The organism is Kitasatospora sp. MAA4 (genome assembly GCF_029893355.1).
Taxonomy (GTDB): domain Bacteria; phylum Actinomycetota; class Actinomycetes; order Streptomycetales; family Streptomycetaceae; genus Kitasatospora.
In genome coordinates, this window is the sequence record NZ_JARZAI010000038.1 from 1 (window position 1) to 55,661 (window position 55,661).

The window sequence follows — 55,661 nt, forward strand, 5'->3', positions numbered from 1 at the left end:
GACATGCTCGCCGCTCCCGCCCAGCACGCCGCGGTCACCGTCCTCGCGGACGCCCCCACCGCCGCCGACGGGACCCCGATCGTCGCCCCGGGCACCGAGGAGTGGCAGTAGCCGAACATCTCCCCCTGTGCCCGGGGGCCGCCGCGGATCATCCGATCCGGGCGGCCCCCGGGCACAGTGCTGTGCGGGGTCAGAAGTCGCGGACTCCGTGTCCGGCGAGGTAGCCGATCGGGTCGATGACGTCCCCGTAGCTGTTGCTGGTGCGGATCTCGAAGTGCAGGTGCGGGCCGGTGGAGTTGCCGGTGCTGCCGGAGGCGCCGACCTGCTGGCCGGCCGTCACCTGCTGGCCGGTGCTGACGTCCAGTCTGGAGAGGTGCGCGTACTGGGCGTAGCGGCCGTCGGCCAGCTTGAGGACGATCTGGTTGCCGTACGAGCCGGCGTAGCCGGCCGACACGGTGGTGGCGTCGCCGACCGCGAGGACGGGTGTGCCCTGGTCCACCGCGAAGTCCACGCCGGTGTGGTAGCCGGCCGCGTACTCGGGGTTCGGCACGCCGAACGGGTTGGTGATCGGCGCGCCGGGGACGGGCGCGGACCAGTGCGGCGCGACCGGTGCCGGCGCCGGCGCGGCGGGCGGGGCCGGCGGGCTGCCCGGGGTGAGGTTGAGCGCCACCGCGACGGCGTCCTGCGAACTGCCCGCGCCGACGGGCGGCAGATAGGCGGTCGGCTCGGTCAGCTGGACCACACCGGTGGACGGCTGGACGCCGTGCTCGGCGGTGAACGCGGAGCTCCCGGGGGTGGTCGGCCGAACCGTCTGGGCGCTGGCGCTGCCCGGTACAGCGGCCAGTATCACCCCGAGCAGCACGGCGCTCGCGGCGGCGGCCGAGGCGGCCTTGCGCCGGTGCGGGCCGTGGAAGACCGCGTACGGGTTGATGCGTGGGGAAAGGGACATCGTGCGTGACCTCGCAGCGATCGGGGCAGCGTGGAGCCAGGCCTTGGTGCGGGCACTCGCCGGGGACCATTCAGGTGTAACCGTCGGTGAGGCGGTACCGAAATCCGATCAACTACTACGGCGTGTAGTGCGGTCCGACAGATAATTTCAGGCGCTTGGCGGAGTGATCTCCTTATCCGACCTTCATATCGTCATCCCAGACCGCCCGTTGCCCGGCCGGCGCCGCGCTCCGGCAGCGCCCGGACACCCGCCCGCTCTCCTACCCGGCCTCGTAGCGGCTCGCCACGCTGTGAGCAGGACCACGGAGTTCCCGCACGGGAGTGCTGTTGCACGGCTGTGACGGTTGCCACACCGATCCCGGATTTCCGACTGTCAGGCTTCTCCTATCACCGCACATTCCCTGGGGGGAACCGATCATGTCCGCTCGCATCCGCAGCCGCAGCACCCTCACCGCCGTCGCCCTGATCGCCGCCGTCACCGGTTCGGCGCTGCTGACCGGCTGCGGGCCGGACAACCCCGTGGCCGCGCCCTCCGCGCCCTCCGCCGCCTCCCCGAACCAGAGCGCAGCCCCCGCCACCGGCACGCCGACCGGCGAGGGCCGACCCTCGGGCACGCCGAGCCGCGGGCCGCACCCCACGACCTCCGGCAAGCCGAGCACCAGCGCCCACCCCACGGCCTCGGCCACCCCCAGCGGGACCGCGGTCGTGCCGAGCGTGAACGGCACCGCGCACACCGCACTGACCATCAGCAACGGTACGAACTTCGTGGTGATGAACGGGACTTCGGTCGACTTCGGTACCGTCGTGCGGGACCTCGCATGGTCCCCGAACGGCAGCCGGGCCGCCTTCATCGACGGCGCGGGCAACCTCGTCACCAGCAACCCCGACGGCTCCGGCCGGCACACCGTCGCCATCGCCCCCAGCGGCGAGAGCTGGTCGCACCCGACCTGGCAGGTGACGCAGCCCGGGGACGCGAACGGCGTCCCGGTGAAGAACAGCATCTTCTTCGCCGCCTCCAAGGACGGCGTCTCGCGCCTGGAGGGCGTCCCGGCCACCGCCGTCCACGGCACGCCCGTCCCTCTGATCCTGGCGACCTACGGCGGCGACAACCTGCCCCCCAACCCGGTCACCGGCAACGACTGGCCCAACGTCGCGGGCAAGGTCGGCGACGCCGTCTACGCCAACTCCACCACCGGCGACGTCTACATCCGCGACGACTACCTGCGCCAGCAGGGCGGTGTGTACACCCAGGGCTCCCAGCCCGCGATGTCCCCCGACGAGCGGACCGTCGTCTTCGTCCGCTCGGTCGACGGGCACGACCACCTCTTCGCGAACACCGAGGGCCCCGGCAAGCCCGCCAAGGACCTCACCCCGGCCGCCACCACGGACTACACCGAGCCGGCCTTCTCGCCGGACGGCAAGACCATCGCGGTCCGGACCCCGGACGGCGTCGCCACCCTGCCGGCCGACGGCAGCGCCGCCCCCAAGCTGATCTCCACCACCGCCGGCCTGCCCGCCTACCGCGGCTGATCACGCCTACCCGGTCCGGTCCGCCTACCCGGTCTGCCTACCCGGTCCGGCGGGCCAGTTCGGCCTCCAACTCGGCGAGGTGGCCGTCGGCGGTGTCGTGCGGCAGGAACTCGACCACCTCGAGGAAGCGGAACAGCACCTGGCTGCCGGTGATCGCGAACTCGTAGTCCGCGAAGCCCACCACCGCGCCGAGGGTGCCCCGGACGGCGCCGCGCACCACGTGCGCGGTCAGCTCGTCCGGCTGCTCGGCGCCCAGCCCGCGCCGGGCGTTGGGCCGGGCCAGGTAGGGGCAGACCATCGAGGCGTACAGCATGCACGCGCGGTGCCCGGGGGCCTCCAGGGTCGGCGCGAGATTGCGGTACGGCCGACCGCCGGCCAGCGCCTCACCGATCGCGGCGCTCTCGGCGGCGCCCACCACGCGCCAGACGCTGCCGCGCTCCATCAGGGTGTTGCAGACCGAGCAGAGCCGCTGCCGCGCGCAGTCGGCGCTGCGCCCGTAGTCGGTGAGGGCGAACTGCGGCTCCTCGCCCTCCCACGGGGTGATGGCCGGCACGGGGTAGCCGCGGGTGTCGCGGGGCCTGGCCTGGACGGTCTGCGGCATCGGAACCGAGTCAAAGCGCATCCCCCATGCCTACCACGCCGCGAAAGTGCCCCGCTCCCCGGCTGAACCAGCCGAGGAGCGGGGCACTTTCGTGCGAAACGTGTTACTTCGTCAGATCCGGACCCGGCGCCACCACGGCGGCCGGAGTGTCGGCCACGGCCGACTTGTCCTCGCCGCGGAAGGTGAACTTGGCTTCCTTGCCGTCGCCCTCCACACCGACCACCACGATCTGGCCGGCCCGCAGCTCACCGAAGAGGATCTTCTCGGAGAGGTGGTCCTCGATCTCGCGCTGGATGGTGCGGCGCAGCGGACGGGCACCGAGCACCGGGTCGTAGCCGCGCTTGGCCAGCAGCTGCTTCGCCTCGATGCTGAGCTCCAGACCCATGTCGCGGTCCTTGAGCCGGCCGTCCACCTTGTCGACCATGAGGTCGACGATCTGGATGATGTCTTCCTCGGTCAGCTGGTGGAAGACGACGATGTCGTCGACACGGTTGAGGAACTCGGGGCGGAAGTGCTGCTTGAGCTCCTCGCCGACCTTGTTCTTCATCCGCTCGTAGCCCGAGGCGGTGTCGCCCTGGGCCGCGAAGCCCAGGTTGAAGCCCTTGGAGATGTCCCGGGTGCCGAGGTTGGTGGTCATGATGATGACGGTGTTCTTGAAGTCCACCACCCGGCCCTGGGAGTCGGTCAGTCGACCGTCCTCCAGGATCTGCAGCAGCGAGTTGAAGATGTCCGGGTGGGCCTTCTCGACCTCGTCGAACAGCACGACCGAGAACGGCTTGCGGCGCACCTTCTCGGTGAGCTGGCCGCCCTCCTCGTACCCGACGTAGCCGGGCGGCGAGCCGAAGAGTCGCGAGACGGTGTGCTTCTCGCTGAACTCCGACATGTCGAGGGCGATCAGGGCGTCCTCGTCACCGAAGAGGAACTCGGCGAGCGTCTTGGACAGCTCGGTCTTACCGACGCCGGACGGACCGGCGAAGATGAACGAACCGCCGGGACGCTTCGGGTCCTTGAGGCCCGCACGGGTGCGCCGGATGGCCTGCGAGAGCGCCTTGATGGCGTCCTTCTGGCCGATGACGCGCTTGTGCAGCTCGTCCTCCATGCGCAGCAGCCGCGAGGACTCCTCCTCGGTCAGCTTGAAGACCGGGATGCCGGTGGCCGTCGCCAGCACCTCGGCGATCAGCTCCTCGTCCACCTCGGCGACGACGTCCATGTCGCCGGCCTTCCACTCCTTCTCGCGCTTGGCCTTCGCGTTCAGGAGCTGCTTCTCGTCATCGCGCAGCGAGGCGGCCTTCTCGAAGTCCTGCGCGTCGATCGCGCTCTCCTTCTCGCGGCGCACGTCGGCGATCTTCTCGTCGAACTCCCGCAGGTCCGGCGGCGCGGTCATCCGGCGGATGCGCATCCGGGAGCCGGCCTCGTCGATCAGGTCGATCGCCTTGTCCGGCAGGAAGCGGTCCGAGATGTACCGGTCGGCGAGGGTGGCCGCGGCGACCAGGGCGGCGTCCGTGATGGACACCCGGTGGTGCGCCTCGTAGCGGTCCCGCAGGCCCTTGAGGATCTCGATGGTGTGCGGCAGCGACGGCTCGGCGACCTGGATCGGCTGGAAGCGGCGCTCCAGCGCGGCGTCCTTCTCCAGGTGCTTGCGGTACTCGTCCAGCGTCGTTGCACCGATGGTCTGCAGCTCACCGCGGGCCAGCATCGGCTTGAGGATGCTGGCGGCGTCGATGGCACCCTCGGCGGCGCCCGCGCCGACCAGGGTGTGCAGCTCGTCGATGAACAGGATGATGTCGCCGCGGGTGCGGATCTCCTTGAGCACCTTCTTCAGGCGCTCCTCGAAGTCACCGCGGTAGCGCGAGCCGGCGACCAGCGCGCCCAGGTCGAGGGTGTAGAGCTGCTTGTCCTTCAGCGTCTCCGGGACCTCGCCCTTGACGATCGCCTGGGCCAGGCCCTCGACGACGGCGGTCTTGCCGACGCCGGGCTCGCCGATCAGGACCGGGTTGTTCTTGGTGCGGCGGGACAGCACCTGCATGACCCGCTCGATCTCCTTCTCGCGCCCGATCACCGGGTCGAGCTTGGCCTCGCGGGCGGCCTGGGTCAGGTTGCGGCCGAACTGGTCCAGGACCAGCGAGGTCGACGGTGTGCCCTCGGCGGGGCCGCCTGCGGTGGCCGACTCCTTGCCGCCGCCCTGGTAACCGGACAGCAGCTGGATCACCTGCTGGCGGACGCGGTTCAGGTCGGCGCCCAGCTTCACCAGGACCTGGGCGGCGACGCCCTCGCCCTCGCGAATCAGGCCGAGCAGGATGTGCTCGGTGCCGATGTAGTTGTGGCCCAGCTGAAGGGCCTCGCGGAGCGACAGCTCCAGGACCTTCTTCGCCCGGGGGGTGAAGGGGATGTGACCGGACGGGGCCTGCTGGCCCTGGCCGATGATCTCCTCGACCTGCTGGCGGACCGCCTCAAGAGAAATCCCGAGGCTCTCCAGGGCCTTAGCGGCGACACCCTCACCCTCGTGGATCAGGCCCAGGAGGATGTGCTCGGTGCCGATGTAGTTGTGGTTGAGCATCCGGGCTTCTTCCTGAGCCAGGACGACAACCCGCCGCGCGCGGTCGGTGAACCTCTCGAACATCGTTAATCGCTCCTCAGAGCGGTCGGTCAGTTCGGGGTCGGTCCCCGCCCTGTCCTTCCGCATGCTAGTCCCGCTCAGCGGCGCGGCAGGGGCCCCTCCCGCCCGATGGTGGGCAAAGGAGGGTGGATCTCCCCCCACGTGTGTGGGGGAATCATGCTGCACGACCAGCCGACACCCTTCCCAACCTGATGCTGGGAGACGGTGTTCCCGCTAGTCCGCCCGATGCACGTGTTGCCGCTACGCCAATGGCGAACACGCTCCGCTCCGATCGGTGGAACGGTGTGCACTCGCCTCGATCGCCGGCTTCGCGGCCTGCCACCGGTTCGGGCCTGAACCCGTCCCACCTGCATTCATACCGGAAATTGCGGCGGTTCTCGTGCAGTTTCCCAGCTGGTGTTGTTCGCTGGGCGAGAAGTCTGCCGATCCGGGCCCCGGATGACGGGGTCTCAGGACCGGCGGCGATAGCCGGCCGATAGCCGGCATGCCCGGCCGACAGCCGGACAGGGCCAATCGGGGCGGACGGCGTGACCGAGCCGCTCCTCCCAGCGTTGCACAGTCCGTGAGTTCCCCGCAGTCCCCGACCCGGTCCCAGGGTGCCGACCCGGCCGCGACGCTGCTGGGCTGCGACCGGCTGGAGCTGGCGGCCGGGGCGGGCCGGGCCGCGCTCGCCCGCTCGGAGCGGCTGGGCCGGCCCACCGGGCCGGTACTGCAGGCGACGGCCGCGCAGACCGGGGAGCGGTGGCTCTACCTGCTGGCGGAGGGGACGGCCGAGCTGGTACCCGGGCTGCTGCACTGGCTCGGCTGGGGGCCGGAGCTCGGCCTGGACCTGGCCGCCCGCCCGGCGCTCCCGCAGCGCCCCGCGACGGTGCCACGGCCACGGGGCGCGGAGGAGGATCCTCCGCGCCCCGTGACCGACGGGCACGCGCTGTGCCGTGTCCGCTGGGTACGTGCTCGCTCGGCCGCCGGGCCGCCGCTCGGTCTCGACCTGGCCTCGCCGGCGCTGCTGCGGCTGCTGGACGGGCTGGCCGAGGCCTGCCTCCGCGACCGACTGGGCCTGCCGCCGGCCCGCTGAGGCCGACCCGCCTCAGGAGGCGTTGGCCGCCTCGTACGCCTCGCGCACGTTGCTGGGGACGCGGCCGCGGTCGTTGACCGAGAAGCCGTTGTCCTTCGCCCAGGTGCGGATCTTGGCGGTGTCCGCGCCACCGGCGGCCGGACGGGCGGTGCCACGGCCGCCGGCACGGCGGACGCTGGTGAGCCGACCGCTCTGCTTGCGGCCCTTGTCGACGTACGGAGCCAACAGGCTGCGCAGTTTGTCCGCGTTCGCGGACGTGAGGTCGATCTCGTAGGCAACGCCGTCGAGGGCGAACGTCACCGTCTCGTCCGCCGAACCGCCGTCGAGATCGTCTTCAAGAATGACCTGCACCCTCTGTGCCACGGGCTTCCCTTTCCGCTTAACGACCCAATGCCTTAGGGAAAGGAAACCGCCTTTTCTCGAAAAACACAAACCCCGGACTGTTCGGGCCCAGGCCGGCTACCGCTCTGGCAAGTCCGCCGGACGTCGGTTCAGAGGTGCAGTAGCATGCGCGAGTTGCCCAGGGTGTTGGGCTTCACACGCTCCAGGCCGAGGAACTCGGCGACTCCTTCGTCGTACGAGTGAAGGAGTTCTTCATACACTTCCGTAGCGATGACCGCCGGATCTGTCGTACCATCATCGGTTTCACCGATCTCGATGAAGCCGTGTTTCGCGAAGAACGCCACCTCGAACGTCAAGCAGAAAATCCGACGTACACCCAGTCCCCGCGCGGTCTCCACCAACTGTTCCAGAAGTCGGTGTCCAACGCCGTGACCTCGGCAGATCGGATCGACGGCGAGTGTGCGGACCTCCGCGAGGTCCAGCCACATGACGTGCAGAGCGCCGCAGGCGACCACCTCGCCGGTGTCCAGGCGCTCGGCGACCCAGAACTCCTGAACGGATTCGAACAGGGTGACGGTGGGCTTGTCGAGCAGAATGCCGTCCTGCGAGTAAGCGTCGATGAGCCGTCGAACGGTCCTGACATCGTCGGTCCGCGCCCGGCGGATGGTGACCTCCATGGGCGGGACGTTATCGCGTCGGCCCGTCCTCGGTCTCCCCGGTCCGGTCGGGCCCGGCGACACGCAGCGCGTCCCGCAGTGCCTCGCGCTGCTCGGCCGACATCAGTCCGAAGAAGTGCACCAGGGCCGCCGCCGGATTGTCACTGGTGGCCCAGGCGTCGTTCATGAGTGCCGCGGTGTAGGCCTCGCGTGAGGAGACCGGCTCATATCGATAGGCGCGGCCCGCGCGTTCCCGGCGCAGCCAGCCCTTTCTGTAGAGCTTGTCGAGGACGGTCATCGCCGTGGTGTAGGCGATATCGCGTTCCTCGCGCAGATCGAGGAGTACCTCGCGAACGGTCACCGGGCGGTTCCACTGCCACACCCGGGTCATGATGGCGTTCTCCAGTTCACCGAGCTGCCGCACCATGGGGCAACCATAGGGAAAAATCGGACAAAACGCATGACGCCACTTCGGGGGGCACGCCGCAGGCCGCCGCCCGAGTACGGGCGACGGCCTGCGGCGGGGAGCTGCTATTCCGCGGTACGGGGTGCGGAGGCGGCGGCGGCCGCCAGCGCGTCGGCGGCGGCGTCCTCCTTGCCCTTCTGGTCGCCGCCCTGGGTGCGGATGATCGCCCGCACCAGGAATCCGAAACCGATCGCCATCACCAGTGGCGGCACAATCGCGCTGATGTACTGCATCAGGTCACTCTCCCTCGGTCTTTTCGACGGACTCGGACTCGGACTCGGTCTTGGCCGCGGGCTTGGCCTGGTCCGGGCGGACCAGCGGGAAGAGCACCGTCTCGCGGATGTTCTTGCCGGTGAGCAGCATGATCAGGCGGTCCACGCCGAGCCCGAGGCCACCGGTCGGCGGCATCGCGTACTCCAGCGCCCGCAGGAAGTCCTCGTCGACCTGCATCGCCTCGACGTCGCCGCCGGCCGCCAGCAGCGACTGCGCGGTGAGCCGGGCGCGCTGCTCGACCGGGTCGATCAGCTCGGAGTAGGCGGTGCCGATCTCGGTCCCGAAGATCACCAGGTCCCACTTCTCGGCCACACCCGGGATCGAGCGGTGCTGGCGGGTGAGCGGCGAGACCTCGGTCGGGTAGTCCCGGATGAAGGTCGGCCGGACGGCGTTCTCCTCCAGCAGGCGCTCGATCATCTCCAGGATGATCTGCCCGTGGCCCCACTCCTTCTCGTAGGGCACGCCGGCCGCGTCGGCGAGCTTGCGCAGCTCCTCGACGGTGCTCTGCGGGGTGACCTCGGTGCCGAGGCGCTCGGAGATGCCGGGGTAGACGCTGACCTCGTCCCACGGCTCGGCCAGGTCGATCTCGTGCTCGACGCCGTGCGGGTCCGTGCCGCGGACCACCGTGGTGCCCAGCGCGTCCTTGGCGGCGTTGATCACGATCGCCCGGATCAGCTCGGCCTGGGTGTCGTAGTCGCCGTACGCCTCGTAGGACTCCAGCGCGGTGAACTCCGGGTTGTGGGTCGCGTCGGCGCCCTCGTTGCGGAAGTTCCGGTTGATCTCGAAGACCTTCTCGGCGCCGCCGACCACCAGCCGCTTGAGGTAGAGCTCGGTGGCGATCCGCAGGTAGAGGTCGATGTCGTAGGCGTTGATGTGCGTGATGAACGGGCGGGCGTTGGCGCCGCCGTGGATCGGCTGCAGCATCGGGGTCTCGACCTCGAGGTAGCCGCGCTGCTCGTAGGTGTTGCGGATCGAGCGGACCACGGTGCTGCGCAGCCGCAGCATCTCGCGCGCCTCGGGGTTGACGATCAGGTCCACGTAGCGCTGGCGGACTCGGGCCTCCGGGTCGGTCAGGCCCTTGTGCTTGTCGGGCAGCGGGCGCAGGCACTTGGCGGTCAGCGCCCAGCTGTCGACCATGATGCTGAGTTCGCCGCGCTTGGAGGTGATCACCTCGCCCTCGACGCCCACCTGGTCGCCGAGGTCGATGTCGGACTTCCAGTCGGCCAGCCGCTCCGGGCCGAGCTTGTCCAGGGAGAACATCACCTGGAGGTCGCCGGAGCCGTCGCGCAGGGTGGCGAAGCAGAGCTTGCCGCCGGTGCGGGCCAGGATCACCCGGCCGGTGACGCCGGCCCGGGCGCCGGTCGCGGTGTCCGGCTCCAGGTCGGGGTGCTCGGCCCGCAGGTCGGCGATGGTGGTGGTCCGGGGGAAGCCCACCGGGTACGGGTCGACCCCCGCCGCGCGGAGCCGTTCGAGCTTCTCGCGCCGGACGCGCATCTGCTCGGGGAGGTCGTCGGTCGCGGGGAGGCTGTTCTGGTCGCTCACCTCACCAGGGTAACGACCGTCCCCTCGTGGTCCGCCACCGGATATCGCGGGTCGCGGACCACAAGGGACGGGCCGGTCGTCAGCCGGTGCCGGTGGCCAGTTCGTCGCCCTCGCGAAGGGGGGTGCGGACCGGCGTGCGGACGGCGGTGTGCACCGGCGGGTGGGCCGAGGGCTTGGGGCGCCGGGCGAAGAGCTCGGAGGGGGTCGGCACCCGCGGGGCGCGGTGGCCGGGCTCGCTCGCGGCGGCGGTGGCTGCGGCGTCGGTGCTGCGCGGCTCGGTGGGGCTGCTCATCGGAATCGGTCCTCCAGCTCGGTCGGTGGGACTGCTCGGTGGAACGGCGGCGAGTGCGGACAGGTGGCCGGGCGCCGGAGCCGGCGTCGGGCTGGGCACGGCGGCGAGGTGGCGCGGGGCGAGGGCCGGGGCGGGCGAGGGGTGCGGGAAGCCCGTACTGAGGGCCAGTCGGACCCGGACGGCGGCCTCGGCCAGCGCGTGGCAGCGGCCCGCCAGCCGCGAGCGGCGGGAGCGCTCACCCGGGCCGCAGGGCAGCCGGGAGAGCGAGCGCAGTGCCGACAGGTCGTCAGGACCGGGCAGGTAGCCGTCGGTGACGGCCTCCTCCAGCCGTTCCAGGTACCCGCGGGCGCTGCCGGGCAGCGCGGACCGGTAGCGGGACAGCTCGTCCAGCAGGAAGCTCCGCAGCCGACCGCCCTCCTGGGCGGCCTCGTCGATCGCCTCGGCCAGCCGCAGTGCCTCCTGGACGTCCTCCGCCCAGAGGTCTGCGCCGTGCGTACCGAGCGTCAGTTGGGCGGGGACAGCGGGGTGGAGGGCTTGGGCGAGGGCACGGCGCAGCACGCGCACTTCGTCGGCGCTGAAGGCCATGCCGCCGCGGGACCCATGTGGCGTAGGCATAAAATGACCCTACGTGAGGAATATCCGATTTGTCGGTAACCTCGCGCGGTGCCGCCCCCTGGATCACCCGATGATCGCTCAGCTGGGCTTGTTGCGCTCGTACACCAGCCGCAGGCCGATCAGGGTGAGCCAGGGCTCGTGGACGTCGATCGCCGCGGCCTCGCCGAGCACCAGTGGGGCCAGCCCGCCGGTGGCGATCACCTGGACGTCCTCCGGGTCCTTGGCCAGCTCCTTGGACATCCGGGCCACCAGGCCGTCCACCTGGCCCGCGAAGCCGTACAGGATGCCGGACTGCATGCCCTCGACGGTGTTCTTGCCGATCACGTTGCGCGGCCGGGTCAGCTCGATCTTGCGCAGCTGGGCGCCGCGGACCCCGAGCGCCTCGACCGAGATCTCGATGCCGGGCGCGATCGCGCCGCCGATGTAGTCGCCGCGCTCGTTGATCGCGTCGAAGGTGGTGGCGGTGCCGAAGTCGACCACGATGCACGGTCCCCCGTACAGGTGGTTGGCGGCCAGCGCGTTGACGATCCGGTCGGCGCCGACCTCCTTGGGGTTGTCCATCAGGACGTGCACCCCGGTCTTCACCCCGGGCTCCACGATCACCGCGGGCACGTCGCCGTAGTAGCGGCGGGTCACCTCGCGCAGCTCGTGGAGCACCGCGGGCACCGAGGAGCAGATCGCCAGACCGTCGACCCGCTCCTCGGAGGCCATCGGGTGAGAGCCCATCAGACCCTGCATCAGCACCGCCAACTCGTCCGCGGTGCGGCGCGGGTCGGTGGAGATCCGCCAGTGCTCGACGATCTCCTCACCGTCGAACAGGCCGAGCGTGGTCTGGGTGTTGCCGACGTCGATGGTGAGGAGCATGAGCCGCTTTCCGAGTGGTTGGAAGGATTACGGACGGAGGTCCAGACCGATGTCCAGGATCGGTGAGGAATGGGTGAGCGCTCCGACGGCCAGGTAGTCGACACCAGTCTCGGCCACCGCACGCGCGGTGGCCAGGGTCAGACCGCCGGAAGCTTCCAGCTTGGCCCGGCCGGCCACCAGCTTGACCGCCTCGGCCAGCTGATCCACCGTGAAGTTGTCGAGCAGGATCTGGTCGGCCCCGGCCTCCAGCACCGGCGGGATCTGCTCCAGGGTGTCCACCTCGACCTGCACCGGCAGCTCGGGGTAGGCGGCCCGGACGGCCCGGAAGGCCTCGGCCACGCCGCCCGCGGCGACCACGTGGTTGTCCTTGATCAGTGCCGCGTCGGAGAGCGCCATCCGGTGGTTGACGCCGCCGCCGGCCCGCACCGCGTACTTCTGCAGCGAGCGCAGGCCCGGGTGGGTCTTGCGGGTGTCCCGGACCCGTGCACCGGTGCCCTCCAGCGCGTCGACCCAGGCCCGGGTGGCGGTGGCGATGCCGGACAGGTGGCAGAGCAGGTTGAGCGCGCTGCGCTCGGCGGTCAGCAGGTCGCGGGTGCGGCTGCGCACCGAGAGCAGCACCTGGCCGGCCGCCACCGCGTCGCCGTCCTCGACGTGCCGCTCGACCTCGAACTCCTCCTCGCAGATCAGCGAGACGACGGCCTCGGCGATCCGCAGGCCGGCCACCACGCCGGCCTCGCGGGCGGTGAAGTCGGCGGTGGCGACGGCGTCGGCCGGCACGGTGGCGATCGAGGTGACGTCCTCGCCGCCGGCCAGGTCCTCGGCCAGCGCCAGGGTCGCGATGTCCTCGACCTCCACCGGGTCCAGGCCGGCCGCCTCCAGCAGCTCGGCCAGCGCCGGGTCCAGGCCGGTCTCGTAGCCCTCGCCGTCGCCGCAGGCGCAGCCGTCGCCGCAGCCGTCCTGCTCGGCCAGCGGGAGTTCCTCGTGCGTGTGCGACATGACTTACTGCTCCTCGGAAGTGCTGATGAGTGCGACTGCGGGGGCGCCGGAAACGGCATCCAGGGTGGTGATCAGGTGGCGCTGCCAGTGGGCGTCGTCCCGCTCGGGGAAGTCCTCGCGCCAGTGGCAGCCGCGGGTCTCGGCCCGCTCGGCGGCCGCGGCCACCAGGGCCTGGGCGACCAGCAGCAGGTTGGCCGCCTCCCAGGTCTCCACCCGCGGGTCGGCGGGCTTCTCCTCGGCGGCCCGCGCGGCGGCGGCCCGGCCCAGCGCGGCCAGCCCGTCGGCGGTGCCGGCCATGCTGGCGGCCGAGCGCAGCACGCCCGCGCCGGAGCTCATCAGCCGCTGGATCTCGGCCCGGGTCTCGGGCGAGGGCAGCGGGACGGGCCGGGCGGCGTGGGCGGCCGGGACGTCCACCGAACGCTCCGGCAGCCGGCCGGCCGCGTGCCGCTCGACCAGGTCGGCGGCGATCCGCTCGGCGAAGACCAGGCCTTCGAGCAGCGAGTTGGAGGCCAGCCGGTTGGCGCCGTGCACGCCCGTGCAGGCCACCTCGCCGCAGGCGTACAGGCCCGGGACGGTGGTGTGGCCGTGCGGGTCGGTGCGGACACCGCCGGAGGCGTAGTGCGCGGCGGGCGCGACCGGGATCAGCCCGGTGATCGGGTCGATGCCGTGCGCGCGGCAGGAGGCCAGGATGGTGGGGAAGCGCTCCTCCCACATCGCGGCGCCGAAGTGCCGCCCGTCCAGGTACATGTGCTCGGCGCCCTGCGCCAGCATCTGCTGGGTGATCGCCTTGGCGACGATGTCGCGCGGCGCCAGCTCGGCCAGCTCGTGCTGCCCGAGCATGAAGCGGGTGCCCTCGCCGTCCACCAGGTACGCGCCCTCGCCGCGGACGGCCTCGGAGACCAGCGGCTGCTGGCCCTCGGCCTCTGGGCCCAGCCACATCACGGTGGGGTGGAACTGGACGAACTCCAGGTCGGTCACCTCGGCGCCGGCGCGCAGCGCGAGCGCCACGCCGTCGCCGGTGGAGACCGCCGGGTTGGTGGTGGCCGAGAAGACCTGGCCCATCCCGCCGGTGGCCAGCACCACGGCGCGGGCCCGGATCGCGCCGACGCCGTCGCGCTGGCCCTCGCCCATCACGTGCAGGGTCAGGCCGGCCGCGTGGCCGTCGGAGTCGGTGAGCAGGTCGAGCACGAGAGCGTGCTCGATCAGCTCCAGGCCGGGGTCGCTGCGCACGGCGGAGACCAGGGCGCGCGATATCTCGGCGCCCGTCGCGTCGCCGCCCGCGTGCACGATCCGGTTCCGGTGGTGGCCGCCCTCGCGGGTCAGCAGGATCTCGCCGTCGGTGTCCTGGTCGAAGGCGGCGCCGGTGGCGATCAGGTGCCGGACGGCGTCCGGGCCCTCGGTGACCAGGGTGCGCACGGCCTCCTCGTCGCAGAGCCCGGCGCCCGCGACCAGCGTGTCGGCCAGGTGCTGCTCGGGCGTGTCGCCCTCGCCCAGGGCGGCGGCTATGCCGCCCTGGGCCCAGCGGGTGGAGCCGTCGTCCAGCATCGCCTTGGTGACCACCGTCACCCGTAGACCGGCCTTGCGGACGCCCAGCGCGACGGTCAGCCCGGCCACCCCGGAACCGACCACGACCACGTCGGTGGTGGCGGTCCAGCCCGGGGCGGGGGCGGTGAGGCGGTGGGTCACTGGCATGGTGTTGCTCCGGTCTATCTCTAGAAGGCGTGGACGGCGTCGCCGCGGAGGGTGTCCGTCCCCGGCAGGGCCTCGGCCGGGTCCGCGCCGGTCCCGGTGACCCTGTTGTCGGCGTCCACGAAGACCACCTTGGGCCGGTAGGACCTGGCCTCGGCGGTGTCCATCTGCCCGTAGGCGATGAGTATCACCAGGTCGCCCGGGTGGACCAGGCGGGCCGCGGCGCCGTTGATCCCGATCACGCCGGTCCCGCGCGGGCCGGCGATCGTGTAGGTCTCCAGCCGGGCGCCGTTGTTGATGTCGACGATGTGGACCAGCTCGCCGGGGAGCAGGTCGGCGGCGTCGAGCAGGTCCTGGTCCACCGTCACCGAGCCGACGTAGTGCAGGTCGGCCTGGGTGACGGTGGCACGGTGGATCTTGGACTTGAGCATGGTGCGAAGCATTGGTCACGCCTCCAGAGGTGAGTGCATGCCTACTACGGCGGTGCCGTGTCTATCGGACGATGATGCGAACGTTGTCGATCAGGCGGGTGGACCCTACCTTGGCGGCCACGGCCAGCACCGCCTCGCCCTGGAAGTCGTCCGGGGCCTCGACGAACTCGTCCGGGTCGATCAGGGCGAGGTAGTCGAGCGTGATGCCCTCGGCGGCGTCCAGCACGGCCGCGGCGGCCGCGCGGACGGCCTTCGGGCCCTGGGCGGCGACGTCCCGGCCGGCGAACAGCGCGGCGGAGAGCGCCAGCGCCCGTGCGCGCTCGTCCTCGGACAGGAAGCGGTTGCGCGAGGAGAGCGCCAGGCCGTCGCTCTCGCGGACGGTCGGGACGCCGATCACCTCCACGTCGAAGTCCAGGTCGGCCACCATCCGCTGGACGATCGCCAGCTGCTGGGCGTCCTTCTCGCCGAAGAAGGCGAAGTCCGGGTCGGTGATGTGCAGCAGCTTGGCCACCACGGTCAGCATGCCGTCGAAGTGGCCGGGACGGGTGGTCCCCTCGAAGCGCTCGCCCATCGGGCCCGCGGAGATCCGCACCTGCGGCTCGCCGTTCGGGTAGACCTCCTCGGGCAGCGGGGCGAAGACCACGTCGGCGCCGGCCTCCTCGGCCAGCCGGACGTCGGCGGCCAGCGTGCGCGGGTAGCGGTCCAGGTCCTCGCCGGCCGCGAACTGCAGCGGGTTGACGAAGACGGTCACCGCGACCCGGCCGTCCGCGCCGACCTCCTTGCGGGCCGCCCGGATCAGCGCGGCGTGACCCTCGTGCAGCGCGCCCATGGTCATCACCACGGCGTTGTCCACCGGCTGCTCGTCCGGCCAGAAGGCGGGCTCGAAGTCGGCGATGGTGTGGGTCAGGGCGGTCGTGCGGGGCTTGGACGCCTTGGCGGCCGGCTTCGGTCGTGCCATCAGTGGTTCTCCTCGTTGAGTACGTCCAGCAGCGCTGCCGCAGACTCTTCCTTCAGCGTCCCGCCCGCGAGGGCCCGCTGCGCGGTGGCGCGGGCCATCGCCCGGTACGCGGCGGGGATGTCCGGGGACACCGTACTGAGCTGCTCCAGGTGGCGGCGCACCGTCCCCACGTCGCCGCGGGCGACCGGGCCGGTCAGCGCGGCGTCGCCGGAGCGCAGGCTGTTGTCGAGCGCGGCGCCGAGCAGCGGGCCGAGCAGTCGGCCGGGCTCGGCCACGCCGGCCGTCCGCAGCAGTTCCAGCGCCTGGGCGACCAGGGTGACCAGGTGGTTCGCGCCGTGCGCGAGGGCCGTGTGGTAGAGCGGGCGGACCTCCTCGGGCACCCACTCCGGCTCACCGCCCATCTCCACCACCAGCGCCTCGGCGACCGGGCGCAGCTCGTCCGGCGCGGTCACCCCGAACGGGCAGCCGGCCAGCCGGGCCACGTCCACCGAGGTGCCGGTGAAGGTCATCGCGGGGTGCAGCGCGAGCGGCAGTGCGCCGGCCCGGGTGGCGGGTTCGAGCACCGCCACGCCCATCGCGCCGGAGGTGTGCACCAGGATCTGGCCCGGGCGGATCGCGCCGGTGGCGGCCAGCCCGGCCACCAGGGCGGGCAGCGCGTCGTCGGGGACGGTCAGCAGCACCAGGTCGGCGGCGGCCAGCACCTGCGGCGGCGTCACCAGCCGCACGCCCGGCAGCAGGGCCTCGGCGCGCCGGCGGGAGGTGGTCGACACGCCGGAGGCGGCGACCACGCGGTGGCCGGCCAGTTGCAGGGCGGCGCCGAGGGCGGGGCCGACCCGGCCCGTGCCCACCACGCCGACGGCGAGTCGGGCCGGGCGGCCGGCCGGGTCCCCGGCGGCGGGGTCGAACAGGTCGGGCGTGTCCACGGCTGCGTTCCAGTCCTCTACGGGTACCAGACGTACCGCACCATGGTACGGCTCTCAGTCGGAGCTTCCGGCCCGGACCAGCCCGGCCTCGTAGGCCAGCACGACGGCCTGCACCCGGTCGCGCAGGTTCAGCTTGGCCAGGATGCGCCCGACGTGGGTCTTCACGGTGGCCTCGGAGAGGGCCAGCTGGGCGGCCACCTCGCTGTTCGACAGGCCCTGGACGACCAGCAGGAAGACCTCGCGCTCGCGGTCGGTCAGCGGGTCCAGGACGGCCGGGCTGCCGGCGGCGCGCGCCACCGGCAGCACCTCGGCGAAGCGGTCGATCATGCGGCGGGTGGTGGTCGGGGCGACCACGGCGTCCCCCGCGTGGACCGAGCGGATCGCGGCCACCAGCTCGGTCGGCGGCACGTCCTTGAGCAGGAAGCCGCTGGCCCCGGCCTTGAGTGCGGCGAAGGCGTACTCGTCCAGGTCGAAGGTGGTGAGGATCAGCACGCGCGGCGCGTCGTGCAGCGGGCTGCCGTCCTGGGCCAGGCAGATCCGCCGGGTGGCCTGGACGCCGTCCAGCCGCGGCATCCGGACGTCCATCAGGATCACGTCGACCTCGGTCTGCCGCAGCACCTCCAGCGCCTGGGCGCCGTCGCCCGCCTCGGCGGCGATCTCGATGTCGCCCTGCGACTGCAACACCATCCGGAAGCCCGTGCGCAGCAGTTCCTGGTCGTCGACGAGCATCACGCGGATGGTCATGGTTCTCCTACTTGCCGGTCTTCAGGGGGAGGACGGCGCGGATCCGGAACCCGCCGCCCGGGCGCGGGCCGGCGTCCAGACTGCCGCTGACCATGCCGATCCGCTCGCGCATGCCGATCAGACCATGCCCCAGGCCGTCGGCGCCGCCCTGGGCGAGCTTCTCGTCGGTGGCGCCACGCCCGTCGTCCTCGATCAGCACGTTGAGGTCGCGGTCGCCGAAGTCCACCGCGACCCGGGCGCTGGCCCCGGGACCGCCGTGCTTGCGGACGTTGGTGAGCGCCTCCTGGACGATCCGGTAGACCGTCAGCTCCACGCCGCGCGGCAGCTCGCGGGGCTCGCCGGTGCTGCTGAACTCGACCGGCAGCCCGGCCGTGCGCACCTGTTCCAGCAGGTCGGGCAGCTCCTCGACACTGGGCTGCGGCACGTACTCGCCGGTGGCGTCCGCGGTGCGCAGCACGCCCAGCAGCCGGCGCATCTCCACCAGCGCCTGGCGGCCGGTGGAGGCGATCGTGCCGAGCGCCTCCTTGGCCTGCTGCGGCGAGTTGTCGAGCACGTAGGCGGCGCCGTCGGCCTGGACGATCATGACCGAGACGTTGTGCGCCACCACGTCGTGCAGCTCGCGGGCGATCCGGGCCCGCTCGGCGGCCACCGCCACCTTGGCCTGGGCGTCCCGTTCGCGCTCCAGCCGGGCGGCCCGGTCCTCCAGCTCCACCAGGTAGGCCCGGCGCACCCGGGTCAGCCGCCCCCAGGCCCAGCACAGGATGAACGGGGTGGAGAGCAGCACGGACTGGAAGATGACCCAGATCAGCTTGCGGTGGTCGGGGGAGGTGTTGTCGCTGAGGAAGACGTGGACGGTGAGCGGCCCGGCCAGCAGGCCGCCCGCCAGCGCCACCCGGGACGCCCAGGCCGAGCCGAAGGCGGCGCCGGTGTAGACGAAGACCAGGTAGGCGATGGACGAGGCGTCCGGCGGCAGCTTGGCCAGCACCTGGACGATCCCGATCACCAGCGCGGCGGCCACCGCCGCGTCCGGCCAGCGGCGGCGCACCACCATGAGCCCGCCGAGGGCGAGCGAGACGGCGGCGAACGGCAGCGGCGAACCCTCGCTGCCGCCGATGGTGGAGAGCGCGGCGAAGCAGAGCACGAGCAGCGCCCAGCCGCCATCGACCACCAGGGGGTGTCCGCGAAGCCAGGCGTTGAGTCGATGCACCAGACCAGCCTAGGCAGTCGAAACGCCACTTCCCGTCCGTCGGGAGGGCGATCCCCTCTCGTCCGCAGGTCGGAGCCCGGTACCGTCACGGACATGAGCTGGATGCGGTGGCGGCCCGCCATGGAAGAGGCCCTCTACGGGTCCAAGGGCGGTTTCTACCGCAGGCCGGAGGGCCCGGCCGGGCACTTCCGCACCTCGGTGCACGCCTCGCGCCAGTACGCGCAGGCGGTCGGCCGGCTGCTCCTGGAGGTGGACGAGGCGCTCGGCCACCCGCAGGAGATCTCCCTGATCGACGTCGGGGCCGGCCGCGGCGAGCTGGTGGCCGCGCTGGCGGATCTGCTGCCCGGGCGGCTGCGCGCGTACGGGGTGGAGCTGGCCGCGCGGCCGGCCGGGCTGCCGGACGGCGTGCGCTGGACGGCCGAGCCGCCGCGCGGCGCGGTGGGGCTGCTCTTCGCCAACGAGTGGCTGGACAATGTGCCGCTGGACATCGCCGAGCCCGGCCCGGACGGGTCGCTGCACTACGTCGAGGTGTCGGCCGAGGGCGAGGAGCGCCCGGGTCCGCCGCTCAGCGCCGAGGACGCCGCCTGGGCGGCCCGCTGGTGGCCGGCCGACGCGCCGCGGGTGGAGCTCGGCGGCCCGCGGGACGCGGCCTGGGCCGCCGCGGTGGGCACGCTGGAGCGCGGTCTCGCGGTGGCGGTGGACTACGCGCACGAGAAGTCGGACCGGCCGATCTTCGGGTCGCTGACCGGATTCCGGGCCGGTCGCGAGGTCCGCCCGGTGCCGGACGGCAGCTGCGATCTCACCGCCCACGTGGCCCTGGACTCGGCGGCGGTGCGCGGCGCCGAGGATGTCCACACCCTGTGGACGACGCAGCGCGAGGCACTGCGCGCCCTCGGTGTGGACGGCGCACGGCCCCCGCTCGCACAGGCCTCCAGCGACCCCGCCGGGTACCTCCGCGCGCTCGGAGCCGCAGGTGAGGCCGCCGAGCTGACCGCCACCGGAGGCCTCGGCGGCTTCGGCTGGTTGGTGCAGGCCGTCCGGATTCCGATACCGACCAGCCTGCGAGGGCTGCCGGGATGGCAGACTCTGACCCCATGAGCATCAGGGAGACCACCGTCGGCATCGGTGCGGGGGCGGAGCAGACCGCCACCGACATGGTGCTGAACATCGGCCCGCAGCATCCGTCCACGCACGGCGTGCTGCGGCTCAAACTCGTGCTGGACGGCGAGCGCATCGTCTCGGCCGAGCCGGTGATCGGCTACATGCACCGCGGCGCGGAGAAACTCTTCGAGGCGCGGGACTACCGGCAGATCATCATGCTGGCGAACCGGCACGACTGGCTCTCCGCCTTCGCCAACGAGCTGGGCGTGGTGCTGGCCGTCGAGCGGATGCTCGGCATGGAGGTCCCCGAGCGGGCGGTCTGGGTACGAACCCTGCTGGCCGAGCTCAACCGGGTGCTCAACCACCTGATGTTCCTCGGCTCCTACCCGCTGGAGCTGGGCGGGATCACCCCCGTCTTCCACGCCTTCACCTCCCGCGAGGAGCTCCAGCAGGTGCTGGAGGAGGCCAGCGGCGGCCGGATGCACTACATGTTCAACCGGGTCGGCGGCCTCAAGGAGGACCTGCCGAACGGCTGGCTCGGCCGGGTCAGGACCGCCGTCGCAACCGTCCGCGCCCAGCTGCCGGTCTTCGAGGACCTGGTGCTCGGCAACGAGATCTTCCGGGCCCGGACGGCCGGCGTCGGCGTGCTCTCGGCCGAGCACGTGAAGGCGTACGGCATCAGCGGCCCGATCGCGCGCGCCTCGGGCGTCGACTTCGACCTGCGCCGGGACGAGCCGTACCTCGCGTACGGGGAGCTCCAGGACGTGCTGACCGTGGTCACCCGCGAGGAGGGCGACTGCCTGGCCCGCTTCGAGTGCCTGCTGGAGCAGACCGTCAACGCGCTCGACCTGGCCGACGCCTGCCTCGACCGGCTGGCCGGCCTGCCGGCCGGCCCGGTCAACCTCCGGCTGCCCAAGGTGCTCAAGGCCCCCGAGGGCGAGACCTACGCCTGGACCGAGAACCCGCTCGGGATCAACGGCTACTACCTGGTCTCGCGCGGCGACAAGACGCCGTGGCGGCTCAAGCTCCGCTCGGCGTCCTTCAACAACATCCAGGCGCTCACCGAGCTGCTGCCCGGGACCCTGGTCGCCGACATGGTCGCCATCCTCGGGTCGATGTTCTTCGTGGTCGGCGACATCGACAAGTAGCGAGGGCTACTTGCTCTTCTTGGGCTTCGCCTTGGGCTTCGGGTCGGCCGGGTGCGGCGCGAGCTTGCGGTCGCCCTTCGAGGCGATCCGCTGCTCGCACAGCTCGGCCAGCACGGCGTAGCCCTTCGGTCCCATCAGCTCGGTCAGCTCCGGGCGGTAGCTGACGAACACCGGGTCGGGGCCGTCGTGCGCCTCCGGGCTGCCGGTGCACCACCAGTGCAGGTCGATGCCGCCCGGGCCCCAGCCGCGGCGGTCGTACTCGCCGATGGTGACCTGGAGGTAGCGGGTGTCGTCCGGGCGGTCGATCCAGTCGTAGGTGCGGCGGACCGGCAGCTGCCAGCAGACGTCCGGCTTGGTCTCCAGCGGCTCCTTGCCCTCGGCCAGCGCCAGGGTGTGCAGCGCGCAGCCCTCGCCGCCGGCGAAGCCGGGGCGGTTGAGGAAGATGCAGGCGCCGTCGACCCGGCGGGTCTGCCGGTCGCCGTCCTCGTCGAGCATCGTGATGCCGCCGTCCACGACGAGCTTGCCCTTGGCGTCGGTGCCCTCGCCGAAGAGCTGCCAGGTCTGCGGGGTGAGCCGGGCGGCGTGGCCGATCACGCGCTTCTCGTCGTCCTCGTCCGAGTAGTGCGCGCCGAGCGTGCAGCAGCCGTCCGAGGCACCGCGGCCCGGGCGGATGCCGTGGCAGCCGCGGCCGAAGATGCAGGTCCAGCGCGAGGTCAGCCAGGTCAGGTCACAGCGGAAGACCTGCTCCTCGTCGGCCGGGTCGGCGAACTCGACCCAGGCGCGCGGGAAGTCGAGCGGGACCTCCGGGCCGGGCTTCTCGGTCTTGGTCTTGGTCTTGAGCTTGGGGGTGGGGATGTCGATGGCTGCCACCCGGCAAGGGTAGGCCCTGTCACCGCAGGAAGGCCTCCAGTGCCGCCGCGAAGGCGACCGGGACCTCGTACATCGGGTAGTGCCCGCTGGCCGGCAGCACCTCGATCTCGGCCTGCGGGTAGTGCGGCAGCCAGGTCGCGCGCAGCACCTGCTCGGTCAGCGCGGCGTCGTGCTCGCACGCGAACACCTTCACCGGCAGCGGGCTGCCGGTGATCTTGGCGGCGAAATCCTGGGTGGTCCACTCGGTGAGGTAGGCGGCGAACGCCTCCGGACGGGACTGGGCCAGCGACTGCGCCGTCATCCGGTCCAGCCAGACGGCGCCGGCGCGTTGCCCGGTGGCCAGGTCGAGGATCGCGCGGCGGTTGGCGGGACGGTCCGCGGCGCCGTGGAACAGGTCGTACGCATCGCCGTCCAGCGGGAACGCGGAGGCCGGTACCGGAGCGATCCCGACCAGCTTGCGCACCCGGTGCGGTGCCTCGGCCAGCACCCGCTGCGCCGCCTTGCCACCCATCGAGTGGCCGACCAGCGAGAAGGTCTGCCAGCCGAGCTGGTCGGCCAGCGCCAGCGCGTCCTGGGCGATCTCGGCCACCGTGTACTCGCCGGGGACGTCGGCCCGGTCGCCGTAGCCGCGGTAGTCCAGGAAGGCGTAACTGAAGGCCTCGGGGTCGAGGTAGTCGAGGAACTGCCCCCACCCGGCAGTGGTGCCGAACCAGTCGTGCAGCACGATGACCTGGTGCTCGCCGCTGCCGAGCAGTCGGTGACGGATCGTCATGTCCGGTTTCTCCCAAGGCGATGGACGGGGCATTCGGTGAACAGCCTCCTCCGCTACCGCTCGACGGGCAATCGAACAGACGGGCTTTCCTCAGGTCGGGTGCCGTAGCGTGGTGATTTATGCGACTCGGTGTGCTCGACGTAGGTTCCAACACCGTCCACTTCCTCGTGGTGGACGCCCACCCCGGTGCTGCCCCGCTGCCCGCGTACTCGCACAAGGCGGAGCTGCGGCTCGCCGAGCTGCTCGACGCGCAGGGGGCGATCAGCGAGGCCGGCGTCGAGCTGCTGATCGGCATGGTCGCCTCCTCGATCCGGGTGGCCGAGGACAAGGGCGTGGTCGACCTGCTGCCGTTCGCCACCTCCGCGGTGCGCGAGGCGGCCAACGGCGAGGCCGTGCTCAAGCGGGTGGAGGACGAGACCGGCATCGAGTTGCAGGTGCTCTCCGGCGAGGAGGAGGCCCGGCTCACCTTCCTCGCCGTCCGGCGCTGGTTCGGCTGGTCCTCCGGGCGGCTGCTGGACCTGGACATCGGCGGCGGCTCGCTGGAGATCGCCTGCGGCCTGGACGAGCAGCCCGACGTGGCCATCTCGCTGCCGCTGGGCGCGGGCCGGCTGACCGCCGCCTGGCTGCCGGACGAGGTCGCCGACCCGGAGCGGCTGCGCGACCTGCGCCGGCACATCCGGGCCGAGATCGCGGGCGTGGTCGGCGAGGTGGCCCGGCTCGGACCGCCGGACCACGCGGTGGCCACCTCCAAGACCTTCAAGCAGCTGGCCCGGATGACCGGCGCGGCCCCGGCCGAGGCCGGCCTGCTGGTGACCAGACGGCTGACCCGCTCCGGCCTGTCCGCCTGGCTGCCGCGGCTGTCCGCCATGACGGTGGCCGAGCGGGCCCGGATCCCCGGCGTCTCCGAGGGCCGGGCCAAGCAGCTGCTGGCCGGCGCGCTGGTGGCCGACGCGGCGATGGACCTGTTCGGCCTCGACGAGCTGGACATCTGCCCCTGGGCCCTGCGCGAGGGCATCATCCTGCGCCGCCTGGACACCCTGGCCGCGCAGAACGGCTAGCCCGTACCTCCGCCGGGGGCGCGGGCCGCATACGCTGTCCCCGTGGTGCGAGCAGGCGGACCGGAGGACGAAGAGCCGGACGGCGAGGAGCGCGCCCGCGGCCCGCGCCGCGCGGCGCGGATGGGCGGCGCGAGCGCGGCCAAGCCCCCCAGGCCGCCCCGGCCGGTGCGCCGCCGCGCGGCCCGCAGGGCGTCCGGCGCCGAGCGCCCCGCCCCGCTGCTGCGCACCACCGACCGGCTGGTGCTGCCCCGGCACCCCGCGCTGCACGTCCCCGACACCAAGGTCGCCCTCTCCACCGCCTCGGTCTACCCCGAGAGCACCGCGATCGCCTTCGAACTCGCGGCCAAGCTCGGCTACGACGGCGTCGAGGTGATGGTCTGGAACGACCCGGTCAGCCAGGATCTGGACGCCCTGCGGGTGCTCTCCGAGAAGCACCAGCTGCCGATCCTGGCCGTGCACGCGCCGTGCCTGCTGATCACCCAGCGGGTCTGGACCACCGACCCGTGGACCAAGCTGGTGCGCGCCCGGGCCGCCGCCGAGAAGCTCGGCGCGGACACCGTGGTGGTCCACCCGCCGTTCCGCTGGCAGCGCCAGTACGCCCGGGAGTTCGTCCGCGGGATCAACCGGATGGCGGGGGAGACGGAGGTCCGCTTCGCCGTCGAGAACATGTACCCCTGGCGCTACCGCGACCGCGAGATGCTCGCCTACGCCCCCGGCTGGGACGTCACCGACGAGGAGTACCGGCACTTCACCATCGACCTCTCGCACGTCTCCACCTCGCGGATCGACGCCTTCGAGATGGTCGACCGGATGGGCGAGCGGCTCGCCCACGTCCACCTAGCCGACGGCTCCGGGTCCGGCAAGGACGAGCACCTGATCCCGGGCCGCGGGAACCAGCCCTGCGCCGAGCTGCTGGAGCGCCTGGCCAGGACCGGTTTCGGCGGCCATGTGGTGCTGGAGGTCAACACCCGCCGCTCCGGTTCACCGGCCGAACGGGAGGCGGACCTGGCCGAGGCACTGGCCTTCACCCGACTCCATCTGGCCAGCGCTACGCGCGTACGCTGACAGGACCACGATGACTTCGGGAGGTCGACGGTGACGGACAGCCAGTTGCAGGCGCACGCGGAGAGTTTCGGCGCCGTCGCCGCCGAGTACGACCGCGCTCGGCCGTCCTACCCGGCGCAGCTGTTCGACGAGATCGAGCGCCTGACGGGCCGTCCGCTCAAGGGCGCCGATGTGCTGGACGTCGGCGCCGGCACCGGCATCGCCACCCGCCTGCTGCACGAGCGCGGCGCCCGGGTGACGGCCGTCGAGCCGAGCGCCGGGATGGCCGCCCGCCTGCACGCCGTCAGCCCCGGGATCCCGCTGGTCAAGGGCGACGGCAACGAGCTGCCGTTCCACGACGCGACCGCCGACCTGATCACCTACGCGCAGGCCTTCCACTGGACCGACCCGGCCCGCTCGATCCCCGAGGCGCTGCGGGTGCTGCGCCCGGGCGGCGCGCTGGCGCTGATCTGGAACCTCAAGGACCGGTCGGTCCGCTGGCTGCGGGCGCAGGAGGAGCGGCTCTCCGCCGCGCTGCCCTCGTACCACTACTACGGCGCCATGAACGCGGTCACCGACGCCCTGGCGCGCTACCCGTTCGAGGTGGCCCGCACCGAGCTGCGCTGGGAGCGCCGGCTCACCGTGGACCAGGTGATCACCGACCTGCGCTCCAAGTCGTACTTCGCCGTCCTGGACGAGGAGCGCAAGGGCCCGGTGCTGGCCGCCGAGCGGGCCGCGCTGCTGGCGGAGTTCCCCGACGGCCAGGTGCTGGAGCCGTACTCGGTGGACCTGACGGTGGCCGTCAAGTACTGAGCGCCCACTGACCGCCATCCGGACGCGACGTCCGGCAGGCGGGACCGGGGCGTAGGCTCGACTGTTACGGCGGCCACTTCGTTGCGGCCGCGCAGAGCCACCGAAGGAGTGGAGCCCAGTGCCCGAGCTGAAGTCCCGTACGGTCACCCACGGACGCAACATGGCAGGCGCCCGGGCGCTTCTTCGGGCGGCCGGCGTAGCACGCGAGGACTTCGGCAAGCCGATCATCGCGGTCGCCAACTCCTTCACCGAGTTCGTCCCGGGGCACACCCACCTCCAGCCGGTCGGCCGGATCGTCTCCGAGGCGATCAAGGCGGCCGGCGGCATCCCGCGCGAGTTCAACACCATCGCGGTGGACGACGGCATCGCGATGGGCCACGGCGGCATGCTGTACTCGCTGCCCTCTCGCGACCTGATCGCCGACTCGGTGGAGTACATGGTCAACGCGCACTGCGCGGACGCCCTGATCTGCATCTCCAACTGCGACAAGATCACCCCCGGCATGCTCATGGCCGCGCTGCGCCTCAACATCCCGGTGGTCTTCGTCTCCGGCGGCCCGATGGAGGCCGGCAAGGCCACCCTGGTGGACGGCACGGTCCGCAAGCTCGACCTGGTCAACGCGATCTCCGACGCCGTCAACGAGAACGTCTCCGACGCGGACATCGCGATCATCGAGGAGAACGCCTGCCCGACCTGCGGGTCCTGTTCGGGCATGTTCACCGCCAACTCGATGAACTGCCTGGCCGAGGCGATCGGCCTGGCGCTGCCCGGCAACGGCTCGATCCTGGCCACCCACACCGCCCGCAAGGCCCTCTACGAGGACGCCGGCAAGGCGATCGTGGACATCACGCTGCGCCACTACCACCAGGACGACTACTCGGTCCTGCCGCGCAACATCGCCACCCGCGCCGCGTTCGAGAACGCCATGGCGCTGGACATCGCGATGGGCGGCTCCACCAACACCATCCTGCACCTGCTGGCCGCCGCGCAGGAGGCCGAGGTGGACTTCGACATGCGGGCCATCGACGCCATCTCGCGCCGGGTGCCCTGCCTCTCCAAGGTCGCGCCCAACGGCAACTACTACATGGAGGACGTGCACCGGGCCGGCGGCATCCCGGCGATCCTCGGCGAGCTCTACCGCGGCGGGCTGCTGAACGAGGACGTGCACACGGTGCACTCCGACTCGCTGGACGAGTGGCTGAAGACCTGGGACATCCGCGGCGGCTCGCCGTCCCCCAAGGCCGTCGAGATGTTCCACGCCGCCCCCGGCTGCGTGCGCTCGGCCACCGCGTTCTCGCAGTCCGAGCGGTGGGAGTCGCTGGACACCGACGCCGCGGGCGGCTGCATCCGCAGCGTCCAGCACGCCTACTCCACCGAGGGCGGCCTGGCCGTGCTGTACGGCAACCTCGCCGAGGACGGCTGCATCGTGAAGACGGCAGGCGTCGACGAGTCGATCTGGACGTTCAGCGGGCCGGCCGTGGTCGTGGAGTCCCAGGAGGACGCGGTCGACGCCATCCTGACCAAGCGGATCAAGGAGGGCGACGTCGTGGTGATCCGCTACGAGGGGCCCAAGGGCGGGCCGGGCATGCAGGAGATGCTCTACCCGACCTCGTTCCTCAAGGGCCGGGGCCTGGGCAAGGCCTGCGCGCTGATCACCGACGGCCGCTTCTCCGGCGGCACCTCCGGCCTCTCGATCGGCCACGCCTCGCCCGAGGCGGCCTCCGGCGGCACCATCGCGCTGGTGGAGGACGGGGACATCATCGCGATCGACATCCCCGGGCGCTCGGTCAGCCTGGAGGTCTCCTTCGAGGAGCTGCACGAGCGCCGGCTGAAGCTGGAGGCCGAGGGCGGCTACCGGCCCAAGAACCGCGAGCGGCAGGTCAGCCAGGCCCTGCGGGCGTACGCGGCGATGGCCACCTCCGCCGACAAGGGCGCGGTGCGCGACATCAGCAAGCTGGGCTGACGGCGGCATAATCGGACCCGTGACCGACGACCGCAGCGCCCCCGCCCCCGAACCCATCCGCTTCTTCGGAACCAGCTGGGTGGAGCGGGGGCGGGACTACTGGCTGCGGCGCGCGGTCGTCCCGGTCGGGGCGCTGGTGACGGTGCTCGCGGGGGCGTTGGTGCTGCGCTTCGCGGTCAGCGGGGTGCAGCTGTCCAAGGCCGGCGGCTTCGTCAACGGGCTGCTGATCGCCGCGATCGCGGTCTGCTCGTGCCTGGCCGCGCTGCGCAACTGGAAGCAGCTCACCGAGGGCCGCGAGGCGCTCACCGGCTGGATGGCCGAGGAGAAGTCGCTCGGCGCGGTGTGGATGATCGGCTGCGTGGGCGCGGCCGCCGCGTACTTCCTGCGCAGCCTTACCGAGGCCCCCGGCGAGGCGGTCCGGCGGGCCCACTACGAGCGCGCCACCGCCCAGCACGAGCGCCGCTCGGCCGGCCGCTCGGGGCGGCCGGGCAAGCGGCGCAAGGGCTGATCAACTGCGGCTGTCAGTACCGCACTTGTCGTCGTTCGGCAGCGGCTGGCTGTGGTCGTACGGGTCTCTCGGCGACCCGCTCGGCGTGTTCGGGTCGCCACCACCCGCGTTGGTCTGCGGGAACATCGGCTCCAGCCAGCCGTCGCCCACCTCGCAGTAGGTGTTGCCCATGCTGCTCTGGCCCTTGTCGAGGTACAGCTTCGCGGGGTCGACGTCGTAGCGGGCCGGGTCGGCGAACCGGAAGTCCTGTTCGCGGCGGACGATCTCGCGGGTGACGTCGGTGCTGCCGTTCTGCTGCAGCCAGCCCACGGCCTTGGCGCTGCTGCCGGGGGAGGGGCTGCTGGACGGAAAGTACACCTCGGGGCCCGGCACCAGCGCGTAGACGTAGGTGTAGTCGGTGTGCACCAGCAGTCCGTGGGCACCGTCGCTCTCGAAGCTGGTGTGGCCCTGGACCTTGACCACGTCACTCGCCGGGACGGCGGTGCGGGGGTTGAACCGGCTGAACCAGGTGGTCGGGTCGTGGTCTGCGGAGGGGTGCGCGAGCGCGGCCAGCGCATCGTCGTGTTCGGTACGGTCCATCATGTCCAGCGCCGCCTGCGGGGTCCCGCCGGCCACCACCTTGGGGTCCAGGTTGGTCGCGACCAGGTAGGACTTGACCATCTGGAGCTTCGCGGTGACCTCGTCCGCGCCGAAGGTCCCGGTGGCCTGGCCCGGCGGCAGCGCGATCGCGTCCGCGCCGGCCGGCCAGTCCAGGGCCGGGGAGCCGGCCCACGGGTGGTCCACGGTCGGGTTGTCCGGGGCCTCGGTGGACGGCGCCGCGGTGGGGGCGGCGGTCTCGGGGGCCTGGGTCGTGATGGGCTTCGGGCTCATAGGGGCGCCGGCGGCCCCGCCGCTGTCGGGGGTGCCGCCGACGTTCGCCGTGTACCAGCTGTGCAGCCGATCGACGTTCAGCCCGGCGAGCACGACCGAGACGGCCAGCAGGACGAAGACCGGCGTCTGCCAGTTCCGCTTCGTCCGGCGGGCGGGGTTGCCCCAGGGGTCGACCGGCTTGGCCCGGCGCTGGAAGCGCCCGCGCCGGATCTCGGTCGGCGGGCGCCACTGCTGCGGCTCCTGCTCGGAGGGTGGTGTCGGGGAATCAGGGTCTTCGGCTATCGGCACGCCGTCAGTATGCAGACCGGCACGGACGATTCGATCGCCGGGAGGCTGCTGCGCCTGCGCTCACCTGCCCATATATCCGCTTACTTCCGGGCGGACTTGACCGAGCCGACCACGCCGGCGATCACCAGCAGCACCCCGGCGGGCAGCAGCGAGGTGAAGAAGGCGCCGATCAGACCCCAGTCCCCGAGCATGCTGAGCACCAGCGTGTTCAGCACCAGCAGCGCGCCGGCCGCGGGGAGCGCCGCGTGCCACGGGTGCTCGTCCGCCCAGCGGCGCAGCCGTCGGTCGCCGGTGTCCTTGCGCAGCTGGCCGCCCACCGTGCCGACCAGGAAGAAGAAGAACAGTGCCAGTCCGGCCGGCCCGGCCAGGATGCTGGTCGACCAGCTCCCGGTCAGGACGTCGACCCCGAGCGCCGCAGCGCCCACCACCGCGCCGACCGCGGCGCCCACCCGCCACGACCCGAGGGCGGTCGATGCGACGGCCAGCTGCCGGTTCTCACTCCGCGACAAATCTCCGTGTCCCATATCTCCACGGTGCTCCTCGGCGGGCTCCTAAGCCATAGGGGTAACCCCCGAGTTTTCCCCTACTGGACAGGCCCGTCCGCAGGTCGGACGGCCCCCGCTCCGGGCGGCCCCGGGTGCGAGGATGGGCCCAGTACCGTCGCGGTGATCAAGGAGAACCAGGCCATGAGCAGCAGCGCCGCCCACCCCCAGCGGATCGCCTTCCTCGGGACCGGCAAGATCGGTGAAGCCCTGCTCTCCGGGCTGCTGCGGGCGGGGAAGGATCCGGCGGACGTCCTGGTCACCGCGCGCCGCCCCGAGCGGGCCGCCGAGCTGGCCGCGAAGTACGGGGTGGGGGTCACCACCAACCGGGAGGCGGCCAAGCTCGCCGACACGCTGATCCTGGCCGTGAAGCCGCAGGACATGGGCACCCTGATCGAGGAACTCGGCCCGCACATGACCTCCGACCGGCTGGTCATCTCGGCCGCGGCGGGCATCCCGACCCGCTGGTTCGAGGCCCGGCTGCCGGCCGGCACCCCGGTGGTCCGGGTGATGCCCAACACGCCCGTCCTGGTGGACGAGGGCATGAGCGTCATCTCCGGGGGCTCGCACGCCCGCGAGGAGCACCTGCTGCGGACCGAGGAGATCTTCCAGTCGGTCGGCAAGGCGCTGCGGCTGCCCGAGGCGCAGCAGGACGCGGCCACCGCGCTGTCCGGCTCGGGCCCGGCGTACTTCTACTACCTGGTCGAGGCGATGACCGACGCGGGGATCCTGCTCGGCCTGCCCCGCCAGGTGGCGCACGACCTGATCGTCCAGTCGGCGATCGGCGCCTCGGTGATGCTCCGCGACTCCGGCGAGCACCCGGTCAAGCTGCGCGAGGCGGTCACCTCGCCGGCCGGCACCACCATCTCGGCCATCCGCGAGCTGGAGAACCACGGTGTCCGGGCCGCCCTGCTCGGCGCGTTGGAGGCCGCCCGCAACCGTTCCCAGGAGCTCGCCTCGGGCGGGAAGTGACCGGCTGTGCGCTATGACCTGGTGATCTTCGACAACGACGGTGTGCTGGTGGACAGCGAGCCGATCTCCAACCGGGTGCTGGCCGAGTACCTCACCGAGCTCGGCTATCCGACCACGCAGGCCGACTCCTACCGCGACTTCATGGGCTGCGCGGCGCACACCGTCCACGACGTGATCGCCGAGCGGTACGGTGCCGCGCTGCCGGCCGGCTTCGACGAGGCCTTCCACGCCCGGGTGTTCGCCGCCTTCGCCACCGAGCTGACGCCGGTGGCCGGCGCCGAGGGGCTGCTCGGGACGCTGGGCGCGCGCGGCATGCCGTACTGCCTGGCCTCCTCGGCGCACCACAGCTGGATCCGCACCGCGCTCGACCTCACCGCGCTGCGCGGCCACCTGCCGGAGCAGCGGATCTTCAGCGCCCAGGACGTCGGCGTCGGCAAGCCCGCGCCCGACCTCTTCCTGCAAGCCGCCCGGACCCTGGGGGTCGATCCGGGCCGCTGCCTGGTGATCGAGGACAGCCGCAACGGCGTGCTGGCCGCCCGCGCGGCCGGCATGGACGTGTACGGCTACGCCGCGCTCACCGACCCCGCCAGGCTCACCGCGGCGGGCGCGACCGGCCTGATCGGCTCGCTGCCCGAGGTGCTCGACCTGCTGGCATAACCGGGGAGTCGGCGGCGGCTGACGGGGTAGTACCAGGTCACGGAGCAGATCGTTTCGCTTACGAAGGAGCATCTCTGATGGCACGTATGCCCGGCGCCGAGTGGATCGGCCCGACTGCCAACCTGTACCCCGGCGGCATGGTCGAGCACCGCGGCCTGGTTCTGCACATCCAGGACGGCACCGAGGCCGGCTCGGAGTCCTGGTTCAAGGATCCGTCGTCGGAGGCTTCCGCACACTTCCTCAACCCCAAGTCCGGGGGCCTGCGCCAGTTGGTGGACACCGACGATGCCGCCTGGACCGAGATGGCCGGCAACCGGCACTGGGTCAGCATCGAGAACGAGGGGCTGGGCGGCGACAGTCTGACGGCAAGTCAGATCGAGAACTGCGCCCAGCTGTTGGCCTGGCTGCACGCCCAGTACGGCGTGCCGGTGGTGTCCACCGACGACGTCAACGCCACCGGTCTGATCTGGCACGGCGCGGGAGGGGCGGCCTGGGGCGGCCACTACGACTGCCCGGGCGACCCGGTGCTCGCCCAGCGCCCGCAGATCATCGCCCGTGCCCAGCAGTTGGTGGGTCAGCCCCAGACCCCTCCGCCGGCTCCCGCGCCCAACTACCCTGCCTGGCCCGGCGAGTACCTGCGCGTCCAGCAGCCCATGCTGCACGACGACAACGTGCGCACCTGGCAGCAGCAGATGGCCCACAGAGGCTGGTCGATCACCGCGGACGGCTGGTACGGCCCGGCCTCGGCGAGCGTCTGCCGCCAGTTCCAGCAGGAGAAGAATCTCGGGGTGGACGGCATTGTCGGGCCGCAGACCTGGGCTGCGGCGTGGACCGCCCCGGTGACCGCCTGAGCACGATCGTGTTCGACCCCTCCCCAAAAGTCGGCTGACCCCCTACGCTCGCGCCAATATCTTCGTACCGGTCAGTAGGACTGCGCCGGTGGTGAGCGAGGTGCCGGATGTCCACCGAGGTCACGGCCCGGCTGCGGCAGGCCCGCAGCGCGCTGCTGGTCAGCTTTCTGCTCCAGGGCACCACCTTCGCCCTGCTGGTCACCCGGATCCCCGGCATCCAGCGGCAGTACGGGCTGAGCGACGGGACGCTGACGGTCTTCCTGGCCGCGGTGCCGATCCTGGCGGGCGTCGGCTCGATCACCTCCGAGCAGCTGGTCAAGCGCACCAGCCCGCGCACCGTGCTGCGGATCGTGCAGCCGGCCGTCTGCCTGACCCTGGTCGGGGTGGGGGCCGGCGACCGGCTCTGGGCGCTGGGCCTGGCGCTGGCCGCCTTCGGGCTGCTGGTCGGCGCGCTGGACGCCAGCATGAACATGCTCGGCGTCGGCCTCCAGCACCGCTACGGACGCTCCATCATGCTCGGCTTCCACGCCGCCTTCAGCGCCGGCGGCATCATCGGCGCGCTGCTCGCCAGCGCCGGCGCGCACCTGTCGCTGCTGACCCTGTTCGGGGCGAGTGCGGCGGTGCTGATCCCGGCCGCGCTGGTGGTCGGACGGTTCTTCGCCGGCCCGGCGGAGCTCGGCGACGCGGTCCGGGAGGCCGTCGCGGCCGCCGCCCGCTCGATCCCGTGGCGCCCGCTGCTGCCGCTCTGCGCGGCGATGGCGTTCGCGTACATCGCCGACTCGACGGTCTCCAACTGGAGCGCCAAGTACCTCACCGAGACGCTGCACAGCTCCGACCAGGTGGCCGCGCTGGCCTACGCCGGCTACATGGTGGCACTGCTGCTCGGACGGACCGTCGGCGACCGCACGGTGCAGCGCTGGGGCGCGGTGGCGGTGGTCCGCACCGGCGCGGGGGTGGCCGCCCTCGGGTTCGGCCTCGCCGCGCTGGCGCCCGCGGCCTGGGCCGGGATCGCCGGGTTCACCGTACTCGGGATCGGCATCTGCGCGATCATCCCGCAGGTCTTCGCGGCCGGCGGGCGGCTCTTCCCGCGCGACTCGGACGCGGCGGTGGCCCGGCTGAACCTCTTCAACTACGTCGGCTTCCTGGTCGGCTCGCCGCTGGTCGGCGCGATCGCCGGCGCGAGCTCGTACCGCTGGGCGCTGACCGCCCCGATGCTGCTGGTCCTGCTGGTCGTCCCACTCGCCGGGCACTTCGCACCTGCTCCGGCGAGCCCGCTACCGTTGGACCATGCCCCCAGCCGAGCCTGACCAGCCCTGCGGCCTGCACCTGTTCTGGGACGAGGCCGTCACCGCCTACGACTTCGGCCCGGGGCACCCGATGGACCCGACCCGGCTCGCGCTCACCATGCGGCTGGTCGAGGCCCTCGGCCTGCCCGCCGCGCCGGGCGTGACGGTCACCGCCGCGCCGCCGGCCGGCGACTCCACGCTCCAACTGGTGCACCGCGCCGAGTACGTCGAGGCGGTCCGCCGGGCCGCCCTGCACCCCGGTGAGCTCGACGAGCGGCACGGCCTGGGCACCGAGGACAACCCGGCCTTCCCCGCCGTCCACACCGCCTCCGCGCTGATCGCCGGCCAGTCGGTGGGCGCCGCCGAGGCGGTCTGGCGCGGGAGAGCCAGACACGCCGTCAACTTCGCCGGCGGCCTGCACCACGCGATGCCCGACCGGGCCTCCGGCTTCTGCGTCTACAACGACGCCGCCCTCGCCGTCGCCCGGCTGCTCGAACTGGGCGCCGAACGGGTCGCCTACGTGGACGTCGACGTGCACCACGGCGACGGCGTCCAGCACGTCTTCTGGGACGACCCGCGGGTGCTCACCATCTCGATCCACGAGCACCCCAGCACGCTCTTCCCGCAGACCGGCTGGTCCACCGAGACCGGCGGCCCGCAGGCCCCGGGCTCGGCCGCCAACCTGCCGCTGCCGGCCGGCACCGGCGACGCGGGCTGGCTGCGCGCCTACCACGCGCTGGTGCCCGAGCTGCTGGCCGGATTCCGCCCGCAGGTGCTGGTCAGCCAGCACGGCGCGGACACCCACACCGAGGACCCGCTGGCCCACCTCGCGGTCAGCGTGGACGCCCAGCGCGAGGTGGCCGGCAGCCTGCACGAGCTGGCCCACCGGCACTGCGAGGGCCGTTGGGTTGCTCTGGGCGGGGGCGGCTACGCGGTGGCGGACGTGGTGCCGCGGACCTGGACGCACCTGGTGGCCACCGCCGCCGGCCGTCCGGTGGACCCGGCGACCGAGACCCCGGAGGAGTGGCGCGAAGAGGTCTACCGGCTGACCCGCAGACCCGCCCCGGCGCGGATGACGGACGGCACCGAGCCCTCCTGGCGGGACTTCACGGACTCCGGCTACGACCCGGGCGACCGGCTCGACCAGGCGATCCTGGCGGCCCGCCGGGCGGTCTTCCCGCACCACGGCCTGCTGCCGTGAGCAGGGCCGCGCCCGGCCGTGCGGAGCTGCTGGACCACCTGGTCCGCCGCCGGCTGGCCGGCCCGAACATCCCGACCTCCCGGCAGAAGAACCTGCGCAGCTACCGGCTCTTCGGCCAGGGAGACCCCGAGGCGCTGATGGGGCTGGACCCGGAGGGCCGCTGGGGGCCGGGCGCGGTGCTCGACCTGATGGCCGAACGCTGCGGGGTGCGCCCCGAGTTCGGCTACGGGCAGGGGCCGGACCGGATCGACCCGGAGCGCACGGTGGACGCCCTCGACCGGCTGGCCGCACTGCTGCGCCGGACGGCCGAGCGCCGCGGCAGCGTGCTGGCCGGGACCGGGCACCCCACCCAGTTGGCGGGCTTCCACGGGGCGCTCGTAGCGGCGCTCGCCGCCGCGGGGTGCGCCGTTCGCACGCCTGCCCGGGGCGCGCGCCTCCGTACGCCCACGCCGGTCGGCGACCGGCTCTGCGCCGTGGACTACCTCGGCCCGGTGGCCGTCCTGCGGACGCTTGACGGACCGGCCCGGACTGGGAGACTCGGCTCCGGATCCGACCTGCTGCACACCCATTCGGCGCAGCCCGTCCGGATGGTCCTGGCGGCCCTGGCCGAGGCCGGGCACCCCCCGCCCGACCTGGTGCTGGGCGATCACGGCTGGCTCTGCGGGGCGGGCTGGCTCGGCATCGCGGCGGGCGGCCCGGCGGACTCCAACGACCCGGCTCCGTTCGTCGGCGAGGCCGAGCGGACGGTGGCGGTGGTGGTTCCGGTGGACGACGGAGCGCAGGCGGCCTGCTACAGACCGCTGACCGACTACGTACTGCAACAGGCGGATCTCTGACCGTCCAAGGACTCGCTACCCCCCTCTTCCCACTGGTACCACCCGCAACTACTCTGGGGATACGCGTGTGTCGGTGGAGTCACCGGAGGGGAAGCCGGTGCCTTGCACACGGATAAAGGGTCGGGTGAGGTCATGGGTTCCGGCGAACGCCCCTTGCAAGAGGTCAACTTTCTGACCGTGGCGGAAGTCGCCTCGGTCATGCGGGTGTCCAAGATGACGGTGTACCGCCTGGTGCACGGTGGAGAGCTTCCGGCCATCCGGGTCGGCCGCTCCTTCCGGGTCCCGGAGCAGGCTGTGCACGACTACCTGAAGGACTCCTACGTGGGGCGTCAGAGCGCCTGACGGAGGGGTCGGATGGTCCCGATTACAGGGCTGGGCGCGCGGACGGTAGGCTAGGCCCTCCGTCAGTCGTATGGACTCCGTCTCTCACGGGCGGGAGTCTCAGTGAGCGAGGGTTGTTCCGTGGGCTCTGTCATCAAGAAGCGTCGCAAGCGTATGGCCAAGAAGAAGCACCGCAAGCTTCTGAAGCGGACCCGCGTGCAGCGTCGCAACAAGAAGTAACACCTGCTTGAGCCTCGCTCCAGCTGTGCTGCTGCCCGTCCCGGCCTTGGCCGGGGCGGGCAGCGTCATTTTCCGGACCACGACGCGGTACGGTGCAGGCACGGTCCGGTAGAGGGAGGGCGGCACACAGTGGGCAAGGTCGTGCTCGTCACCGGAGTGGCCCGCCATCTGGGGGCCCGCTTCGCCGAGCGGATCCGCCGGCAGCCCGGCGTGGAGCTGGTGGTCGGCGTGGACGTCGAACCCGCCCGGGACGCCCCCACCGAGGGGGCCGGCCCGCTCGCCCCGTACGTCTTCGCGCGCGCGGACCTGCGCCGTCCCGCGATCGCCCGGGTGCTCGCCGAGCACGACGTCGACACCGTGGTGCACCTGAACGTCAGTGCCACCAATCCGGGCGCTCCCGGCCGTGCCGCGGTCAAGGAGATCAACGTCATCGGCACCATGCAGCTGCTCGGCGCCTGCCAGCAGTCGACCACGCTGCGCCGGCTGGTGGTGAAGTCGACCACCGAGATCTACGGCTCGACCCCGCGCGACCCGGCGGTCTTCGGCGAGCGCACGCAGCCCAAGCACCTGCCCTCCGGCGGTTTCGCCAAGGACGCCGCCGAGGTGGAGGGGTACGTACGCGGCTTCGGCCGGCGCCGCCCCGACGTCGCGGTGAGCGTGCTGCGGTTCGCCAACATCGTCGGCCCGGCGGCCGACACGCCGCTCAGCGAGTACTTCGCGCTGCCGGTGCTGCCCACCGCGCTCGGCTACGACCCGCGGCTTCAGTTCGTGCACGAGGACGACGCCGTCGAGGTGCTCCGGCTGGCCGCGCTGGACCCGGCCCGCGCCACCACCAACACCGGGACCTTCAACGTCGCGGGGGAGGGCGTGCTGCTGCTCTCCCAGTGCGCGCGCCGACTCGGCCGGCCGACCGTGCCGGTACTGCTGCCGGCGCTCGGCTGGGTGGCCGCGCTGGCCCGGCAGACCCGGGTCACCGACTTCTCGCCCGAACAGATCGGGCTGCTCACCCATGGCCGGGTGGTGGACACCTTCCAGCTGCGCGAGACCTTCGGCTACCAGCCGCGGTTCAGCACCCCGGAGGCGTTCGGCGACTTCGCCGCCGCGCAGCGCCGCGGTCTGCTGCCCCCGGAGCGGCTGGCCGCGGTCACCGACCGGCTCACCGCACTGCTGGGCCCCGAGCACCCGACCCGAACCGACAGGAGCTGAACCGAGGATGACGGCCGCGAGAGAGCGATCGACGGGGCAGGCCAAGGTCATCCCGATCGAGACGGCGCCGAGCTGGACCCCGAACGAGGGCGACGGCGCGGGCGTGGGCGCGTTCGCCTCGATGCTGGCCGACGCGGTCGGCGGGGCGCTGGCCGGTCGGCTCGGGCCAGTGGCCGAGTCGGTGCTCGGCAAGGGCTGGGAGGGCCGTGCGGCCAACGGCCTGGCCTTCCTGCGCCGCCGGATCACCGGCGACTACGAGGTGGACGAGTTCGGCTTCGACCGCGAGCTGACCGAGGAGGTCTTCCTCTCGGCACTGCGCCCGCTGGCCGAGAAGTACTTCCGGATCGAGGTCCGCGGGATCGAGAACATCCCCGCCGAGGGCGGCGCGCTGGTGGTCGCCAACCACTCGGGGACGGTCCCGCTGGACGCCCTGATGACCCAGGTGGCCATCCACGACCACCACCCGAACCGCCGCCACCTGCGGATGCTCGCCGCCGACCTGGTCTTCGTGCTGCCCGGCGTCGGTGAGCTGGCCCGCAAGGCCGGGCACACGCTGGCCTGCAACGAGGACGCCCAGGCGCTGCTGGAGCGCGGCGAGGTGGTGGGGGTCTGGCCGGAGGGCTTCAAGGGGATCGGCAAGCCGTTCGCGGACCGCTACAAGCTCCAGCGCTTCGGGCGCGGCGGCTTCGTGGCCTCGGCGCTGCGGGCGCAGGTGCCGATCGTGCCCTGCTCGATCGTCGGGGCGGAGGAGACCTACCCGATGCTCGGCAACGCCAAGACGCTGGCCCGGCTGCTCGGCCTGCCGTACGTGCCGATCACGCCGACCTTCCCGTGGTTGGGCCCGCTCGGCGCGATCCCGCTGCCGACGAAGTGGACCATCCAGTTCGGCGAGCCGATCAGCACCGACACCCACCCGCCGGAGGCGGCGGACGATCCGATGCTGGTCTTCAACCTGACGGACGAGGTCCGCGAGACCATCCAGCACACGCTCTACCGGCTGCTGGTGCAGCGGCGCTCGGTCTTCTTCTGACAGGCAGCACACAGGGCCCGCACGCTCGACGAGCGTGCGGGCCCCATGACGTGGCTCAGCCCCCGGTCAGCCCGAGACCGGGAAGCAGGCCCGGGATGAGCGGCGGCAGGTTCAGCCCCGGGTCGAGCTGCGGCGCACCGCTCGGCTCCGCGCCGGAGGCCGGAGCGCCCGGCTGCTGGCCCGCGGCGGGGGCACTGGCGCCGCCGCCCTGCGGAGCCCCGGACGGGGTCGCAGCGCCCTTGCCGGCGCCCGTCAGGCTGCCCGTCAGGCCGTTGACCAGACCGTTCACCTGGCCGCCGACCGCGCCCCCGGCGGAGCCGGAGCCCTGGCCGGTCCGCTCCGAGCCCTGCCCGGCGCTGCTGTCGGCCGACGGGTGACCGTCGCCCGCCTGGCCGGACGCCCCGGAGGCCGGGGCCGAGCCCTGGCCCGCGCCCGGCTGCTGCCCGTCGCCGACCGCGGACGGGGACGAGCCGCTCGGCGCGCCGCCCGGCTGGGCCGCGGTGCCGTGGCCGGCCTGCGGGTCCAGGTGCAGCGGCGCGACGTCCTCGCTCATGTCGCCGAACAGCTGGTCCATCTGACCGGCCACCGGGGTGAGCTGCGAGGGCAGTCGGCCCTGCAGGTCGGCCCAGTGGTTGTCCTGGATCTCGCTGAAGGCGGCCAGCCTGCGCATCGGGCCCAGCGCGCCGTTGGCCCGGTAGACCGAGCGCAGCAGCTCCCGGCCCTGGGCCGCCTCGGCGTGCATGTCGTCCAGCGCCTCGCCGAGCTTGGCCACCGTGGCCGGGCTGAGCGCCGTCGGGCTGTCGGTGCCGCCCACCAGGCTGCGCGCCTCGGCGAGCCGGGTGGAGGCCTGGTCGAGCAGCAGGGCGCCGCGTTCGGCGTCCGAGCCGGCCAGGTCGAGCCGCAGGCCCTCCAGGCCGCGCTTCATGCCGTACAGGGTGTCCCCGGGCAGCGCGGTGGTGCTCGCGGCGGCCACCCCGGCGAAGCTGCCGACGGTAACTCCCGCCACCAGCCCGCCGATCGCGAACCGCTTGCCCCAGCGCCGCCGTCTGCCCACCCGCTCGGCCCGGTGGCTGCGCTGGCTCGGCACGGTCGGCAGTCCGCCGCCGGCCATCGCCTGCTCGAACGCGGCCATCAGTTGGGCGCGTTGGGTGACCCGGACCTCAAGGTCCAGGCCCGGCACGGTGGTCGCACTCAATGCGTGCGCCGTGTCGAGGAGTTCACCCATCCCCGGATTGCTCGCCGGTTGTCCTGTCCGGTGGGCCTCCAGCGCCTCGGCGAAGGCCTTCGCCCGCCGGTGCTCCAGCACGTTTGCCGTCACGGGCCACACCTCCCTTCGTCGTTGTCGACTCCCCGGCCTGCCGGACGGTTGCCACGGCGGGCCAAATCCACTCCATCGGGTGACTGTGCGCGACTTGGCTTGACCGCGCGACCCGTGGTGGTTTGCACGCTGGGCAACGAGTGGCGAGGGGGCTCGGTTACGCACGAGTGATCATGTGACCGCCCATTCACCCGGATGTGTAAGAACGACCGCCCTCCTGCTGACCGCTGTGCTGACTCGTGTGGAGATATGGTCATCGCGCGTCGGGCGGCAGCAGCCGCGCCAGCGTGCGCACGGCGCGGTACTGCAGCGTCTTGATGGCGCCCTCGTTCTTGCCCATGATGCGGGCCGTCTCCGCCACCGAGAGGCCCTGCAGGAAGCGCAGCGTGACGCACTCCTGCTGCTGCGGGTTGAGCCGGTGCACGGCGTCCAGCAGGGCCGCGTTGGAGAGCGACTCCAGCACCGAGTCCTCGGGGCTGCGCTCGCACTCGTTGGAGTCCAGCATCTCGCCCGTGGTGACCTCCAGCCGGAAGCGGCTGGACTTGAAGTGGTCGGCGACCAGGTTGCGGGCGATGGTCACCAGCCAGGCGCCGAAGTCCCGGCCCTGCCAGGTGAAGGTGCCGATCCTGCGCAGCGCCCGCAGGAAGGTCTCGCTGGTGAGGTCCTCTGCGGTGGCCCGGCTGCCGACCCGGTAGTAGATGTAGCGGTAGACCGTGTCGCAGTAGTGGTCGTAGAGCCGCCCGAAGGCCTCGCTCTCGCCGGCCTGGGCCCGTTCGACCAGATCCATGATCGGGTTTTCGGACTCGACACCCGGCGGCGGCAGCGTCCTGGAGCGGCCCCGGGTACCCGAACCGCCGGGCGTGGCGCTGCGGCTGCGCGTGCCGGTGCCGCCCGCCGCCGTACTGCGCAGGGCCACACCGGGTGCGAACGGGACGCCGGCCGGGACCAGTTGGGGCGAGGCCAGGACCAGCTGGCTGCGGAGCAGGGTGCGGAGCAGGCGGAGATTGCGCGCGGCGATGGCGGGGACAGTGTGAGCAGCAGCGGTGGTGGGCGACGGGCGGGCGGGAGCAGGCGCGTCGTTCCGGACGGGTGGGTACACGGGACTCCCAGAGGCAGAACTGTGGACGGATCACCTCCGCCTGCGCGGAGTGCACACTCCTTGTCACCCCGCCGGGGGGACACGTGGGTTGGGCGTGCATCCAGGAGAGAATAACGCTTTGTGCAATGACAGCTACACCCTGTGGCCGAAGTGGTCGATTGGGATCCACTTCGCGTGGTATATGAGCTGAAAGTGACCGAACAAAGCTCCGAACTGCGCGCTGATCGTGATCATTCGGTGGCCTGCTGTGACCAATTCCGAGGTCGGCTCGGCGGTTTCCCTGCCCGGGGGCCCGCCAACCCCAGACTTTTCGGCGAGTTCGAACGATCAGAACCGGTCAGTGGGCCCTGACCGCAGGGTTGGTGACGAAACGTCAGCTGCGACGGCGTCGCAGGGCCACCCCGGCCACCGTCGCGCCCGCCACCGCGCCGAGCAGCACCGCCGCCGGGATGCCGATCCGGGCCGCCTTCCGGCCGGTCCGGAAGTCCTGCACCCGCCAGCCCTGCGCCCGGGCGTGGCGGCGCAGCGCGCCGTCCGGGTTGACCACGAAGGGGTGCCCGACCAGCGAGAGCATCGGGATGTCGTTGGCCGAGTCGCTGTACGCGGCGCAGTGGCCGAGCTCCAGCCGCTCGCGCCGGGCGAGCGCGCCGACCGCGGCCGCCTTCGCCGGGCCGTGCAGCATCTCGCCGACCAGCCGCCCGGTGTAGACGCCGTCCACCGCCTCCGCGACGGTCCCCAGCGCGCCGGTCATGCCCAGCCGGCGGGCGATGATCCTGGCCACCTCCAGCGGCGCGGCGGTCACCAGCCAGACCCGCTGCCCGGCGTCCAGGTGCATCTGCACCAGCGCCCGGGTGCCGGGCCAGACCTTGGCGGCGACGATGTCCTCGAAGATCTCCTCGCAGATCGCCTCCAGGTCGACGGTCCGCTTGCCGGCCACCAGCGAGAGCGCGGTGTGCTGGGCGTCGGCGATGTGTGCCGGGTCCTCGGTGCCGTGCAGTCGGAACCAGGCCTGCTGCCAGGCGAACCTGGCGAGGTCGCGCCGGGTGAAGAACCTCCGCTGGTAGAGGCCGACGCCGAGGTAGAAGACCGCCGCGCCGCGCAGGATGGTGTTGTCGCAGTCGAAGAACGCGGCGGCGTGCGGGTGGTCCGCCGGTGTGCCGCCGTCCTCGGGCGCCTCGACCGGCGCGGGCGCCGCCCGCAGCGCCCGCTCGGCGGCGTCGGCGGCGGCCTCGCCCGCCAGGGCGGTCCGCTCGGAGGAGGAACGCCTTGCCTGGGTGAGCCTTCGCAGCGCGGCCATGGGACCGAGCATAGTCAGCCAAGATGGCCGGGGTGCGCCCCGGTGGCGGCGCACAATGGGGTGGTGAGTCCACTGCTGCGCCGTGCCAAGAGCCCCGAGCCCGCCGACCGTACGGTCACCCTGATCGGGAAGCCGGGCTGCCATCTCTGCGACCAGGCCCGTGAGGTGATCGCGAAGGTCGTCGGCGAGCTCGGCAGCGGCTTCGAGGAGCGCGACATCACCCAGGACCCCGAGCTCTACCGGCTGTACGCGGAGCAGATCCCGGTGACCCTGATCGACGGCCGCCAGCACGACTTCTGGCGGGTCGACGAGAAGCGGCTGCGCACGGCCCTGCTGCGCTGAGGATCGGGCCACCCCCGCCGAATGGCGGGTGGTCTAGGCCAAATCGTTGCCGGAACGACTCGATAACGACTGAGAAACCGCCTGCCGCTCTGCCTACGATCGACCTCGTTCCGTACCACTGGGGGGTCGAACTCAGAGGAGGGCAGCCGTGGTTCCCGGGCGTGCCCTCTCGCCGGCGGCCGGCGGTTTCGCGGTCGTGGACATCGAGGCCAGCGGTAGCAGCCCGTGGCGCCACCGGGTGGTGGAGGTCGGCGTGGTGCTGCTGGACCGCGCGCTGCGGGTCGAAGCGGAGTTCGTCACACTCGTCGACCCGAACGGCCCGGTCGGCCCCACCCACGTGCACCGGATAACCCAGGACGACGTGGTCGGCGCCCCGCGGTTTCGCGAGATCGCACCGTTTCTGCTCGAACTGCTGGCCGGACGCGTCCTGGTGGGCCACCATGTCAGCTGTGACCGGGCCTTCCTGGAGCGCGAGTTCGCTCGGATCGGGGTGTCGCTGCCGCCGGTCCCGCTGCTCTGCACCATGCGCCTGGCCCGCCGTCACCTCCCCGAGGCCGGCGGCTTCGGTCTCGGCGCCTGTGTGGCGGCCGCCGGACTCGGCGCTTTCGCCGCGCACTCCGCGCTCGCCGACGCCCGGGCCGCCGCGGCCCTGCTGCGGCACTGCACGCAGGTACCGTCCGATCCGCCGGTGGAGTGGGTCGAGCCGCTACGTGAGGCGTCGGCGCTGCCCTGGCCGCGCCTGGGCCCCTCACGCCGGGGTCGGGGTCGTGCGCAGGTCCGCCGGCGGGTGGGGTACGAAGCGTGATGCGCGTCACTGTGGCGGGACAAAACGGACACCATCTTTGTGCACACGTTCACAAACGCATAGCCTGGCAGCCAAAGCCCAGCTTCACCCACAGGAGCACCGTGGCAATCGGCCGATCCACCCCGAAGTCCTCGCCCCCCAGCCCTGCCGACGGAGGCTCCATGCGCCGCACCCCTGTGGGACGTCAGACGCGCGCCCGCGGTATCCCCGAGGCGACCGTGGCCCGACTCCCGCTCTACCTGCGCGCGCTGACCGCGCTCTCCGAGCGCTCGGTCCCCACCGTCTCCTCGGAGGAACTGGCCGCCGCCGCCGGCGTCAACTCGGCCAAGCTCCGCAAGGACTTCTCCTACCTGGGTTCCTACGGAACCCGGGGCGTGGGCTACGACGTCGAGTACCTCGTGTACCAGATCTCCCGTGAGCTGGGCCTCACCCAGGACTGGCCCGTCGTGATCGTCGGGATCGGAAACCTCGGCCACGCCCTCGCCAACTACGGCGGCTTCGCCTCCCGCGGCTTCCGGGTGGCGGCCCTGCTGGACGCTGACCCGACCGTGGTCGGCAGCAGCGCGGCCGGCCTGCCGGTGCGGCACATGGACGAGCTGGAAGCCATCGTGGAGAGCCAGCACGTCTCCATCGGTGTGATCACCACCCCGCCGGGCGCGGCCCAGCAGGTCTGCGACCGGCTGGTCGAGGCGGGCGTCACCAGCATCCTGAACTTCGCGCCGACCGTGCTGACCGTCCCGGACGGCGTGGACGTGCGCAAGGTGGACCTGTCGATAGAGCTCCAGATCCTGGCCTTCCACGAGCAGCGCAAGGCCGGCGAGGAGCCCGACCAGGGCCGCAGCGGCGAGGAGTCCGTGCTGGACCGCGCCCCCGGCCCGGTCCGCGCCGCCGCCGCCAAGCTGCGCCGCGCGGCCGGCGCCGCCAAGGACATCAAGGACATCAAGGCGGAGAAGGTCGAGAACGACTCCGAGCGGCCCGCGGTGATGCCCGCATGAGCATGCTCGTCGTCGGTCTCAGCCACCGCACCGCCCCCGTCGGCGTCCTGGAGCGCGCAGCGCTCACCGGTGACGTCCCCACCCGCCTGCTGCACGACGCGGCCGCCACGGCCACTGTCTCCGAGGCGGCCCTGCTCAACACCTGCAACCGGATCGAGCTGTACGCGGACGTGGACAAGTTCCACGCCGGCGTCGCCGAACTGTCGCTGCTGCTCGCCCACCACAGCGGGGTGGACCTGGAGGAGCTGACCGCCCACCTCTACGTCCACTACGAGGACCGCGCTGTCCACCACCTCTTCTCGGTGGCCTGCGGCCTGGACTCGATGGTGGTCGGCGAGGGCCAGATCCTCGGCCAGCTGCGCGACGCGCTGGCGCGCGCGCAGGAGGAGCACACCGCGGGCCGCGGCCTGAACGAGCTCTTCCAGCAGGCCCTGCGGGTCGGCAAGCGCGCCCACAGCGAGACCGGGATCGACCGGGCCGGCCAGTCGCTGGTCACCTTCGGCCTGGACCAGATCGCCGCCGGAGCCGGCCCGATCGCGGGCAAGCGGGCGCTGGTGGTCGGCGCGGGCTCGATGAGCTCGCTGGCCGCCGCCACGCTCTCCCGGGCCGGCGTCAGCGACCTGCTGATCGCCAACCGGACCCCCGAGCGCGCCGAGCGCCTGGCCGCGAGCCTGGGCGCGCGCACCGTCGAGTTCGCCAAGGTGCCGCAGGCGCTGGCCGACGTGGACGTGGTGATCTCCTGCACCGGCTCGGCCGGCGCGGTGATCGCCGCGGCCGACGTCGCCGCCGCGGTCGCCTCCCGCGCCGAGCGCAGCCCGCTGGCCTTCCTCGACCTGGCGATGCCGCGCGACGTGGACCACGAGGTCCACCAGCTGACCGGCGCGCTGCTGGTCGACCTGGAGTCGCTCTCGCAGGTCGACGCCGCGATGCCGGGCGCCGGTGACGTGGACGCGGTCACCAAGATCGTCGCCGACGAGGTGGCGGCCTTCGGAGCCGCGCAGCGCGCGGCCCGGATCGCCCCCACCGTGGTCGCGCTGCGCGCGATGGCCTCCGAGGTGGTCGGCGCCGAGCTGGCCCGCCTCGACGCGCGGCTGCCCGGACTGGACGAACGCTCCCGCGCCGAGATGGCGCAGACCGTCCGCCGGGTCGTCGACAAGCTGCTGCACGCGCCGACGGTGCGGGTCAAGCAGCTGGCCGCCGAACCGGGCGGCGCCTCCTACGCGGACGCGCTGCGCGAACTCTTCGACCTCGACCCGGCCGCCGTGCACGCGGTGTCCGGAACGCCGGTCGTACCGCAGGCGCAACCCGCCGGCGGTAGTCTCGCGGGCGGAGCGGCCCGATGAACCACCATATCGACCACCAGCACGACCGGGATGATCACGTGATGAATGGTCAGCTGAGTACCCTACAGGGCCAGTTGGACGCCGAAATACCGTTGCGGCTGGGCACCCGGCGCAGTGCGCTGGCGATGGCCCAGTCGGGCATGGTCGCCCGGGAGGTCGCCCGGGTCACCGGCCGGCCCGTCGAGTTGGTGGAGATCACCACCTACGGCGACACCTCCCGCGAGCACCTCGCGCAGATCGGCGGCACCGGCGTCTTCGTCTCCGCCCTGCGCGACGCGCTCCTGGAGGGCCGGATCGACTTCGCGGTGCACTCGCTGAAGGACCTGCCCACCGCCGAGCCCGAGGGCCTGCTGCTGGCAGCCGTCCCCGAGCGCGAGGACGTCCGGGACGCCCTGGTCGCCCGCGAGGGCCTGGACCTGGGCGAACTGGTCGAGAAGTGCGTGGGCCGCCCGGCCCGGATAGGCACCGGCTCCCCGCGCCGGATGGCCCAGCTGAACGCCTGGGCCGCCGCCAACGGCGCGTCGATCGAGACCGTCGCGATCCGCGGCAACGTCGACACCCGGATCGGCTTCGTCCACTCCGGCGAGCTGGACGCCGTCGTGCTGGCCACGGCCGGTCTCAACCGGCTCGGCCGCGGCGCGGAGGTCACCCAGCACCTCGACCCCGAGTTGATGCTGCCGGCCCCCGGTCAGGGCGCCCTCGCCCTGGAGTGCCGGGCCGACGCCGTCGAACTGGCCGCCGCCCTCGGCGCGCTCGACCACGCACCCACCCGCGCCGCGGTCGTCGCGGAACGTGCCCTGCTGGCCGCTCTGGAGGCCGGCTGCTCCGCCCCCGTCGCCGCACTGGCGACCGTGAGCAGCAGATCCGAACTGCGGCTGGAGGGCGTCGTCGGCACGATCGACGGCGCCACCTTGCTGATGATGTCCACCACTGGCCCGCTCGTGCTCGACGAGACGGCCGAACGGCAGGCGGCGGCCCTCGGCCACGCCCTCGCCGCCCGGCTGCTCGACGGCGGAGCGGCCGGTCTGATGGGGGAGCGAGCCTGATGAGCCCCACCGCCACCGCCGATCGGTCCGGACGCTGCACCTTCCTCGGCGCGGGCCCGGGTGACCCCGGTCTGCTGACCCTGCGCGCGGTCGAGGTGCTGGCCTCGGCCGACATCCTGATCGCCGACCCGCTCACCGCCGCGGCCGTCCGCACGCACTGCCCCGAGGGCGTGCAGGTGCGCACCCCCGCCGGCCAGGACGGGGAGAGCGGCGCCACCGACATCGTCGGGTGGGGCGACGCCGCCTCGCTCGCCAAGCTGGTCGCCGACGCGGTCCAGGCCGGCAAGCACGTGGTGCGCACCGTCGACGGCGACCCGGGCCTGGACGGCCGCGCCGCCGAGGAGATGCTCTGCTGCGCCAAGGCCGGGCTGGCCTTCGAGGTGATCCCCGGGGTCGCCCAGTCGGTGGGCGTGCCCGCCTACGCCGGCGTCCCGCTGCGCGGCAGCAACGGCGCCGACGTGCGCTTCGTCGACGGCGCCGCGCTGGTCGCGGGCGCCCTGGTGGACCTCGGCGCGCCCGAGACCACCCTGGTCGTGCGCACCACGCTCGGCCAGCTGCCGGCCACCGCCGCCGCGCTGGTCACCCACGGCCGCAAGCCGGACGCCGCGCTCTGCGCCACGCTCTCCGGCACGACGACCCGTCAGCGCACCTTCACCGCCACCCTGGCGACGATAGCCGCCGAGCTGAAGGCGGCCCGGGTGCTGCCCTCGCCGGTCTCCGCACCGGTGGACCCGGCGACCTCGGTGATAGCCGTGGTCGGCGAGCAGGTCGCGCACCGCTCCTCGCACTCCTGGTTCGAGACCAAGCCGCTGTTCGGCTGGAACGTCCTGGTGCCGCGGACCAAGGAGCAGGCCACCGGCCTCTCCGAGCAGCTGCGCTCCTACGGCGCGGTGCCGCAGGAGGTGCCGACCATCGCGGTCGAGCCGCCGCGCACCCCGCAGCAGATGGAGCGGGCAATCAAGGGCCTGGTGACCGGCCGTTACGAGTGGATCGCCTTCACCTCGGTGAACGCGGTCCGCGCGGTGCGCGAGAAGTTCGAGGAGTACGGCCTGGACGCCCGCGCGTTCGCCGGGATCAAGGTCGCGGCGGTCGGCGAGACCACCGCGCAGGCGCTCGTCGACTTCGGCGTGAAGCCCGACCTGGTCCCGTCCGGCGAGCAGTCCGCGGCCGGCCTGCTGGAGGACTGGCCGCCGTACGACCCGGTCTTCGACCCGATCGACCGGGTGCTGCTGCCGCGCGCCGACATCGCCACCGAGACGCTGGTGGCAGGCTTGGTCGAACTCGGCTGGGAGGTGGACGACGTGACGGCGTACCGCACCGTGCGCGCCTCGCCGCCGCCGGCCGAGACCCGCGAGGCGATCAAGGGCGGCGGCTTCGACGCGGTGCTCTTCACCTCGTCCTCGACCGTGCGCAACCTGGTCGGCATCGCCGGCAAGCCGCACAACGTCACCATCATCGCCTGCATCGGTCCGGCCACCGCCAAGACCGCCGAGGAGCACGGCCTGCGCGTCGACGTGATGGCGCCCGCGCCGTCCGCCTCCGCGCTGGCCCAGGCCCTGGCGGACTTCGGAGCGGGACGCCGGGACGCCGCCACCTCGGCCGGCGAGCCGGTGTACCGCCCCAGCGAGCGCCGCCCCGGCTCCCGGCGCAAGGCGCGCTGACCTCTGGAGGAAGAGTTGTCCGCTTACCCGTCCGTCCGGCCCCGCCGGCTGCGCAACAGTCCCGCGATGCGGCGACTGGTGGCGCAGACCCGGCTGCACCCGGCCGAGCTGATCCTGCCGCTGTTCGTCCGTGAGGGCATCACCGAGCCGAAGCCGATCGACTCGATGCCGGGCGTGGTCCAGCACACCCGCGACACGCTGCGCAAGGCCGCGGTCGAGGCGGCCGAGGCCGGGCTCGGCGGGCTGATGCTCTTCGGCGTGCCCGCGGTGCAGGACGCGGTCGGCAGCGAGGGCACCAACCCGGACGGCATCCTGCAGCAGGCGATCCGCGACGTGGTCGGCGAGGTCGGCGACGCGCTCGTGGTGATGTCGGACCTGTGCCTGGACGAGTACACCGACCACGGCCACTGCGGCGTGCTGGCCGCGGACGGCAGCGTGGACAACGACGCCACGCTGGCCCGCTACGCCGAGATGGCCGTGGTGCAGGCCGACGCGGGCGTCCACCTGGTGGGCCCGTCCGGCATGATGGACGGCCAGATCGGCGTGATCCGGCGGGCACTGGACGCGGCGGGGCACCAGGAGACCGGCATCCTCGCCTACACGGCCAAGTACGCCTCGGCGTTCTACGGCCCGTTCCGCGAGGCGGTCGGCTCCTCGCTCAAGGGCGACCGCAAGACCTACCAGCAGGACCCGGCCAACACCCGCGAGTCGCTGCGCGAGCTGGAGCAGGACGTCGCCGAGGGCGCCGACCTGGTGATGGTCAAGCCGGCGATGGCCTACCTGGACATCCTGCGGCAGGTCGCCGACGCCTCGCCGGTGCCGGTGGCGACCTACCAGGTCTCCGGCGAGTACGCGATGGTCGAGGCCGCCGCGGCCAGGGGCTGGATCGACCGGGAGCGGATGATCATGGAGACGCTCACCTCGCTCCGCCGCGCCGGGGCCGAGCAGATCCTCACCTACTGGGCGGTCGAGGTCGCCCGGCAGCTGCACTGAGACCCGACTGGCATGACTGAGGGGGTGTCGGCGAACCACGCCGACACCCCCTCAGTCATGCCACTCAGCTGTGGTGGTGCCAGCCGTCGATCTGGACCTCGCCCGCGCCCTCGCCGCCGGTCGCGTCGTCGGTCGCCCACAGGCTGTGCTCACCCGCGGTGTGCACGTGGTGGGTACCCGCCCAGCCCTGGCCCCAGCCGGCCACGAACACCGGGTGAGCCGAGACCACGCCGCCACCGGCGCCGCCGGCCGTGACGTGGGCGTAGGCCGGGGCGGCGATTCCGGCGATCATCAGTGCGCCGGCCGCGACGGCCGCGGCCCTGCCGAGCATCCTCTGCATGAGGTTCGGTCCTCTCATCTGACAGGGCGTCCGGAACTGGACGCCGCTTCCATGAAGCGGGGCCGGGGAGAGTCTCCCCGGCCCCGCTGTACTGCTCCGTTGAGTCAGGTACCGCTCTGGAGGGTCAGGTGGTGCGCAGCTCGGGAGAGCTGGATCAGCCGATCAGGTGCGACAGCGCGCCGTCACCGTTGGACTGCGTGGCCTGGCCGACGTTGCAGGTCTGGTGCAGCTGCTGGTCGAGGACCGGGACGTCGACCTGAACGGGGATCAGGCCGACCTGGACGTGGTGGACCTCGGGCAGGCAGATGTTCGGGTTGTCCAGGGTGTGGAAGTTCGGGCTGTGGTCGCCCCAGGTGCCGGTGGTGTTGGTGCCACCCGCGCCCTGGACGGAGGCGGCGGAGCCGTCCGCGTCACCGATGGCGAGGGAGGGGGCGGCGGACATGGCGACGGCGGCAGCGGCCAGGCCGGCGACGGCGAAAACCTTCTTCAGCATGGGGAGCTCTCTTTCGAGGTAGCACGGTGAGGAGGGGCGGGTGGTGCGGGGCACCGCTGGCTGCGGTGGTACTGCGGGAACCGGGGCCCGGACGCAGTGCTGGGGGAGCGGCTGGTCCGGGCCCGGAGGCGGGACTCGATCAGCCGATCAGGTGCGAGGCGATGCCGTCACCGTTGGACTGGGTGGCCTGGCCGACGTTGCAGGTCTGGTGCAGCTGCTGGTCGCCGACCGGGATGTCCGCCTGGACCGGGATCAGGCCGACCTGGACGTGGTGGATCTCCGGGAGGCAGATGTTCGGGTTGTCCAGGAAGTGGAAGTTCGGGCTGTGGTCGCCCCAGGTGCCGGTGGTGTTGGTGCCACCGTTGCCCTGGATGGACGCGGCGGAGCCGTCCGCGTTGCCGATCGCCATCGCGGGGGTGACACCGGCTGCCAGAGCCGCGGCCACCAGGCCGACGGAGGCGAGGGTCTTCTTGATCATGATGATTCCTCTCGGGATTACTTCGTCCGCTGCCGCTGCGTCGGGCGTTACGGAATAGATCTGGTCTGTGGTCACCGTGGTCTGAACGGCGTATTCAGGAATGCGATCACGTCCGACAGATCTCGGGCTGCCGGCTGATCGGCTGACCGATCCGGCCGTTGTCGTGCGGTGACATCGATATCAAAGAATGGCGGGCCGGAAAGTTACGCGAGGCTCGTGGAGAAACTTTGCCGAGTCGCGTGGTCATCGGCGTGTCGATCGGACTAATACTCCGTTCGGAGTAAGGTTCGCCCACTCCCGGGGTTCCGGATCGTTGAGGCAGATTGGCCTCGCCTGTATTCGTCGGCGAGGCACTGTCCGGAAGCTCTCAAAAGATCGGGTTGGAACACGATGAACTTCTCCAAGCGGACCGGTGCGCTGCTGATGCTCGCCGTCGGCGCTTCGGCGGTCGCGGGCCAGGGAGTGGCCGCCGCCGCGGGGCCGCTCTCCCCGAGCCAGGTGGCGTCGCTCGAAAACGGTCTCGCCACCAAGACGGTGCCTTTCCGGGTGCCGCTGGAGACGGTGAGCGAGAAGGCGCCCCTGCTCCCGCTCGGCGGCGACATCACCGGTGCGGTGCCGGCGTCCCCGGTGCTGCCGCCGGTACCGGCCGAGCAGGACCGCCACCAGATGGTGCCGGACCGGGTGGTGCCCGCCCTGAACTTCAGCAAGGTCGGGCCCAGCCTGAACACCGCGCTGCCGCTGCCGGCCGTCGCGGACGGCGTGCGCCCCGGCGACCTGTCGCTGGACGCGCCGGCGGCGCCGCTCAAGGCCGTCGGCCCGGCGGTCGGCCTCGGCCACCCGCTCGGCTTCGCCGAGGGCCCGGACGGCTCGCTGCACGACGGCTCGCTCTCGGCGGGCGACCTGGACCCGCGGCTGATCCCGGCCGCGGTCTCCGCCGTCCCCGGTGCCAAGGCCTCGCTGGGCAGCGCGGACAAGCGGCTCTCGCTCACCGACACGGCGCGCGACCTGCTGATGACCACCGACGCGACGGCGGCCGAGTCCTTGGGCTGACCGCCCTCGGTAGGCAAGGCCCGGTGCGTCTGCTCGCACCGGGCCTTTGCCGTACGTGAGTTGGGCCGCTCAGCCCGGCAGGGCGGAGAGCAGCAGGCCGGCGCCCGGGATGTCCTTGGCCCCGCCGCCGTTGCTCAGCCCGCCGGTGAGGCCGGTGCTGCTGAGCGGCTTCATGCCGGGGTTGTCCGGCTTGACGGCGACGGCGTTGCTCAGCGGGTCGGCCCCCGACTGCGCGAACGGGTCGAGCCGCAGGTCCTTCGCCGGGGCGATCACGTACGGGAGCGCGCCCAGGGCCGGTCCGATCTGGGTCGGCTGGAGGTTGCTCGCGGGCGCGGGTGTCGCGGCGGCTGCTGCCGCCGTCCCGGCCTGGCCGAGCAGCAGCACGGCGCCCAGCGCGGCGAGCAGGCCGCTCGCGGTGGTCTTGGCGATCTTGGCGGTCAACGCGGGATTCCTTTCGTCGGGACACGGCGCTGCCCCCCGGACGGGGGAGTCCGAGGGGCAGCGCTCACGAGACGTCGTCCGCCGATCAGCAGTCGTCGTCGTCGTGGTGCATCGCCTCGGCGTTGATGCAGGTGTTGCCGAAGGCGGGGTTGAGCAGGCCGATCACGTCCACCGAGTTGCCGCAGAGGTTGACCGGGATGTGGATCGGGACCTGGGCGTTGTTGCCGGACAGCACACCGGGGGAGTTGGCGGCGACGCCCTCCGCGCCCGCGCTGGCGGCGGCCGCACCCGCGCCGCCGAGGATCAGGCCGACCGCGGCGGTCGACAGGATCGCGAGCTTCTTGGTCTTCTGCATGGAGATCTCCTAGTGGATCATCACGAGGTGGGGACGCCGCGCGCGCGGGGCGAACCGGGCGCGCGGCGGTGGCGCGGAGGGCGAACCGGCCGCTGTCAGCCGTTGTTCAGGCAGGTGTTGCCGAACGCCGGGTTCAGCACGCTGATGACGCCGATGCTGTTGCCGCAGACGTTGACCGGGACGTGCACCGGAACCTGGACGAGGTTGCCGGAGATCACGCCGGGAGAGCCGGCCGCGACACCCTGCGCGCCCGCGCTGGCGGCGGCGGCACCCGCGCCGCCGAGCACCAGGCCGGCCGCGGCGACGGAGAGGACGAGGGACTTCGAGAACTTGCGCATGAGAGTTAATCCTCCGTTGATTTCCAGGGACGGTATTTCCCGGGCACCGGGCGAAACCGGAAACCTGCCCGAAAGGTTTCGGGCAACCGCCGATTGTCACTCAGGCGGCGGATGGCCCGAATTCTGTGGGCCTTCCTGTACGCCCGGTGCGCCCGGCTGCGTGCGTGCGAGTGGAACAGCTTCCGGAAGGGAGAACGACCGCGGGCGCGACGGGAAACGGGTGGCGTCGCGCGGGGCCGGCCGACGCGTCCAGGTACGTACAAACGGGTGATGGTCGGCGTTCGGGCGCAACCTCGAAGCCGGGGGCGTCGTTGACGATCATGCACGCATCGTGCTCAGTAACAAGGAGACTCAAATGAGCGTCAAGAAGGCTGCCGTTGTCGGCGCCGCCGTGGTCGGCATCGTGGCCGCTGGTGCCGGGACCGCCCTCGCCAGCTCCGGTGCCGAGGGCGCCGCTGTCGGATCGCCGGGTGTGCTCTCCGGCAACCAGCTCCAGGTTCCGATCCACATCCCGGTCAACCTGTGCGGCAACAGTGTCGACGTGATCGGCCTGCTGAACCCGGCGTTCGGCAACACCTGCGTCAACCAGGGCTGATCCGCCCGCATCGGGCCGCCGTCCACCGCCTCTCCTCCTGAGGCGTTGGGCGGCGGCTCTTTTTTCTTCTCTCTTCCCCGCTGAACCTGAGGGATCCTCAACTTTCCCTGTCACGCGTCTTGTTGTGTTACTTGTCAGTACCTACGATGTGAACCCGCTCACAGTGAAACTCCGCCCCCCACCCTAGGAGTCCTACGTGATCAGGAAACGCATCTCAGGTCCCCCCACCGCCCTGCTCGCCGTCGCCGCCCTGGTCGCCGCCCTGGGACTGGCCGCCGGAGCCCCGCCGGTCCAGGCCGCCACCCGCGCCGACCTGCCCAGCGCGATCGTCTCGATGGGCGACAGCGCGATCTCCGGCGAAGGCGCCGGAACCGACACCAGCGACGGCTACTTCGCCGGCACCGACGGCCCGAAGAACTACTGCCACCGGCACCCGCAGTCCGAGATCTTCGACACCGGCCTCACCGGCGTCACGCCCGTCGACCTGGCCTGCTCGGGTGCGCAGACCGGCGACCTGACCAGCGACCCCACCCTGGCGAAGATCACCGGTGGCGGCAGCGGCGACTACGGCGAGCCCAAGCAGGACGTCCAACTCGCCCAGACCGCGGCCAAGTACAACGTCAAGATGGTCGTCGTCACGATCGGCGCCAACGACGACTTCGACTTCAGCGGCATCATGGAGAGCTGCCTCGGGCAGTACTTCCCGATCCCCAAGTCGCAGGGCTGCCGGGACACCATCGGCAGCGCGGCGATCACCCAGCGGGCGGCGGCCGTCATCCCGAAGGTCACCGCGGCGATCACCGACGTCCGCCAGACCATGCGCAACGCCGGGTACGCGGACGGCTCCTACCAGCTGGTCTACCAGTCGTACTTCACCCCGATCACCCCGGACATCCGCAGCAACGACTACGCGACCAAGATCAACCAGGGCTGCCCGGCCTACCCGGAGGACCTGGCCTGGGGCCACAACTGGGTGGTCCCGACCTTCGACGACGCGCTGCGCCAGGCGGCCGAGAACGTCCCGGGCGTACGGTTCCTGGACCAGCGCCGGGTCAGCTACGGCCACGAGGTCTGCGCCGAGTGGACCAGCTCGCCGTACGAGTACACCAACGGTGACGTCATCGACCTCTCCGAGAACACCCGCAACGGCTGCGACTTCTCGATCGGCATCCTCTCGCTCTGCGAGAACGAGATCCGGCAGTCATACCACCTGCGGGTGGCCGGCTACCAGGGTGAGGCGGCCTGCCTGGGCGCCTTCTACACCGGGGCCGCCCAGCAGGAGGCGTACTGCACGCTCAACCAGTCCGACGGCACCTCGCTGATGCCGCTGACCCCCGGTCAGCCCTTCAACGACGCCCCCGAGGACGGCGCCTGGTACCAACTCACCAGCGCCGCCAACGGCAAGGCCCTCGACCTCTCGGGCGGCGGGACCTACGGTGACAGCACCAACGGCCGCACCGCGATCAGCTACCCCGTCACCGGCGGACTCAACCAGTCCTTCGTCCTGGAGGCCAAGCCCGGCGGCAGCTACGAGATGGACTTCAGCGGCAACCGCGCCATGTGCCTGGACGCCACCGGCGCCGCCACCGCCCCCGGAACCGTCCTCGAGCAGTGGAGCTGCAACGGCGGCGCCAACCAGCACTGGGTGATCGAGCCCGCCGGCAACGGCCGGTACAAGCTCGCCGACTCGGCCGACACCACCGAGGTCGCCACCGTCAGCACCTCCGCCGACGCCCAGGGCAACCCGATCATCCAACTCGCCCCCGACACCGGCGCATCCACCCAACTCTGGCAGCTCACCAAGCTCGGCATCGTCTACCTGCACGGCTGACGATCCGACACCCACGGCGGCGGGCGCGGAAAGTCGGTACCCCCGACTTCCCACGCCCGCCGCACCGCCGCAAGGTCAGCGAGGGGTGAGCAGGCAGAACTCGTTGCCCTCCGGGTCGGCCAGCACCGTCCAGGAGATCGCGGACTGATCGATACCAGGGTCGGTGGCGCCCAGGGCGCGCAGTCGGGCTTCCTCCGCTGCCAGGTCGTCACCGGGGTAGGGCCGGACGTCCAGGTGGACCCGGTTCCACCCGCTCTTGGTGTCGGGGGTGCGGATGAACTCCAGGTAGGGGCCGACGCCTTGGGCGGAGCGCAGGGCCGCCTGGTCGTCCGTGGCCTCGTGCACCGTCCAGTCCGTCGCCTCGCCCCAGAACCGCGCCATCGCCCGCGGGTCGGTGCAGTCGACCACCACCGCGGCGACCGGCCCGGTGTCCCGGTAGATCGGGCGGGGTTCCAGGACGCAGAACTCGTTGCCCTCCGGGTCGGCCAGCACCGT

General features: G+C 72.2%; 59 protein-coding genes and 1 pseudogene (1 of these 60 running past the window's edge). 29 read left to right on the forward strand and 31 right to left on the reverse strand.

What is annotated here, in order from left to right; all coding sequences use genetic code 11:
- Positions 1–190: 190 nt before the first annotated feature.
- Positions 191–949: a M23 family metallopeptidase gene (locus P3T37_RS33250; protein ID WP_280727665.1), complete on the reverse strand. Its 759-nt coding sequence runs from the start codon at positions 947–949 to the stop codon at positions 191–193.
- Between the two features lie 416 nt (positions 950–1,365).
- Between P3T37_RS33250 and P3T37_RS33255 the strand changes: the two genes are divergently transcribed.
- Entirely contained in the window at positions 1,366–2,478 is a 1,113-nt protein-coding gene (locus P3T37_RS33255; protein ID WP_280727666.1) for a hypothetical protein, read from the forward strand.
- Between the two features lie 37 nt (positions 2,479–2,515).
- Here P3T37_RS33255 and P3T37_RS33260 read toward each other — a convergent pair whose 3' ends face one another.
- Both P3T37_RS33260 and P3T37_RS33265 read right to left on the reverse strand, forming a co-directional pair.
- Positions 2,516–3,100: a hypothetical protein gene (locus P3T37_RS33260; RefSeq protein WP_280727667.1), complete on the reverse strand. Its 585-nt coding sequence runs from the start codon at positions 3,098–3,100 to the stop codon at positions 2,516–2,518.
- An 82-nt stretch (positions 3,101–3,182) separates the two neighbouring features.
- Positions 3,183–5,699: an ATP-dependent Clp protease ATP-binding subunit gene (locus P3T37_RS33265; protein WP_280727668.1), complete on the reverse strand. Its 2,517-nt coding sequence runs from the start codon at positions 5,697–5,699 to the stop codon at positions 3,183–3,185.
- Positions 5,700–6,258: 559 nt separating this feature from the next.
- Between P3T37_RS33265 and P3T37_RS33270 the strand changes: the two genes are divergently transcribed.
- The gene (locus P3T37_RS33270; protein WP_280727669.1) at positions 6,259–6,771 is read left to right on the forward strand and encodes a hypothetical protein; all 513 of its coding nucleotides are present in this window, start codon (positions 6,259–6,261) and stop codon (positions 6,769–6,771) included.
- A gap of 12 nt (positions 6,772–6,783) precedes the next feature.
- Here the strand turns inward: P3T37_RS33270 and P3T37_RS33275 are convergent, their stop codons facing one another.
- The 14 genes and pseudogenes from P3T37_RS33275 to P3T37_RS33340 all read right to left on the reverse strand — a co-directional run bounded on the left by P3T37_RS33275 (position 6,784) and on the right by P3T37_RS33340 (position 18,769).
- Positions 6,784–7,134, reverse strand: a complete 351-nt coding sequence (locus tag P3T37_RS33275; RefSeq protein ID WP_280727670.1) for an Lsr2 family protein — start codon at positions 7,132–7,134, stop codon at positions 6,784–6,786.
- Positions 7,135–7,262: 128 nt separating this feature from the next.
- Entirely contained in the window at positions 7,263–7,790 is a 528-nt protein-coding gene (locus P3T37_RS33280; protein ID WP_280727671.1) for an amino-acid N-acetyltransferase, read from the reverse strand.
- 10 nt (positions 7,791–7,800) lie between these two features.
- On the reverse strand, positions 7,801–8,196 hold the full coding sequence (locus P3T37_RS33285; RefSeq protein ID WP_280727672.1) for a BlaI/MecI/CopY family transcriptional regulator: 396 nt from the start codon (positions 8,194–8,196) through the stop codon (positions 7,801–7,803).
- Between the two features lie 104 nt (positions 8,197–8,300).
- Positions 8,301–8,468: a hypothetical protein gene (locus tag P3T37_RS33290; RefSeq protein ID WP_280727673.1), complete on the reverse strand. Its 168-nt coding sequence runs from the start codon at positions 8,466–8,468 to the stop codon at positions 8,301–8,303.
- Between the two features lie 4 nt (positions 8,469–8,472).
- Positions 8,473–10,038 (reverse strand): annotated as a pseudogene (lysX, locus tag P3T37_RS33295) (bifunctional lysylphosphatidylglycerol synthetase/lysine--tRNA ligase LysX); the annotation flags it as partial.
- A gap of 91 nt (positions 10,039–10,129) precedes the next feature.
- Positions 10,130–10,957 (reverse strand): hypothetical protein, encoded by an 828-nt coding sequence (locus P3T37_RS33300; protein ID WP_280727674.1) that lies wholly within the window; start codon positions 10,955–10,957, stop codon positions 10,130–10,132.
- A gap of 78 nt (positions 10,958–11,035) precedes the next feature.
- Positions 11,036–11,821, reverse strand: a complete 786-nt coding sequence (locus P3T37_RS33305; RefSeq protein ID WP_280727675.1) for a type III pantothenate kinase — start codon at positions 11,819–11,821, stop codon at positions 11,036–11,038.
- Between the two features lie 27 nt (positions 11,822–11,848).
- A complete protein-coding gene (gene nadC, locus P3T37_RS33310; RefSeq protein WP_280727676.1) occupies positions 11,849–12,817 on the reverse strand; it encodes a carboxylating nicotinate-nucleotide diphosphorylase in 969 nt (322 codons plus the stop codon).
- Between the two features lie 3 nt (positions 12,818–12,820).
- Positions 12,821–14,509, reverse strand: coding sequence for an L-aspartate oxidase (locus tag P3T37_RS33315; protein ID WP_280727677.1), 1,689 nt, complete (start codon positions 14,507–14,509; stop codon positions 12,821–12,823).
- Positions 14,510–14,529: 20 nt separating this feature from the next.
- Positions 14,530–14,949 carry an aspartate 1-decarboxylase gene (panD, locus tag P3T37_RS33320; RefSeq protein ID WP_280727678.1) on the reverse strand — a complete coding sequence of 140 codons (420 nt, stop codon included), beginning with the start codon at positions 14,947–14,949 and terminating at the stop codon, positions 14,530–14,532.
- Between the two features lie 49 nt (positions 14,950–14,998).
- A complete protein-coding gene (panC, locus tag P3T37_RS33325) occupies positions 14,999–15,895 on the reverse strand; it encodes a pantoate--beta-alanine ligase (protein ID WP_280727679.1) in 897 nt (298 codons plus the stop codon).
- Positions 15,895–16,803: a DUF2520 domain-containing protein gene (locus tag P3T37_RS33330; protein WP_280727724.1), complete on the reverse strand. Its 909-nt coding sequence runs from the start codon at positions 16,801–16,803 to the stop codon at positions 15,895–15,897. The genes panC and P3T37_RS33330 overlap by 1 nt, the downstream gene beginning before the upstream one ends.
- A 69-nt stretch (positions 16,804–16,872) precedes the next feature.
- The gene (locus P3T37_RS33335; protein WP_280727680.1) at positions 16,873–17,562 is read right to left on the reverse strand and encodes a response regulator transcription factor; all 690 of its coding nucleotides are present in this window, start codon (positions 17,560–17,562) and stop codon (positions 16,873–16,875) included.
- 7 nt (positions 17,563–17,569) lie between these two features.
- The gene (locus tag P3T37_RS33340) at positions 17,570–18,769 is read right to left on the reverse strand and encodes a sensor histidine kinase (RefSeq protein WP_280727681.1); all 1,200 of its coding nucleotides are present in this window, start codon (positions 18,767–18,769) and stop codon (positions 17,570–17,572) included.
- Positions 18,770–18,862: 93 nt separating this feature from the next.
- Between P3T37_RS33340 and P3T37_RS33345 the strand changes: the two genes are divergently transcribed.
- Together P3T37_RS33345 and P3T37_RS33350 are read left to right on the forward strand one after the other, a co-directional pair.
- Positions 18,863–19,867 carry an SAM-dependent methyltransferase gene (locus P3T37_RS33345; RefSeq protein WP_280727682.1) on the forward strand — a complete coding sequence of 335 codons (1,005 nt, stop codon included), beginning with the start codon at positions 18,863–18,865 and terminating at the stop codon, positions 19,865–19,867.
- 2 nt (positions 19,868–19,869) lie between these two features.
- Complete coding sequence (locus tag P3T37_RS33350) at positions 19,870–21,018, forward strand: NADH-quinone oxidoreductase subunit D (RefSeq protein WP_280727725.1); 1,149 nt, start codon at positions 19,870–19,872, stop codon at positions 21,016–21,018.
- A gap of 6 nt (positions 21,019–21,024) precedes the next feature.
- Here P3T37_RS33350 and P3T37_RS33355 read toward each other — a convergent pair whose 3' ends face one another.
- The gene (locus P3T37_RS33355; protein ID WP_280727726.1) at positions 21,025–21,873 is read right to left on the reverse strand and encodes a hypothetical protein; all 849 of its coding nucleotides are present in this window, start codon (positions 21,871–21,873) and stop codon (positions 21,025–21,027) included.
- Between the two features lie 34 nt (positions 21,874–21,907).
- Positions 21,908–22,660, reverse strand: coding sequence for an alpha/beta hydrolase (locus P3T37_RS33360; RefSeq protein WP_280727683.1), 753 nt, complete (start codon positions 22,658–22,660; stop codon positions 21,908–21,910).
- Between the two features lie 119 nt (positions 22,661–22,779).
- Here P3T37_RS33360 and P3T37_RS33365 point away from each other — a divergent pair, with 119 nt between their 5' ends.
- From P3T37_RS33365 to P3T37_RS33385, 5 genes are all read left to right on the forward strand, one after another.
- The gene (locus tag P3T37_RS33365) at positions 22,780–23,718 is read left to right on the forward strand and encodes a Ppx/GppA phosphatase family protein (RefSeq protein ID WP_280727684.1); all 939 of its coding nucleotides are present in this window, start codon (positions 22,780–22,782) and stop codon (positions 23,716–23,718) included.
- A gap of 261 nt (positions 23,719–23,979) precedes the next feature.
- The gene (locus tag P3T37_RS33370; protein ID WP_280727727.1) at positions 23,980–24,783 is read left to right on the forward strand and encodes a sugar phosphate isomerase/epimerase; all 804 of its coding nucleotides are present in this window, start codon (positions 23,980–23,982) and stop codon (positions 24,781–24,783) included.
- A gap of 30 nt (positions 24,784–24,813) precedes the next feature.
- Entirely contained in the window at positions 24,814–25,575 is a 762-nt protein-coding gene (locus tag P3T37_RS33375) for a class I SAM-dependent methyltransferase (RefSeq protein ID WP_280727685.1), read from the forward strand.
- 118 nt (positions 25,576–25,693) lie between these two features.
- Positions 25,694–27,538 (forward strand): dihydroxy-acid dehydratase, encoded by a 1,845-nt coding sequence (ilvD, locus tag P3T37_RS33380; protein WP_280727686.1) that lies wholly within the window; start codon positions 25,694–25,696, stop codon positions 27,536–27,538.
- A 19-nt stretch (positions 27,539–27,557) separates the two neighbouring features.
- Positions 27,558–28,046: a hypothetical protein gene (locus P3T37_RS33385; RefSeq protein ID WP_280727687.1), complete on the forward strand. Its 489-nt coding sequence runs from the start codon at positions 27,558–27,560 to the stop codon at positions 28,044–28,046.
- On the opposite strand, the gene P3T37_RS33390 is transcribed toward P3T37_RS33385, so the two are convergent.
- Both P3T37_RS33390 and P3T37_RS33395 read right to left on the reverse strand, forming a co-directional pair.
- Complete coding sequence (locus P3T37_RS33390; RefSeq protein ID WP_280727688.1) at positions 28,047–29,204, reverse strand: hypothetical protein; 1,158 nt, start codon at positions 29,202–29,204, stop codon at positions 28,047–28,049.
- A gap of 80 nt (positions 29,205–29,284) precedes the next feature.
- Positions 29,285–29,728 (reverse strand): hypothetical protein, encoded by a 444-nt coding sequence (locus P3T37_RS33395; protein WP_280727689.1) that lies wholly within the window; start codon positions 29,726–29,728, stop codon positions 29,285–29,287.
- A 162-nt stretch (positions 29,729–29,890) separates the two neighbouring features.
- Between P3T37_RS33395 and proC the strand changes: the two genes are divergently transcribed.
- From proC to P3T37_RS33445, 10 genes are all read left to right on the forward strand, one after another.
- Positions 29,891–30,718 (forward strand): pyrroline-5-carboxylate reductase, encoded by an 828-nt coding sequence (gene proC / locus P3T37_RS33400; RefSeq protein ID WP_280727690.1) that lies wholly within the window; start codon positions 29,891–29,893, stop codon positions 30,716–30,718.
- A 6-nt stretch (positions 30,719–30,724) separates the two neighbouring features.
- Positions 30,725–31,375: an HAD family hydrolase gene (locus P3T37_RS33405; RefSeq protein WP_280727691.1), complete on the forward strand. Its 651-nt coding sequence runs from the start codon at positions 30,725–30,727 to the stop codon at positions 31,373–31,375.
- Between the two features lie 77 nt (positions 31,376–31,452).
- Complete coding sequence (locus P3T37_RS33410; RefSeq protein WP_280727692.1) at positions 31,453–32,226, forward strand: N-acetylmuramoyl-L-alanine amidase; 774 nt, start codon at positions 31,453–31,455, stop codon at positions 32,224–32,226.
- A gap of 107 nt (positions 32,227–32,333) precedes the next feature.
- Complete coding sequence (locus P3T37_RS33415) at positions 32,334–33,533, forward strand: MFS transporter (RefSeq protein WP_280727693.1); 1,200 nt, start codon at positions 32,334–32,336, stop codon at positions 33,531–33,533.
- Positions 33,514–34,713, forward strand: a complete 1,200-nt coding sequence (locus P3T37_RS33420) for an acetoin utilization protein AcuC (RefSeq protein ID WP_280727694.1) — start codon at positions 33,514–33,516, stop codon at positions 34,711–34,713. Before P3T37_RS33415 ends, P3T37_RS33420 begins: the two co-directional genes overlap by 20 nt.
- Positions 34,710–35,549 carry a phosphatase gene (locus P3T37_RS33425; RefSeq protein WP_280727695.1) on the forward strand — a complete coding sequence of 280 codons (840 nt, stop codon included), beginning with the start codon at positions 34,710–34,712 and terminating at the stop codon, positions 35,547–35,549. Before P3T37_RS33420 ends, P3T37_RS33425 begins: the two co-directional genes overlap by 4 nt.
- Before the next feature lie 132 nt (positions 35,550–35,681).
- Positions 35,682–35,891, forward strand: coding sequence for a helix-turn-helix domain-containing protein (locus P3T37_RS33430; RefSeq protein WP_035802745.1), 210 nt, complete (start codon positions 35,682–35,684; stop codon positions 35,889–35,891).
- A gap of 120 nt (positions 35,892–36,011) precedes the next feature.
- A complete protein-coding gene (locus tag P3T37_RS33435; RefSeq protein WP_003948845.1) occupies positions 36,012–36,110 on the forward strand; it encodes an AURKAIP1/COX24 domain-containing protein in 99 nt (32 codons plus the stop codon).
- Between the two features lie 129 nt (positions 36,111–36,239).
- Positions 36,240–37,316: an NAD-dependent epimerase/dehydratase family protein gene (locus P3T37_RS33440; RefSeq protein WP_280727696.1), complete on the forward strand. Its 1,077-nt coding sequence runs from the start codon at positions 36,240–36,242 to the stop codon at positions 37,314–37,316.
- Positions 37,317–37,323: 7 nt separating this feature from the next.
- Positions 37,324–38,346, forward strand: coding sequence for a lysophospholipid acyltransferase family protein (locus tag P3T37_RS33445; protein ID WP_280727697.1), 1,023 nt, complete (start codon positions 37,324–37,326; stop codon positions 38,344–38,346).
- Positions 38,347–38,401: 55 nt separating this feature from the next.
- On the opposite strand, the gene P3T37_RS33450 is transcribed toward P3T37_RS33445, so the two are convergent.
- From P3T37_RS33450 to P3T37_RS33460, 3 genes are all read right to left on the reverse strand, one after another.
- Positions 38,402–39,664 carry a DUF5667 domain-containing protein gene (locus P3T37_RS33450; protein WP_280727698.1) on the reverse strand — a complete coding sequence of 421 codons (1,263 nt, stop codon included), beginning with the start codon at positions 39,662–39,664 and terminating at the stop codon, positions 38,402–38,404.
- 253 nt (positions 39,665–39,917) lie between these two features.
- Complete coding sequence (locus P3T37_RS33455; protein ID WP_280727699.1) at positions 39,918–40,763, reverse strand: ECF subfamily RNA polymerase sigma factor, BldN family; 846 nt, start codon at positions 40,761–40,763, stop codon at positions 39,918–39,920.
- Between the two features lie 373 nt (positions 40,764–41,136).
- Complete coding sequence (locus tag P3T37_RS33460; RefSeq protein WP_280727700.1) at positions 41,137–42,060, reverse strand: HAD-IB family hydrolase; 924 nt, start codon at positions 42,058–42,060, stop codon at positions 41,137–41,139.
- A gap of 63 nt (positions 42,061–42,123) precedes the next feature.
- On the opposite strand from P3T37_RS33460, the gene P3T37_RS33465 reads away from it, so the two are divergent.
- From P3T37_RS33465 to hemB, 7 genes are all read left to right on the forward strand, one after another.
- The gene (locus P3T37_RS33465; protein ID WP_280727701.1) at positions 42,124–42,402 is read left to right on the forward strand and encodes a glutaredoxin family protein; all 279 of its coding nucleotides are present in this window, start codon (positions 42,124–42,126) and stop codon (positions 42,400–42,402) included.
- 148 nt (positions 42,403–42,550) lie between these two features.
- Positions 42,551–43,207, forward strand: coding sequence for a 3'-5' exonuclease (locus tag P3T37_RS33470; RefSeq protein ID WP_280727702.1), 657 nt, complete (start codon positions 42,551–42,553; stop codon positions 43,205–43,207).
- A 161-nt stretch (positions 43,208–43,368) separates the two neighbouring features.
- Complete coding sequence (locus P3T37_RS33475) at positions 43,369–44,202, forward strand: redox-sensing transcriptional repressor Rex (protein WP_280727703.1); 834 nt, start codon at positions 43,369–43,371, stop codon at positions 44,200–44,202.
- Positions 44,199–45,545 (forward strand): glutamyl-tRNA reductase, encoded by a 1,347-nt coding sequence (locus P3T37_RS33480; RefSeq protein ID WP_280727704.1) that lies wholly within the window; start codon positions 44,199–44,201, stop codon positions 45,543–45,545. Before P3T37_RS33475 ends, P3T37_RS33480 begins: the two co-directional genes overlap by 4 nt.
- 74 nt (positions 45,546–45,619) lie before the next feature.
- On the forward strand, positions 45,620–46,591 hold the full coding sequence (gene hemC, locus P3T37_RS33485; protein ID WP_280727705.1) for a hydroxymethylbilane synthase: 972 nt from the start codon (positions 45,620–45,622) through the stop codon (positions 46,589–46,591).
- Positions 46,591–48,252, forward strand: coding sequence for a bifunctional uroporphyrinogen-III C-methyltransferase/uroporphyrinogen-III synthase (locus P3T37_RS33490; protein WP_280727706.1), 1,662 nt, complete (start codon positions 46,591–46,593; stop codon positions 48,250–48,252). Before hemC ends, P3T37_RS33490 begins: the two co-directional genes overlap by 1 nt.
- A 15-nt stretch (positions 48,253–48,267) precedes the next feature.
- On the forward strand, positions 48,268–49,245 hold the full coding sequence (hemB, locus tag P3T37_RS33495) for a porphobilinogen synthase (protein ID WP_280727707.1): 978 nt from the start codon (positions 48,268–48,270) through the stop codon (positions 49,243–49,245).
- A gap of 64 nt (positions 49,246–49,309) precedes the next feature.
- Here hemB and P3T37_RS33500 read toward each other — a convergent pair whose 3' ends face one another.
- The 3 genes from P3T37_RS33500 to P3T37_RS33510 all read right to left on the reverse strand — a co-directional run bounded on the left by P3T37_RS33500 (position 49,310) and on the right by P3T37_RS33510 (position 50,556).
- Positions 49,310–49,585, reverse strand: a complete 276-nt coding sequence (locus tag P3T37_RS33500) for a hypothetical protein (RefSeq protein ID WP_280727708.1) — start codon at positions 49,583–49,585, stop codon at positions 49,310–49,312.
- A 154-nt stretch (positions 49,586–49,739) separates the two neighbouring features.
- Positions 49,740–50,078 (reverse strand): rodlet layer protein, encoded by a 339-nt coding sequence (locus tag P3T37_RS33505; RefSeq protein ID WP_280727709.1) that lies wholly within the window; start codon positions 50,076–50,078, stop codon positions 49,740–49,742.
- A gap of 139 nt (positions 50,079–50,217) precedes the next feature.
- A complete protein-coding gene (locus tag P3T37_RS33510; RefSeq protein ID WP_280727710.1) occupies positions 50,218–50,556 on the reverse strand; it encodes a rodlet layer protein in 339 nt (112 codons plus the stop codon).
- Between the two features lie 390 nt (positions 50,557–50,946).
- Between P3T37_RS33510 and P3T37_RS33515 the strand changes: the two genes are divergently transcribed.
- The gene (locus P3T37_RS33515; RefSeq protein ID WP_280727711.1) at positions 50,947–51,606 is read left to right on the forward strand and encodes a hypothetical protein; all 660 of its coding nucleotides are present in this window, start codon (positions 50,947–50,949) and stop codon (positions 51,604–51,606) included.
- A gap of 69 nt (positions 51,607–51,675) precedes the next feature.
- Here P3T37_RS33515 and P3T37_RS33520 read toward each other — a convergent pair whose 3' ends face one another.
- From P3T37_RS33520 to P3T37_RS33530, 3 genes are all read right to left on the reverse strand, one after another.
- A complete protein-coding gene (locus P3T37_RS33520) occupies positions 51,676–52,047 on the reverse strand; it encodes a hypothetical protein (protein WP_280727712.1) in 372 nt (123 codons plus the stop codon).
- 85 nt (positions 52,048–52,132) lie between these two features.
- Complete coding sequence (locus P3T37_RS33525) at positions 52,133–52,402, reverse strand: chaplin (RefSeq protein WP_280727713.1); 270 nt, start codon at positions 52,400–52,402, stop codon at positions 52,133–52,135.
- Between the two features lie 95 nt (positions 52,403–52,497).
- Positions 52,498–52,740 (reverse strand): chaplin, encoded by a 243-nt coding sequence (locus tag P3T37_RS33530; RefSeq protein WP_280727714.1) that lies wholly within the window; start codon positions 52,738–52,740, stop codon positions 52,498–52,500.
- A gap of 355 nt (positions 52,741–53,095) precedes the next feature.
- Between P3T37_RS33530 and P3T37_RS33535 the strand changes: the two genes are divergently transcribed.
- Together P3T37_RS33535 and P3T37_RS33540 are read left to right on the forward strand one after the other, a co-directional pair.
- Positions 53,096–53,335: a chaplin gene (locus P3T37_RS33535; RefSeq protein ID WP_035800701.1), complete on the forward strand. Its 240-nt coding sequence runs from the start codon at positions 53,096–53,098 to the stop codon at positions 53,333–53,335.
- A 196-nt stretch (positions 53,336–53,531) separates the two neighbouring features.
- The gene (locus tag P3T37_RS33540; RefSeq protein WP_280727715.1) at positions 53,532–55,166 is read left to right on the forward strand and encodes an RICIN domain-containing protein; all 1,635 of its coding nucleotides are present in this window, start codon (positions 53,532–53,534) and stop codon (positions 55,164–55,166) included.
- 75 nt (positions 55,167–55,241) lie between these two features.
- Here the strand turns inward: P3T37_RS33540 and P3T37_RS33545 are convergent, their stop codons facing one another.
- Positions 55,242–55,661: the 3' portion of a VOC family protein gene (locus P3T37_RS33545; protein WP_280727716.1), read on the reverse strand. 318 nt of this gene lie beyond the right edge of the window; 420 of the gene's 738 nt are visible here — the last part of the coding sequence; its start codon lies off the right edge, out of view; its stop codon occupies positions 55,242–55,244.

Coding starts and splice junctions, on each gene's coding strand:
- P3T37_RS33250 (WP_280727665.1), bottom strand. CDS start 949: ATGTCCCTTTCCCCACGCATCAACCCGTACGCGGTCTTCCACGGCCCG.
- P3T37_RS33255 (WP_280727666.1), top strand. CDS start 1,366: ATGTCCGCTCGCATCCGCAGCCGCAGCACCCTCACCGCCGTCGCCCTG.
- P3T37_RS33260 (WP_280727667.1), bottom strand. CDS start 3,100: ATGCGCTTTGACTCGGTTCCGATGCCGCAGACCGTCCAGGCCAGGCCC.
- P3T37_RS33265 (WP_280727668.1), bottom strand. CDS start 5,699: ATGTTCGAGAGGTTCACCGACCGCGCGCGGCGGGTTGTCGTCCTGGCT.
- P3T37_RS33280 (WP_280727671.1), bottom strand. CDS start 7,790: ATGGAGGTCACCATCCGCCGGGCGCGGACCGACGATGTCAGGACCGTT.
- P3T37_RS33285 (WP_280727672.1), bottom strand. CDS start 8,196: ATGGTGCGGCAGCTCGGTGAACTGGAGAACGCCATCATGACCCGGGTG.
- P3T37_RS33290 (WP_280727673.1), bottom strand. CDS start 8,468: ATGCAGTACATCAGCGCGATTGTGCCGCCACTGGTGATGGCGATCGGT.
- P3T37_RS33300 (WP_280727674.1), bottom strand. CDS start 10,957: ATGCCTACGCCACATGGGTCCCGCGGCGGCATGGCCTTCAGCGCCGAC.
- P3T37_RS33305 (WP_280727675.1), bottom strand. CDS start 11,821: ATGCTCCTCACCATCGACGTCGGCAACACCCAGACCACGCTCGGCCTG.
- nadC (WP_280727676.1), bottom strand. CDS start 12,817: ATGTCGCACACGCACGAGGAACTCCCGCTGGCCGAGCAGGACGGCTGC.
- P3T37_RS33315 (WP_280727677.1), bottom strand. CDS start 14,509: ATGCCAGTGACCCACCGCCTCACCGCCCCCGCCCCGGGCTGGACCGCC.
- panD (WP_280727678.1), bottom strand. CDS start 14,949: ATGCTTCGCACCATGCTCAAGTCCAAGATCCACCGTGCCACCGTCACC.
- panC (WP_280727679.1), bottom strand. CDS start 15,895: ATGGCACGACCGAAGCCGGCCGCCAAGGCGTCCAAGCCCCGCACGACC.
- P3T37_RS33335 (WP_280727680.1), bottom strand. CDS start 17,562: ATGACCATCCGCGTGATGCTCGTCGACGACCAGGAACTGCTGCGCACG.
- P3T37_RS33345 (WP_280727682.1), top strand. CDS start 18,863: ATGAGCTGGATGCGGTGGCGGCCCGCCATGGAAGAGGCCCTCTACGGG.
- P3T37_RS33360 (WP_280727683.1), bottom strand. CDS start 22,660: ATGACGATCCGTCACCGACTGCTCGGCAGCGGCGAGCACCAGGTCATC.
- P3T37_RS33365 (WP_280727684.1), top strand. CDS start 22,780: ATGCGACTCGGTGTGCTCGACGTAGGTTCCAACACCGTCCACTTCCTC.
- P3T37_RS33395 (WP_280727689.1), bottom strand. CDS start 29,728: ATGGGACACGGAGATTTGTCGCGGAGTGAGAACCGGCAGCTGGCCGTC.
- proC (WP_280727690.1), top strand. CDS start 29,891: ATGAGCAGCAGCGCCGCCCACCCCCAGCGGATCGCCTTCCTCGGGACC.
- P3T37_RS33410 (WP_280727692.1), top strand. CDS start 31,453: ATGGCACGTATGCCCGGCGCCGAGTGGATCGGCCCGACTGCCAACCTG.
- P3T37_RS33415 (WP_280727693.1), top strand. CDS start 32,334: ATGTCCACCGAGGTCACGGCCCGGCTGCGGCAGGCCCGCAGCGCGCTG.
- P3T37_RS33420 (WP_280727694.1), top strand. CDS start 33,514: ATGCCCCCAGCCGAGCCTGACCAGCCCTGCGGCCTGCACCTGTTCTGG.
- P3T37_RS33430 (WP_035802745.1), top strand. CDS start 35,682: ATGGGTTCCGGCGAACGCCCCTTGCAAGAGGTCAACTTTCTGACCGTG.
- P3T37_RS33445 (WP_280727697.1), top strand. CDS start 37,324: ATGACGGCCGCGAGAGAGCGATCGACGGGGCAGGCCAAGGTCATCCCG.
- P3T37_RS33460 (WP_280727700.1), bottom strand. CDS start 42,060: ATGGCCGCGCTGCGAAGGCTCACCCAGGCAAGGCGTTCCTCCTCCGAG.
- P3T37_RS33475 (WP_280727703.1), top strand. CDS start 43,369: ATGCGCCGCACCCCTGTGGGACGTCAGACGCGCGCCCGCGGTATCCCC.
- P3T37_RS33480 (WP_280727704.1), top strand. CDS start 44,199: ATGAGCATGCTCGTCGTCGGTCTCAGCCACCGCACCGCCCCCGTCGGC.
- P3T37_RS33490 (WP_280727706.1), top strand. CDS start 46,591: ATGAGCCCCACCGCCACCGCCGATCGGTCCGGACGCTGCACCTTCCTC.
- P3T37_RS33500 (WP_280727708.1), bottom strand. CDS start 49,585: ATGCAGAGGATGCTCGGCAGGGCCGCGGCCGTCGCGGCCGGCGCACTG.
- P3T37_RS33505 (WP_280727709.1), bottom strand. CDS start 50,078: ATGCTGAAGAAGGTTTTCGCCGTCGCCGGCCTGGCCGCTGCCGCCGTC.
- P3T37_RS33510 (WP_280727710.1), bottom strand. CDS start 50,556: ATGATCAAGAAGACCCTCGCCTCCGTCGGCCTGGTGGCCGCGGCTCTG.
- P3T37_RS33515 (WP_280727711.1), top strand. CDS start 50,947: ATGAACTTCTCCAAGCGGACCGGTGCGCTGCTGATGCTCGCCGTCGGC.
- P3T37_RS33525 (WP_280727713.1), bottom strand. CDS start 52,402: ATGCAGAAGACCAAGAAGCTCGCGATCCTGTCGACCGCCGCGGTCGGC.
- P3T37_RS33530 (WP_280727714.1), bottom strand. CDS start 52,740: ATGCGCAAGTTCTCGAAGTCCCTCGTCCTCTCCGTCGCCGCGGCCGGC.
- P3T37_RS33535 (WP_035800701.1), top strand. CDS start 53,096: ATGAGCGTCAAGAAGGCTGCCGTTGTCGGCGCCGCCGTGGTCGGCATC.